The 57,671-nt window shown below is 52.4% G+C and carries 42 protein-coding genes (2 of these 42 cut by a window edge); 23 read left to right on the top strand and 19 right to left on the bottom strand.

The window, feature by feature from the left end; genetic code table 11:
- A protein-coding gene (aegA, locus tag IV433_RS16880) for a formate-dependent uric acid utilization protein AegA (protein ID WP_195815072.1) crosses the window boundary here: on the bottom strand, nt 1–1,278 show its 5' portion. Its footprint begins 723 nt before the window's first position; the window shows 1,278 of its 2,001 coding nt (coding positions 1–1,278); its start codon is at nt 1,276–1,278; its stop codon lies beyond the left edge, outside the window.
- A gap of 426 nt (nt 1,279–1,704) precedes the next feature.
- On the opposite strand from aegA, the gene IV433_RS16875 reads away from it, so the two are divergent.
- The 4 genes from IV433_RS16875 (at nt 1,705) to IV433_RS16865 (ending at nt 6,028) form a co-directional block, all read left to right on the top strand.
- A complete protein-coding gene (locus IV433_RS16875; RefSeq protein ID WP_195815073.1) occupies nt 1,705–4,929 on the top strand; it encodes a molybdopterin cofactor-binding domain-containing protein in 3,225 nt (1,074 codons plus the stop codon).
- Nucleotides 4,926–5,387, top strand: coding sequence for a (2Fe-2S)-binding protein (locus IV433_RS16870; protein ID WP_195815074.1), 462 nt, complete (start codon nt 4,926–4,928; stop codon nt 5,385–5,387). The genes IV433_RS16875 and IV433_RS16870 overlap by 4 nt, the downstream gene beginning before the upstream one ends.
- A gap of 60 nt (nt 5,388–5,447) precedes the next feature.
- Nucleotides 5,448–5,612 carry an NTP transferase domain-containing protein gene (locus tag IV433_RS26305; protein WP_255534078.1) on the top strand — a complete coding sequence of 55 codons (165 nt, stop codon included), beginning with the start codon at nt 5,448–5,450 and terminating at the stop codon, nt 5,610–5,612.
- 62 nt (nt 5,613–5,674) lie between these two features.
- A complete protein-coding gene (locus IV433_RS16865) occupies nt 5,675–6,028 on the top strand; it encodes an NTP transferase domain-containing protein (protein ID WP_255534079.1) in 354 nt (117 codons plus the stop codon).
- A gap of 6 nt (nt 6,029–6,034) precedes the next feature.
- Here IV433_RS16865 and IV433_RS16860 read toward each other — a convergent pair whose 3' ends face one another.
- Nucleotides 6,035–7,810 carry a sigma 54-interacting transcriptional regulator gene (locus IV433_RS16860; RefSeq protein WP_195815075.1) on the bottom strand — a complete coding sequence of 592 codons (1,776 nt, stop codon included), beginning with the start codon at nt 7,808–7,810 and terminating at the stop codon, nt 6,035–6,037.
- Between the two features lie 395 nt (nt 7,811–8,205).
- Between IV433_RS16860 and ygeW the strand changes: the two genes are divergently transcribed.
- The 5 genes from ygeW (at nt 8,206) to arcC (ending at nt 14,340) form a co-directional block, all read left to right on the top strand.
- On the top strand, nt 8,206–9,393 hold the full coding sequence (ygeW, locus tag IV433_RS16855) for a knotted carbamoyltransferase YgeW (protein WP_195815076.1): 1,188 nt from the start codon (nt 8,206–8,208) through the stop codon (nt 9,391–9,393).
- A gap of 91 nt (nt 9,394–9,484) precedes the next feature.
- Nucleotides 9,485–10,690 carry a diaminopropionate ammonia-lyase gene (gene dpaL, locus IV433_RS16850; protein WP_195815077.1) on the top strand — a complete coding sequence of 402 codons (1,206 nt, stop codon included), beginning with the start codon at nt 9,485–9,487 and terminating at the stop codon, nt 10,688–10,690.
- Between the two features lie 55 nt (nt 10,691–10,745).
- Entirely contained in the window at nt 10,746–11,963 is a 1,218-nt protein-coding gene (locus IV433_RS16845; protein ID WP_195815078.1) for a YgeY family selenium metabolism-linked hydrolase, read from the top strand.
- Nucleotides 11,964–12,005: 42 nt separating this feature from the next.
- On the top strand, nt 12,006–13,415 hold the full coding sequence (gene hydA / locus IV433_RS16840) for a dihydropyrimidinase (RefSeq protein WP_195815079.1): 1,410 nt from the start codon (nt 12,006–12,008) through the stop codon (nt 13,413–13,415).
- Nucleotides 13,402–14,340: a carbamate kinase gene (gene arcC, locus IV433_RS16835; RefSeq protein WP_195815080.1), complete on the top strand. Its 939-nt coding sequence runs from the start codon at nt 13,402–13,404 to the stop codon at nt 14,338–14,340. The genes hydA and arcC overlap by 14 nt, the downstream gene beginning before the upstream one ends.
- Nucleotides 14,341–14,397: 57 nt before the next feature.
- Here the strand turns inward: arcC and IV433_RS16830 are convergent, their stop codons facing one another.
- Nucleotides 14,398–15,231 carry an XdhC family protein gene (locus IV433_RS16830; protein ID WP_195815081.1) on the bottom strand — a complete coding sequence of 278 codons (834 nt, stop codon included), beginning with the start codon at nt 15,229–15,231 and terminating at the stop codon, nt 14,398–14,400.
- 367 nt (nt 15,232–15,598) lie between these two features.
- Here IV433_RS16830 and ygfK point away from each other — a divergent pair, with 367 nt between their 5' ends.
- Genes ygfK through IV433_RS16815 form a run of 3 tightly spaced genes read left to right on the top strand, consistent with a single transcriptional unit; the run spans nt 15,599 to nt 21,488 of the window.
- Nucleotides 15,599–18,706 (top strand): putative selenate reductase subunit YgfK, encoded by a 3,108-nt coding sequence (gene ygfK, locus IV433_RS16825; protein WP_195815082.1) that lies wholly within the window; start codon nt 15,599–15,601, stop codon nt 18,704–18,706.
- A gap of 2 nt (nt 18,707–18,708) precedes the next feature.
- Nucleotides 18,709–20,037 (top strand): putative aminohydrolase SsnA, encoded by a 1,329-nt coding sequence (gene ssnA, locus IV433_RS16820; protein WP_195815083.1) that lies wholly within the window; start codon nt 18,709–18,711, stop codon nt 20,035–20,037.
- A 47-nt stretch (nt 20,038–20,084) separates the two neighbouring features.
- Nucleotides 20,085–21,488 carry a nucleobase:cation symporter-2 family protein gene (locus IV433_RS16815; protein WP_370530266.1) on the top strand — a complete coding sequence of 468 codons (1,404 nt, stop codon included), beginning with the start codon at nt 20,085–20,087 and terminating at the stop codon, nt 21,486–21,488.
- Nucleotides 21,489–21,535: 47 nt separating this feature from the next.
- Here the strand turns inward: IV433_RS16815 and IV433_RS16810 are convergent, their stop codons facing one another.
- The 6 genes from IV433_RS16810 to IV433_RS16785 form a co-directional block, all read right to left on the bottom strand.
- The gene (locus IV433_RS16810; protein ID WP_195815084.1) at nt 21,536–23,095 is read right to left on the bottom strand and encodes a serine hydrolase domain-containing protein; all 1,560 of its coding nucleotides are present in this window, start codon (nt 23,093–23,095) and stop codon (nt 21,536–21,538) included.
- 78 nt (nt 23,096–23,173) lie between these two features.
- Nucleotides 23,174–23,947: an ABC transporter ATP-binding protein gene (locus IV433_RS16805; RefSeq protein ID WP_152326279.1), complete on the bottom strand. Its 774-nt coding sequence runs from the start codon at nt 23,945–23,947 to the stop codon at nt 23,174–23,176.
- The gene (locus IV433_RS16800) at nt 23,944–24,774 is read right to left on the bottom strand and encodes an ABC transporter ATP-binding protein (protein ID WP_195815085.1); all 831 of its coding nucleotides are present in this window, start codon (nt 24,772–24,774) and stop codon (nt 23,944–23,946) included. Before IV433_RS16800 ends, IV433_RS16805 begins: the two co-directional genes overlap by 4 nt.
- Complete coding sequence (locus tag IV433_RS16795) at nt 24,774–25,700, bottom strand: ABC transporter permease (RefSeq protein WP_195815086.1); 927 nt, start codon at nt 25,698–25,700, stop codon at nt 24,774–24,776. The genes IV433_RS16800 and IV433_RS16795 overlap by 1 nt, the downstream gene beginning before the upstream one ends.
- A complete protein-coding gene (locus tag IV433_RS16790) occupies nt 25,697–26,710 on the bottom strand; it encodes an ABC transporter permease (RefSeq protein ID WP_195815087.1) in 1,014 nt (337 codons plus the stop codon). Before IV433_RS16790 ends, IV433_RS16795 begins: the two co-directional genes overlap by 4 nt.
- Nucleotides 26,707–28,302 (bottom strand): ABC transporter substrate-binding protein, encoded by a 1,596-nt coding sequence (locus tag IV433_RS16785; protein ID WP_195815088.1) that lies wholly within the window; start codon nt 28,300–28,302, stop codon nt 26,707–26,709. Before IV433_RS16785 ends, IV433_RS16790 begins: the two co-directional genes overlap by 4 nt.
- 250 nt (nt 28,303–28,552) lie before the next feature.
- Between IV433_RS16785 and IV433_RS16780 the strand changes: the two genes are divergently transcribed.
- Nucleotides 28,553–29,665, top strand: a complete 1,113-nt coding sequence (locus tag IV433_RS16780) for a dipeptidase (RefSeq protein WP_195815089.1) — start codon at nt 28,553–28,555, stop codon at nt 29,663–29,665.
- A gap of 91 nt (nt 29,666–29,756) precedes the next feature.
- On the opposite strand, the gene ydgH is transcribed toward IV433_RS16780, so the two are convergent.
- On the bottom strand, nt 29,757–30,710 hold the full coding sequence (gene ydgH / locus IV433_RS16775) for a DUF1471 family protein YdgH (RefSeq protein ID WP_195815090.1): 954 nt from the start codon (nt 30,708–30,710) through the stop codon (nt 29,757–29,759).
- A 537-nt stretch (nt 30,711–31,247) separates the two neighbouring features.
- On the opposite strand from ydgH, the gene pntA reads away from it, so the two are divergent.
- Nucleotides 31,248–32,777, top strand: a complete 1,530-nt coding sequence (gene pntA / locus IV433_RS16770; RefSeq protein WP_195815200.1) for a Re/Si-specific NAD(P)(+) transhydrogenase subunit alpha — start codon at nt 31,248–31,250, stop codon at nt 32,775–32,777.
- A 10-nt stretch (nt 32,778–32,787) separates the two neighbouring features.
- Nucleotides 32,788–34,179 (top strand): Re/Si-specific NAD(P)(+) transhydrogenase subunit beta, encoded by a 1,392-nt coding sequence (pntB, locus tag IV433_RS16765; protein WP_195815091.1) that lies wholly within the window; start codon nt 32,788–32,790, stop codon nt 34,177–34,179.
- Nucleotides 34,180–34,252: 73 nt separating this feature from the next.
- Here pntB and uspE read toward each other — a convergent pair whose 3' ends face one another.
- Nucleotides 34,253–35,212: a universal stress protein UspE gene (gene uspE / locus IV433_RS16760; protein WP_195815092.1), complete on the bottom strand. Its 960-nt coding sequence runs from the start codon at nt 35,210–35,212 to the stop codon at nt 34,253–34,255.
- 155 nt (nt 35,213–35,367) lie between these two features.
- Nucleotides 35,368–36,123: an FNR family transcription factor gene (locus IV433_RS16755; protein WP_013575564.1), complete on the bottom strand. Its 756-nt coding sequence runs from the start codon at nt 36,121–36,123 to the stop codon at nt 35,368–35,370.
- Nucleotides 36,124–36,559: 436 nt separating this feature from the next.
- Between IV433_RS16755 and IV433_RS16750 the strand changes: the two genes are divergently transcribed.
- Nucleotides 36,560–37,585: a TerC/Alx family metal homeostasis membrane protein gene (locus tag IV433_RS16750; protein ID WP_195815093.1), complete on the top strand. Its 1,026-nt coding sequence runs from the start codon at nt 36,560–36,562 to the stop codon at nt 37,583–37,585.
- 87 nt (nt 37,586–37,672) lie between these two features.
- Here the strand turns inward: IV433_RS16750 and IV433_RS16745 are convergent, their stop codons facing one another.
- On the bottom strand, nt 37,673–38,893 hold the full coding sequence (locus tag IV433_RS16745; RefSeq protein WP_152326270.1) for a glycosyltransferase family protein: 1,221 nt from the start codon (nt 38,891–38,893) through the stop codon (nt 37,673–37,675).
- A gap of 119 nt (nt 38,894–39,012) precedes the next feature.
- Complete coding sequence (locus tag IV433_RS16740; protein ID WP_195815094.1) at nt 39,013–39,828, bottom strand: mannosyl-3-phosphoglycerate phosphatase-related protein; 816 nt, start codon at nt 39,826–39,828, stop codon at nt 39,013–39,015.
- Between the two features lie 213 nt (nt 39,829–40,041).
- Here IV433_RS16740 and smrA point away from each other — a divergent pair, with 213 nt between their 5' ends.
- Nucleotides 40,042–40,608 carry a DNA endonuclease SmrA gene (smrA, locus tag IV433_RS16735; protein WP_195815095.1) on the top strand — a complete coding sequence of 189 codons (567 nt, stop codon included), beginning with the start codon at nt 40,042–40,044 and terminating at the stop codon, nt 40,606–40,608.
- A 106-nt stretch (nt 40,609–40,714) separates the two neighbouring features.
- Nucleotides 40,715–41,764: an FAD:protein FMN transferase ApbE gene (gene apbE, locus IV433_RS16730; RefSeq protein WP_195815096.1), complete on the top strand. Its 1,050-nt coding sequence runs from the start codon at nt 40,715–40,717 to the stop codon at nt 41,762–41,764.
- A 5-nt stretch (nt 41,765–41,769) separates the two neighbouring features.
- Here apbE and IV433_RS16725 read toward each other — a convergent pair whose 3' ends face one another.
- Nucleotides 41,770–42,672, bottom strand: a complete 903-nt coding sequence (locus IV433_RS16725; RefSeq protein WP_195815097.1) for a LysR substrate-binding domain-containing protein — start codon at nt 42,670–42,672, stop codon at nt 41,770–41,772.
- A 122-nt stretch (nt 42,673–42,794) separates the two neighbouring features.
- Here IV433_RS16725 and IV433_RS16720 point away from each other — a divergent pair, with 122 nt between their 5' ends.
- Nucleotides 42,795–43,409, top strand: coding sequence for an FMN-dependent NADH-azoreductase (locus IV433_RS16720; protein ID WP_195815098.1), 615 nt, complete (start codon nt 42,795–42,797; stop codon nt 43,407–43,409).
- A 15-nt stretch (nt 43,410–43,424) separates the two neighbouring features.
- On the opposite strand, the gene glgX is transcribed toward IV433_RS16720, so the two are convergent.
- Complete coding sequence (gene glgX, locus IV433_RS16715) at nt 43,425–45,707, bottom strand: glycogen debranching protein GlgX (protein ID WP_195815099.1); 2,283 nt, start codon at nt 45,705–45,707, stop codon at nt 43,425–43,427.
- Nucleotides 45,708–46,155: 448 nt separating this feature from the next.
- Here glgX and IV433_RS16710 point away from each other — a divergent pair, with 448 nt between their 5' ends.
- The 3 genes from IV433_RS16710 to cbl all read left to right on the top strand — a co-directional run bounded on the left by IV433_RS16710 (nt 46,156) and on the right by cbl (nt 50,123).
- Nucleotides 46,156–47,826 carry a fibronectin type III domain-containing protein gene (locus tag IV433_RS16710; RefSeq protein ID WP_195815100.1) on the top strand — a complete coding sequence of 557 codons (1,671 nt, stop codon included), beginning with the start codon at nt 46,156–46,158 and terminating at the stop codon, nt 47,824–47,826.
- 214 nt (nt 47,827–48,040) lie between these two features.
- Nucleotides 48,041–48,985, top strand: a complete 945-nt coding sequence (locus tag IV433_RS16705) for a 2-hydroxyacid dehydrogenase (protein ID WP_195815101.1) — start codon at nt 48,041–48,043, stop codon at nt 48,983–48,985.
- Between the two features lie 184 nt (nt 48,986–49,169).
- Nucleotides 49,170–50,123, top strand: coding sequence for an HTH-type transcriptional regulator Cbl (cbl, locus tag IV433_RS16700; RefSeq protein WP_195815102.1), 954 nt, complete (start codon nt 49,170–49,172; stop codon nt 50,121–50,123).
- An 856-nt stretch (nt 50,124–50,979) separates the two neighbouring features.
- Here cbl and IV433_RS16695 read toward each other — a convergent pair.
- A complete protein-coding gene (locus tag IV433_RS16695) occupies nt 50,980–52,923 on the bottom strand; it encodes an exoribonuclease II (protein WP_195815103.1) in 1,944 nt (647 codons plus the stop codon).
- Between the two features lie 147 nt (nt 52,924–53,070).
- On the bottom strand, nt 53,071–55,377 hold the full coding sequence (locus tag IV433_RS16690) for an FdhF/YdeP family oxidoreductase (protein WP_195815104.1): 2,307 nt from the start codon (nt 55,375–55,377) through the stop codon (nt 53,071–53,073).
- A 459-nt stretch (nt 55,378–55,836) separates the two neighbouring features.
- Between IV433_RS16690 and IV433_RS16685 the strand changes: the two genes are divergently transcribed.
- A complete protein-coding gene (locus IV433_RS16685; RefSeq protein ID WP_152326259.1) occupies nt 55,837–57,006 on the top strand; it encodes a serine hydrolase in 1,170 nt (389 codons plus the stop codon).
- A gap of 63 nt (nt 57,007–57,069) precedes the next feature.
- Here IV433_RS16685 and IV433_RS16680 read toward each other — a convergent pair whose 3' ends face one another.
- On the bottom strand, nt 57,070–57,671 hold the 3' portion of the coding sequence (locus IV433_RS16680) for a pirin family protein (protein WP_195815105.1). Its footprint extends 253 nt past the window's final position; 602 of the gene's 855 nt are visible here — the last part of the coding sequence; its start codon lies off the right edge, out of view; the stop codon is at nt 57,070–57,072.

Here is a 57,671-nt window from a genome sequence, read left to right as displayed (position 1 = left end):
GTGCTCAAGTCCGGCTTTCATCGACTGATATGTCCCGACGCCGAGGAAAACAGCGTCAAATTCTTCGAGTAAATCCGCAATGCCGGTATCCGTGCCGATTTCACTGTTCAGACGAAACTCTATGCCCATGTCAGTGAAAATCTCCCGACGCTTCGCCAGCACTTGCTTATCGAGCTTGAACGCCGGAATGCCAAACGTCAGCAACCCGCCAATTTCCGGATGGCGGTCAAACACTACTGCGCTGACGCCGTTGCGCGCCAGGATGTCCGCGCATCCCAGTCCCGCAGGCCCTGCGCCGACAATCGCGACGCGGTAATCGCGTTGTTTCACGGCAGACAAGTCTGGTTTCCAGCCCATCGCCAGCGCGGTGTCGGTGATGAAACGCTCGATATTCCCGATGCTCGCTGATCCCGGTTTTTTCAACGTACAGGAACCTTCGCACAACCGGTCCTGCGGGCAGACGCGCCCGCAGATTTCCGGCAGGCTGCTGGTGCGGTGAGAAAGTTCGGCGGCTTCGAGGATTTTGCCCTCTTTGACCAGAGACATCAGGCCGGGAATGTCGTTATGCAGCGGGCAGGTCCAGGCGCAGAAAGGGTGGTCGCTGCACTGAATGCAGCGCCCGGATTGTTCCTGCGCCTGTTCAGACGTAAAGCGGCGGTAGATCTCGTTGAACGTGTTTTTACGCTCATTCAGCTCAATACGGATGGCGTCCAGACGCGGCGGGTTCAGCGCACCGGCGAACACGGTTTCTGTCGCGCGTGCGCGTGCGGCTGGCCGGTGACTGTTTTCCGCCAGTGCGGAAAGCCGCTGTTTACTGGCGCGTTTTTGCCGCAACGATTGCCCGGTCACCAGATGCAACGCCTGCGTCGGACATGCATTCACGCAGGCCTGACCGGCGCTGTCTCCGGCGCAAAGATCGCATTTTTGTACGGTTGCCTGTGGCGTAACAGGATTTTCGGAAAACCCGATAATATCCAGCGCACCAAACGGGCAGGCAATCACGCAGGTTTTACAGCCGATACATTTTTCTGCCAGTAACTGAACGCCGTTGTCGCGGTAAACCATCGCCTGCGTCGGACAGACGCTAACGCACGGGGCTTCTTCACAGTGGCGGCACAGCACAGCATTGCTGAACGTGTCATTTTGCATGACGTGAATACGCGGTAAAAATGCATCTTTTGACGGGTAACGTTGTGCATTGTGCGATAAAACGCAGGCCACTTCACAGGCCCGGCAACCGATACAATCATGCGGATCGGCAAGAACAAATTGATTCATTTTCTCTTCTCTGTCAGACCTCTCGGTGATCAGTTCAATGCAATTGGTGTGCACATCCTTGACTGTTTTGAAGAATATGAGCAACTGGCCATCATATTTGGGCGGCAGATCACGTTATGGGGCTGTAAACCTTTCAGCTAATCATTTTTATTTTTCTGACACATTCAAATCTTTCTCATTCTGACGTCATGAGTTATCAACCTGATAATCATGCGCATGAGGAGGCTGGCGGAAAGACGGATTAAAAACGGCAATTTCTGGAAGAGGATCACAGATTGGATTCTCCGGAGGGGGGATCGGCAAGAAAGTGGCATGTATGGCATATCCATTGCACATATCCATTACAAATACAGGGATATGATTTTCAACATGCACTTTGCCTCAATGCGGGAAGCCATTTTTCTGCATTCCTTAACGGAGAATAAAATGGATACAATCACGGTAGGAACCTCAGTTCCTCGCGTAGACGGACATGCAAAAGTAACCGGCTCTGCGATTTATGGCGACGATATAAAGATGAAAAACATGTTGTATGGCGTGTGTCGCTACGCGGATATACCGGCAGGAAAAATTTTACGTCTGGATCTGACACAGGCAGAAAAAGTGCCTGGGGTCGTGAAAATCGCCACCTATAAAGACATTCCCGGTGTACAGAAAATTGGCATTGTGATTCAGGATTATCTGCCCATCGTCAATGATGAGGTTTTTTTTCACGGTGATGTCATTGCCGTGATCGCTGCAACGACTTATGAGGCGGCGTGTCAGGCCTCTGAAAGTATTATTGTTGAATATCAGGCCTATGAACCGCTGACTGATATGGCTGAAGCGGCAAAGCCTGAGGCCCGTCTGGTTCACAGCGAAACTGAAAGCAATGTGGTTTGCAGACATCACACTGCCAAAGGGGATATTGAAACGGGTTTTGCTCACTCTATGCATATTTTTGAGCAAGAGTATGAAGTGGGCTACCAGGAACACGCTTACATTGAACCGGAATCCGTCATTGTTTATCCCGATCCAAGTGAGCCGGGCATCACCATTCAGGGAACGATACAAAACGCACACCGGGTACGGGGTTTTGTGGCTGCCTTCTTAGGGTTGCCACAGTCCAGAGTCAATGTGAAACGCTGCGTTTTGGGCGGTTCTTTTGGCGGTAAAGATGATGTGATTGACCACCTTTCATGCCGTGCAGGTTTACTGGCTTTACTGACGGGTAAACCGGTGAAATTTACCTATAACCGTGAACAGTCGATACGTGAGAGTTGTAAACGCCATCCATACCGCATGAAATACAAAATCGGTCTGGATGATAACGCACGGATCCAGGCGGTAAAAATCGACATTATGGCTGACAGCGGGGGGTATGGAGCATCGTCACCCTTCGTGACCTGGCGCAGCGTAGTGCAAGCTGCAGGTCCGTATAACATCCCGAATGTACGCATCGATATCGCGGCAATTGCTACCAATAACAGCTACACATCAGCATTTCGCGGCTTCGGCGCGCCTCAGGTGATCTTCGCCAATGAATCACTGATGGATGAAGTTGCCCGTCATTTCAAAATCAGCCCGATTGAAACCCGCCAGCGCAATATTCTCCGGCAGGGTGACACCAGCATGGCCGGGCAGGTCTTTGACAAACACATTGTCTCTGCAGAAGAAGTGTTGCTAAAAGCCAGTACCAGGGCTGAATTTGAAGCAAAACGCGCCCATTTCCAGAAGCTGAATGAGGCGGGGGGGCCGGTCCGTTATGGGATCGGATTAGCGGTGAGTCATCGGGGATGTTCGCTTGGCGCTGAAGGCATGGATGCTTCCTCGGCGCTGATTCAGGTGAACTCAGATGCCAGTATCAATCTGTCGACGTCAGTATCAGAAAACGGCCAGGGTTTGCAGACCAGCATGTCGTTAATTGTGGCGGAAGCTTTTGGCGCGCCTCTTGCTGCTATAACGTTTAATGAACCTGCTTCTTCAATGATTGCCGACGGGGGATCGACCGTCTCTTCCCGGGGTACGCTGATGGGAGGTCAGGCAGTGTTGAACGCAGCAACAAAAATTCGTCAGCGCATGCTCGACGCCATCACCGACCGGCTGCATACCCTTGATCTTAATGAAACTGTATGGCGCGACGGTATCATCATAAACCGAAATCAGCCGCAGCTTAGCATCAGTCTGAAAGAGGCGGTGACAATGACCCATAATGCGGGCGGAAATCTTTCAGACTACGGCTGGCATGTCGCACCGCCTATACATTGGGATGAAGAAAAAGGGACGGGAAGCCCGTATTTCACCTGGGTTTATGGTTGTCAGGTGGTGGAGCTACAGGTCGATACCAACACCGGGAAAATCACTGTAAATCGCGTTACTGCAGCGCATGACGTAGGTAAGGTTATTAATAAAGTAGGCTTTGAAGGACAGGTTTACGGTGGCGTTATGCAAGGCCTGGGGTACGCGTTGCTGGAAGATTTCAATATCGAACACGGGCGTGTTAAATCCGAAAACTTCGATACTTACCTGATCCCAACCATTCGTGATATGCCAGCCATTGATATTATCGCGGTGGAAAATCATGACATCAGCGGCCCGTATGGTGCCAAAGTCATCGGGGAACCCGTGCTGGAACTGGCTGCTGCCGCCTCTAACAATGCGTTGAATTTTGCGCTCGGTTGCCACAATACCCGCATTCCGCTTACGCTCGAACAAGTCAAACTGGGCTATAACCTGAAAAAACCGTTGCGGCAAAGTGAAGCGCTGTCGGCGGATACCGGGCATAAACATGTTTTGCGGCTCAACACGTTAACCGTAAATACACCGGATACCCTGCCTGAAGCATTGGAGATGCTCGCGCAGCCCGGCAGTCTGGCTATAGCTGGCGGAACTGACGTGCTGGTTCAGGCCAGAATGAAAACCTCTGCGCAAACGCTGGTTGATATTTCCAGGCTCAGTGCGCTGAAGGGAATAGAGTTGCATGAAGACGGTATGCATCTGGGAGCTGGCGTTTGCTTTAGCGACCTGGTCGTTCATCCTCAGATAAAACACGCTTACCCGCTGTTGGTTACGGCCTGTAAAACCATTGGTTCACTGCAATTAAGAAATCGCGCGACACTCGGAGGCAATATTATCAATGCGGCTCCTTGTGCTGATTCCGTTCCTCCTCTGATTATATATGACGCTGATGTTGTCCTGGTCAGCCAGCGCGGTGAAAGGCGTCTTCCGCTTAGCGAATTCATTACTGCCGGATATAAAACCCAACTGACAGAAGGTGAGCTGATGGTGAAACTGATCCTGCCAGTGCCTTCTGAACTCAAGCTGGAAAACTATTACAGCCAGCTCGGACGCCGGAATGCGCTCAATATTACGCGTCAGAGCCTGACGTGCCAGATTGCTCTCAATGCTGGCGGAGAGGTGCATTTTTGCCGCCTGGTTGATGGGGCATTATTCAGTAAACCTCAGCGCCTGCCTGAAGTAGAAGAGGTATTGCTCGGGCACAAGCTGGATGAAAATACACTGGCGAAAGCAGAAGACGTTCTGATGGAGAAAATGGAGAAAGCCATTGGTGGCCGCTGGTCAGCCGCGTACAAAATGCCCGTATTTTTGAATATGTTCAGGCAGATGATGAATGACGTTCGTCATGCTAATCACGAGGGAGCAGGAAAATGACCATTCTGAATTTGAAAGTAAACGGAATTAACGTTCAGGCTGATGTTGACAGTAACCGCCGTCTGCTCGATTTTCTGCGCGAAGATCTTAATCTCACGGGGACAAAAGAAGGGTGCGCTGTGGGGGAATGCGGTGCCTGTACGATCATTCTCGACAGCAAATCTGTTTGTTCCTGCCTGATCCTCGCCGCGCAATGCGAAGGCGCTGAAGTGACAACTATTGAAGCGTTACACCGTGACCCGGTGGGCAAAAAACTGCAAAACGCTTTTGTGCAACATGGCGGGGTGCAGTGCGGTTTTTGTACGCCAGGCGTTTTGCTCAGTACCAAAGCTTTGTTGGATGTTTGCCCAGACCCCACGGATGATGAAATTAACGAAGCACTGGAAGGGAATCTGTGCCGATGCACCGGCTATCAGCCCATTATTACTTCTATTAAAGCGGTGCTGAAAGCGCGTTAAAACCCCACAGAACCGGCTAAATGCCGGTTCTGTTTTTCCAAAGGAACGAAGGAAAAAATCATGCAGCATATTGATTGTCTGATGTTAGCGGCGGGAATTTCATCACGTATGGGGACATGGAAAATGATGCTTCCTTTCGGTGAAGGCACTCTTCTGGACACCTCGATTGAAAATGCGCTTGGCTTTTGTGACCGTATTGTACTGGTTACCGGGGCGCTGAACTGAAAGCCCGATATCAAAGTGATCCTCGCATTTGTCTGGTGAACAACGAGGATTATCAGGAAGGCATGTTTTCTTCTATACAGGCTGGTGCGCACCACGTTAAAGGCGAGCATACATTCATTGCGTTGGGGGATATGCCATGCATACCGTCGTGGGTTTATTCTGCGTTATGGCAGGAACGTGGGGAATTCACACTCATTCCTCGTTGCCTGCAAGGAAAGGGACATCCTATTCTGACGACGGCCAACCTGATTAATCAGGTGAAAAATGCCGGTTCAGGGTACTCCCTGAAATCGCTGATCCAGCTCAGTGACCATCGTTTTCTGGAACTGAGTGAGCCAGCTATTCACTGGGATGTTGATACGCCGGAAGACTACAGCAGAATTACCCAGCCGGAGAAAATTCCGGTGCATCTCTGAAGGCATTTACCCGCTGTGCAATTCGTATTTTTTGATTTTACGATAAATAGTGGCCACGCCAATTCCCAGTTCTTCAGCTGCCAGTTTCTTATTGCCGAGCCGGAGTACAGCCTCTTCAATAAGCTGCTTTTCCATGATTTCAATATTACTTTTCCCTGCGGGTTCCGGTTGTGCCGCCGTGGCGGTGGGGGCTCTTTCCCCTGAGGGCAGATCCTTACGGGCACACAAATGCGGGGGTAACAAATCGCGTTCAATCACTTCACCGCTGGGGACGATATTCACAAGATATTCCATCAGATTTCCCAGCTCACGAACGTTGCCTGGCCACTGGTAGTTGTTAAGTATTGCGATGACCTCTTGTGTCATTCCCGGATAGCAGTTTTCCATGCGCTGGCTGTGTAAATTAAGGAAGAAATGCATGAGCAATTCAATGTCGCTTTTTCGCTCACGCAGGGGGGCGAGCATAAGGGGAATAACATTCAGACGATAATAAAGGTCTTCACGGAAATTTCCCTGAGCAATGTAATTCTGCAAATTCTGATGCGTAGCGGAGATAATGCGGATATCCAACGGCTGAGGCTTATTCGCACCAATTGGCATGACCTCTCGTGACTCGATAACTCGCAGTAACTTTGCCTGCAACATCATGGGCATATCGCCAATTTCATCGAGAAATAAGGTCCCACCGTTCGCGGCTTGCAATAAACCGATTTTCCCCTGAGCTGACGCCCCGGTAAATGCCCCTTTGATATAACCGAACAGCTCACTCTCCAGAAGTTGCTCAGGTATTGCAGCGCAGTTAATGGCAATAAATGACTGATTGCACCGTTTACTCAACCGGTGAATCGCCCGTGCAACGACCTCTTTCCCTGTGCCGCTTTCGCCGCTGATTAGCACGCTTGAATTTCCGGGCGCAATACGAGTGATGAGTTGCTTGAGAGTATGCATGGGTTTGGAATTGCCGATGAGCTGATGAATATCCGGTGAATCAAAAGACTGAGGTTCCGCAATATTGCTGTGAGACTGATGGAATGCCATTAAAAACAAGCGAAGATCCTGAATAGGGTGAAGTTGCCCGGTGATAAGAATTTGCTGTTCTTTGAACTTTATTAAATATTGTTTGAAGCCACATTCAACATTATCTTTCGGAGTGAGCGACGACAGCGTCACCTGCAATGCCGATATATCCGCCTCTGTCAGCCCCAGTAACCTCTGGGCCGCGCGATTACTTAATGCGATCGTGTCATCTTTATTCAGCATCAGCACTCCCTGATCCATATTTTTAATCAAGCTGTTGAGCGCCGGATTGGACGCAATTTCCTTATCTGATGTTTCAATTATTTTAGAGACAAATAATGCTGAAATATGACGAATATAATCACAAAGCATTTGAACGTTTTGTTTGATGACCTTCTGTTGTTCAAAATTAACGGCCAGCAGACTGATGACGCCAATACATTCTTCGCCAATGATAATCGGAACGCCCAGAAAGGCCTTTTCCGTACAGGTTCCACGTGAGTCACAATTCTGGCATAAGGGATCACTGTGGGACTGGATTACCATTTTCTCTTTTTTATTATCAATGACATAACGAAGAAGGTGTGTATTGGATGTCAGGCATTCACCCAGGCTGTGTTCATAAGGGCCGGTACCGGCGACCCTGATCAGGCTGGCATCAACAATTTCCACCTCCAGGTGCAAAACGCTGGAAAGCATTTTTGTAAACTTCAAAATGATGGGCTGGATCTTCATGAGCACTGATTTGGACCGGGATCGCTGCATAGATGAATTCCTTTCAAAATAAGATACGAATGACGCATGAACAGTTATCACTTCTCTTAAATCATTTTCGCCAGTTTTCAAAATTATCATATTGAGAGTGTGAGAAGAGATAACTATCAAACTGGTGTGGAATCACAAAAACATAACTGTTTTATTCATTTTATTTCCACTTCTCATTTTTCTTCGATGTTATTTAAACACGGCGCCCGGGTTTTTATTCACATTCCGAACATTACACCGCTAATTTTGCGAAGTATCTCGCAAACTCGCTGCGCCAAAACGGTTGATTCAGGCAATAAAGTTAAAGATGGCATGCATATTGAATCTACATTCTGACGAGATGTGTTAAATCGAAATAACACAGCGCCCCCTCAGCTAAACCGAAGGAATGAAAGATGAAAACAACAGACGAGTTGATAAAAAGTATTAAGGGATTGAAGTCGGACTTGCATCGCAAAGATTTTCTATTGACGTGGGAGCAGAGCCGGGACGAATTACAGCAGGTTCTGGATATTGCGGGGGTCCTGAAATGTCTGCGTGGTGAAAATATCGCCACCAAAGTGTTTGGCAGTGGTTTGGGGATATCCGTATTTCGCGATAACTCCACAAGAACCCGTTTTTCATATGCATCGGCTTTGAATTTGCTGGGGCTGGCTCAGCAGGATCTTGACGAGGGAAAATCTCAGATAGCGCACGGTGAAACGGTTCGGGAAACCGCCAACATGATTTCATTCTGTGCCGATGCCATTGGTATTCGTGATGACATGTTCCTGGGCTCCGGCCATACCTACATGTGTGAGGTGGGCGCAGCACTTGACGAAGGTTTTGAGCAAGGCGTGCTACCGCAACGGCCGGCACTTATCAATCTGCAATGTGATATCGACCATCCTACACAAGCCATGGCAGATCTGGCATGGCTTGAAGAGCATTTCGGCGGGCTGGATAAACTCAAAGGTAAAAAAATAGCCATGACCTGGGCTTATTCACCGAGTTACGGCAAACCTCTTTCGGTACCACAGGGGATCATCGGTCTGATGACCCGCTTTGGAATGGACGTGACGCTGGCGCATCCGGAAGGTTATGACCTGATCCCTGATGTCGTGAAAATTGCCCGTGAAAATGCACGTGCCTCTGGCGGCAGTTTCACTCAAGTGACGTCTATGGAAGAAGCTTTTGAGGGTGCAGATATCGTCTATCCGAAGTCATGGGCGCCTTACAAAGTGATGGAAAAACGTACTGAACTGCTGCGTGCTGAAGACCATGATGGCCTGAAATCCCTGGAGAAAGAGTGTCTTGCGCAAAACGCCAAACATAAGAACTGGCATTGCGATGAAGCGATGATGAAGAAAACCAAAGGTGGCGATGCATTGTATATGCATTGCCTGCCGGCGGATATTTCCGGTGTTTCCTGCAAAGAAGGTGAAGTGGCTGAAAGTGTTTTCGAAAAATATCGCATCGCCACATACAAAGAGGCCAGCTGGAAGCCATACATCATCGCGGCGATGATCATGGCGCGCAAATTCAGTAACCCCGGTGCAGTACTCGAACAGCTTCAAAAAGAAGGGAATAAAAGAATCAAATAAGCGGATCTGACCCTGAGTCATCGCGCGTAGCGCGGGGTTTCAGCCTGCTGGCGGGTCATGCACCAGCCAGCAAATTTTCACGAGGTAAGTTATGTCTCAGTTTTCGTTGAAAATGGATGTTGCCGATAACCAATTCTTTACGGGTAAAACATCAGAAGTTTTCTCACGCAAAGAGTCCCAAAAAGCCCGGGCCTTTCATTCGCAGCTGGCGGGTTATACGCCTACGCCTCTTCATTCACTTACCGCTCTGGCCGGGCTGCTGGGAGTTCGCAATATCCTGGTTAAAGACGAATCAAAACGTTTTGGTCTGAACGCATTCAAAATGCTGGGCGGGGCTTATGCGATTGTACGTTTGCTCTGTGAAAAGTATGACGTGAACCTGGCCAGCACTTCATTTGAAAAGCTCAAAAACAGCATTGCTGAAAAAATGACTTTTGCGACCACCACCGACGGTAATCATGGCCGGGGCGTTGCCTGGGCGGCGCAGCAGTTGGGGCAAAACGCCATTGTTTACATGCCAAAAGGTTCTGCGCAGGAAAGGGTCGAACATATCAGATCTCTTGGCGCTGTCTGCGAAGTCACAGATATGAACTATGACGACACAGTGCGTTTGACCATGAAAAATGCTGCCGAAAAAGGGTGGGTCATTGTCCAGGATACCGCCTGGGAGGGATATACCCAGATCCCAACCTGGATTATGCAAGGTTACGGAACGATGGCGGATGAGGCCATTGAGCAAATAGAACAGGCTGGTTCGGGGGCGCCTACCCATGTTTTTTTACAGTGTGGCGTGGGTGCGATGGCTGCCGGTGTACTGGGTTGTCTGCTGGATGCCTATGGCCCGGATAAGCTCCACTCCGTGCTGGTCGAGCCTGAGCTTGCAAACTGCCTGTTCCGTTCGGGTGTGGCCGGTGAGCCTGTCAATGTCGGAGGTGCGATGGCCACAATCATGGCCGGGTTGGCCTGCGGTGAGCCCAATCCTCTCGGCTGGCCCTTACTGCGCAACTGCGCGCATCAGTTTATTTCCTGTGAAGACAAAGTCGCAGCGTTGGGAATGCGTGTCCTTGGTAATCCTTTAGGAGACGATCCGCGCATCATTTCGGGTGAGTCCGGTGCGGTGGGCGCAGGGGTTCTGGCGGCCATTCTCCATCACCCGCAACGCGAAAAACTGATGCAAAAGTTAAAACTGGACGCCAGTTCGGTGGTTCTGCTTCTGAGCACTGAAGGAGATACCGACGTGAAGCATTACCGTGAGGTTGTGTGGGAAGGTCGTCATCAGGCCGGCGAGATTAAGTAAAACCGCAGGCAACAAGGTGTTGCTTCAGGGAAATCATTTTTTAGGAGAAGTTAACATGGCTAAGCAGGTACCTTTCGAACAAATCTTTGAAAAAGCGAAACATTATAAAACGGAAATGACTGCATTCTTGCGTGACATGATTGCTATTCCGAGTGAAAGCAGTGATGAACGTCGGGTGGTTTTGCGTATTAAAGAAGAAATGCTGAAAGTCGGGTTCGACAAGGTTGAGATTGACCCGATGGGAAATATCCTCGGTTACATCGGGCACGGGCCGCATCTGATCGGGATGGATGCAGATATTGATACTGTGGGCGTAGGGAATCTTAAAAATTGGACTTTCGACCCTTATCAGGGGATGGAAGATGATGAAATCATCGGCGGCCGCGGTTCTTCAGATCAGGAAGGCGGTATGGCGTCTATGGTGTATGCGGGCAAAATCATCAAAGATTTGAAACTGGAAGACCAATACACCTTGTTGGTGACCGGCACCGTTCAGGAAGAAGACTGTGATGGCCTGTGCTGGCAGTACATTATTGAACAATCCGGGATTCGCCCTGAGTTTGTCGTCAGTACCGAGCCGACGGACTGCCAGATCTATCGCGGACAGCGCGGTCGTATGGAAATCCGCATTGATGTGCAGGGTGTCAGTTGTCATGGTTCAGCACCGGAGCGCGGTGATAACGCCATTTTCAAAATGGGGCCAATTCTTGGCGATTTGCAAAAGCTTTCCTCGAATCTTGGTGATGACGAGTTCCTCGGGAAAGGTACGCTGACTGTCTCTGAAATCTTCTTCACGTCACCCAGCCGGTGCGCCGTGGCTGACAGCTGTGCGGTTTCAATTGACCGTCGCCTGACCTGGGGTGAAAGCTGGGAAGGGGCGTTGGAAGAGATTCGTGCTCTGCCAACCGTTAAAGCGGCGAAGGCTGAAGTATCCATGTACCACTATGACCGCCCATCCTACACCGGCCTGGTCTACCCGACAGAATGCTACTTCCCGACCTGGAAGGTCGAGTCGAACCACATCACCGTTAATACACTTACGCAAGCCTATGAAGGTTTGTTCCGTAAGGCACCTACGGTAGATAAATGGACATTCTCCACAAATGGCGTCTCCATCATGGGTCGTCACGGTATCCCTGTTATTGGTTTTGGCCCCGGTAAAGAGCCCGAAGCTCATGCACCAAATGAGAAAACCTGGAAGGAACATCTCGTGACCTGTGCGGCTATGTATGCCGCAATCCCACTCATGTATCTGGAACAACTGGGTGAATAATTCTTTTTGCCGGGGTTAACCCGTCGCATTTGAAGGAATGAAATGAAGCGACTCATCAAAGGGGGAACACTGGTTGATGAGGTAAAAAGCTACCAGAGTGATCTGCTCATTGAAAATGGGCTGATCACTCGCATAGCCATCAACATTCACCCCGAACCCGATATGGATCTTATTGATGCCAGCGGTCTACTGGTCATGCCCGGCGGTATTGATGTGCATACGCATTTTAATATTGATGTCGGTCTGGTCAGAAGTTGCGATGACTTTGCATCAGGCACCCGCGCGGCGGCGTGCGGAGGAACGACGACTATTGTCGATCACATGGGATTCGGCCCTGCGGGATGCTCATTACACCATCAGCTTGAGGTTTATCACGATTATGCCGCCGGAAAGGCGGTCATCGACTATAGCTTTCACGGCGTTATTCAACACGTAAACGACAGCATTCTCGAGGAAATGCAGTCGATGGTTGAAAAAGAAGGGATCAGCAGCTTCAAACTCTATCTGACTTATCAGTACAAGCTGGATGACGGCGCAGTACTGAGAGCTTTGCGTCGTTTAAACCAGGTTGGTGCTCTGGCGACTGTACATCCGGAAAATGATGCAGCGATAACCCAGCGGCGGGCTGAATTTTTAGCACAGGGCATGACGGCACCGCTTTATCACGCCCTGAGTCGACCGCTTGAATGTGAGGCAGAAGCGATCGCGCGGATGATTAATCTGGCGAAGCTCGCAGGGGATTGCCCACTGTATATCGTGCATCTGTCTAACGGGCTTGGGCTGGATTACATCCGCCTGGCCAAAGCTAGCGGGCAGCCTGTCTGGACGGAAACGTGCCCGCAATATTTATTGCTTGATGAGCAATATTATCTGCGAGAGGACGCGCTGAAATTCATTCTGAGTCCGCCACTCCGACCAAAAGGCGAGCAGGACAAGCTTTGGGTGGGGATTGGTGAGGGATCCGTGGATGTGGTCGCAACCGACCACTGTACTTTTCCATACCAGCAAAAAGTGGCGTTGGGTAAACAGGATTTCTCCCGTTGTCCGAACGGTTTGCCCGGTGTTGAAAACCGGATGACGCTGCTGTTTTCAGAAGGCGTGATGAGCGGACGAATATCTCCAAGCCGTTTCGTCGATCTTACCAGTGCAAAACCGGCACATCTTTTTGGTCTTTGGCCGCAAAAAGGGTGTTTGCGTCCAGGATCAGATGCCGATTTGGTTCTATTTAACCCGGATCTTAGCGATGTCATCCGTTATGAAAATATGCATGACAACGCCGGATACTCCCCTTACGAAGGCTATATTTGCAAAGGGGGACCGGTGATGACGTTGTCGCGAGGCGAGGTCATTGCACAATATGGAAAATTCATCGGGCAAGCCGGAAGAGGGCAATTTATTTACCGGCAATCATTCCACCATGCAGAAAAGGAAGCACAACATGAGCCGTCGTAAAAGGATTGTATTAGCTCTGGGAGGCAATGCCTTGGGCAAAAATCTGCCAGAACAAATGGAGGCCGTAAAAACCACATCGCGGGCGGTGGTGGACCTGATCGCCGAAGGACATGAGGTGATTATCACACACGGCAACGGGCCGCAGGTTGGCATGATACATCTGGCGTTTGAAGCGGCATCAAAAGTTGATCCGACTATGCCGTTGCTGCCCATGTCTGTGTGCGTTGCGCTCAGTCAGGGATATATCGGTTATGATTTGCAAAATGCACTTCGCGAAGAACTGCTTTCACGCGGTATTAATAAACCGGTGGCGACGCTCATTACGCAGGTTACCGTCGATCCTGATGATCCGGCATTTGCAGACCCGTCCAAGCCAATAGGTTCATTTTTTACTGAGTCAGAAGCGAAGGTCTTACAGCGGCAGGGCATCGTGATGAAAGAGGACGCAGGCCGGGGTTACCGCCGTGTCGTGGCGTCACCTAAACCACAGGATATTGTAGAAACAGACAGCATCTGCCAGCTCATTGACGCCGGGACGGTGGTCATAGCCGGAGGCGGGGGGGGTATCCCTGTCGTTCGTGAAGGGCATCATCTGAAAGGCATCAGTGCCGTTATCGACAAAGACTGGGCAAGTGCCAGGCTGGCTGTTCAAATTGATGCGGATATGCTGATTATCCTCACAGCGGTAGAAAAAGTAGCAATCCACTTTGGCACGCCGCAGCAAACCTGGCTGGATACGTTAAATGCTTCAGATGCACGGCAGTTGATCAACGATAATCAGTTTGCCAAAGGTTCCATGTTACCGAAAGTTGAAGCCGCGCTGGCCTTTGCTGAATCAGCACCGGGTCGAATGTCATTAATTACCTTACTTGAAAAAGCGCGTGACGGAATCGCCGGTAAAACAGGCACCCTGATTTCGCTTTAAAGCAGTACAGATATGTTCAGGTTTAGCCGGAGGTGATTTTTCGCTCCGGCATTCCTTTCAGGCCGGTATTTCTGCCTCTACCTGCTTCGTTGTGAAACCTCGCGCGGCGCAGTTCATGAGCAGTCCGCTGGTGTTATTTTTTACCTGGAGGATCTCGGCCATGACGCTGATGGCAATTTCCTCCGGAGTTTCCGCTCCGATGTCGAAACCGATGGGGGCATGAAGTGATGTAAGCAGAGCAGCAGGGGTACCTCCGGCGACCAGTTGCTGAGTAAATGAGTGAACTTTACGACGGCTGGCCAGTAAGCCAAGGTATTTAAAAGGCTGGTGAATCAGAATATTGATGACCTCAAGATCATTACTGTTCGTTGCAATTACGACGTATGTATTTTCATCAAACGTAATTTGCGATAACGCGTCGGTAAAACTTGAGCTTAAAAGAAGTTTTGCTTCCTGTGGAAAATCCCGGGGCTGCAGATTGGGAGCATGAATGTCAGTCACCAGCAGGGTGAAATTAAGCCTGGCCGCGACCTGTGCAATGGCCCGGTTGACATGACCGCCGCCGACCAACACCAGCTTCGGCCGGACGCCGTGAACACTGATAAATACTGATATCGCGCCACCGCAATCTGATCCAACGGCATCTTTTCCCTGCCGCGCCATACGTCCGTGAAACACGCGTGATTTTCCCTCCTGTAACGCCAGCAAAGCTTCTTCGATAACCTTTCTTTCCATCATGCCGCCACCTATGGTTCCGAGAATGTTGCCGTCAGATAAAACCATCATCTGACCCGCATGGCGGGGTGCTGAACCTTTACTTTCAGTGATCACAGCCATCGCAAAAGGAATATTTTGCTTTTCCATATGTGCCGCTTCAGCAAATAAACTCATAGTCTGTCCTTATAGTGTTTGGCTTGAAGTAAAGAAAGATGCAATTTTCATGCCTTCGAAAAATGCATTTTTTATCATGAAATATTATTTATTCAGCATGAAATTATCAATGTGATAAATATCAGCTCCAAAATTGATAATCCAATGCGCAGGAGAATACTCTCTGTCTGGTGCCATCGTCTTGCTGAGAATAGCTATTATTCCCGCTGGCATATGACCCGAGTAAATTAAAATTTTACGAGGCTCCTCACGAATTATTACTGACAACTTTTACTGTGATTAACTTGGCCTGAATGTTGCTCATTGTTCATGACTACATTATTCCGTTTGTGGAATCCAACTAATATCAGAAAGTAAGGAGACTTCTATGGGAGACATCATGCGTCCCATTCCTTTCGGCGAACTGTTGTCGAGGATCTTTGAGGAATACAAAGAAAATAAATCCATCTTTGGGATCCCGGAAAAACAGTTCTATCGTCAGGACGCCCACCGGCTGGTTCGCGTATTTAATGAAACGTGTGAAACGCCCATAGGACCGGCTGCCGGCCCGCATACTCAGCTGGCGCAGAACATCGTGACGGCCTGGCTTACGGGCGGGCGCTTCATTGAATTGAAAACCGTACAAATTTTAGACCGGCTGGAGCTGGAGAAACCCTGTATTGATGCTGAAGACGAAGGTTTTAACACAGAATGGTCAACTGAATATACGCTCAGTAAAGCCCATGATGAATATCTTAAAGCCTGGTTTGTCCTCTATTTATTAGAAGAGATTTTTTCACCCCGTCAGGAAACACAGGCTAAATCCTTTATTTTCAATATGAGCGTGGGCTATGATCTTAAGGGAATACAGCAACCCGCCATGCAGTCATTTATTCATGATATGATGGACTCATCACATCACCCTAAATATTCTCATTACCGTAATGTATTACAGGCATTTGTTGAGCAATATGCGTTTCCTTCATCATTAAACATTGAAAGCAAGAAGGCACGGCTGAATTTATTAACGGAACGCATTCCCGCAAATATGGTCAGCGGTCTGACATTATCGACAATGCACGGTTGTCCGCCCACTGAAATAGAAGCTATTTGCCAATATATGCTGGAAGAAAAGGGGCTGCATACTTTCGTAAAACTTAACCCGACATTACTGGGTTATACGCGGGTACGGGAAATTCTGGATGGGTGCGGATTTGGCTATATCAAGATAGATCCGGTTTCTTTCGAACATGATTTAAAACTGGACGAAGCCAAAGCGATGTTACATCGCCTTTTAGCGGTGGCCGCAAGGAAAAAACTCAATTTTGGAGTCAAACTCACCAACACATTGGGAACGGTGAATACGAAGGGCCGGTTGCCGGGCGGCGAGATGTATATGTCCGGGCGCGCTTTATTCCCGTTGTCTATTAACGTGGCTTTGGTTCTTGCGCAGGCTTTTAATGGCAAGCTGGCTATTTCCTACTCCGGTGGAGCGAGCCAGGTCAATATTCGTCAGATTTTTGACACCGGGATCAGACCCATCACGCTGGCGACAGATCTATTGAAACCCGGCGGATATTTGCGCCAAACCCAATGTTTGCAGGTTCTTGAACAGTCTGAATGCTGGAACATGACGGATATTGATTTGCCGAAACTGGAAGCTCTGGCGAAGCAGTCTCTGTCCATGCCTTATACCCAGAAAGAGTGGAAATCGCCGGAGGAAATTGATGCCGGAGGCCCGTTGCCGCAGACAGATTGCTACGTGGCACCTTGTGTGAGTGCCTGCGCAATCTCGCAGGATATCCCCGGATATATTCATTTAATGGGGGAGAACCGGTATGAGGAAGCGTTGGAGCTGATTTACCGGCGTAACGCATTACCTGCGATAACGGGACATATTTGTGATCACCAGTGCCAGAATAATTGCACACGCCTCGATTACGACAGCGCGCTCAATATCCGGGAAATGAAAAAAATTGCGCTTGAAAAAGGCTGGGAAGGCTATAGCCAGCGCTGGCATAAACCAGCAGGAAGCGGTGAAAAAAATCCTGTTGCGGTGATTGGCGCAGGCCCGGCGGGTCTGGCTGCAGGGTATTTTTTGTCACGGGCAGGGCATGCGGTCACGTTATTTGAACGTGAACCTCATGCAGGAGGCGTGGTTAAAAATATTATCCCGCATTTCAGGATCCCCGCCGAAGCAATCTTGCATGACATTGATTTTGTGGCAGCGCATGGTGTTAAGTTTGCATATGGTTGCCGTGATGACCTCACGATAAATATGCTGCACCAGCAAGGCTTTAAGTACGTTTGCATTGGTATCGGCGCCGGAAAAAACAGCGGGCTCTCCCTGAAAGGCGACAACGGTAACGTTCTTAAATCTTTTGATTTCCTGCGCAAATTTAATCAGGAAGCAACGTTATCTCTGGGGCGTAACGTGGTCGTTATCGGCGCGGGTAACACCGCGATGGATTGTGCAAGGGCCGCCAGGCGTGTTCCGGGCGTGCAGCAGGTGACAATTCTTTATCGCCGCAGCATGAAAGAAATGCCCGCGTGGCGCGAAGAATATCTTGAAGCTCTTAAGGATAACGTTCAATTTCGCTGGCTGGTTAACCCTGAGCATTACGCCGCTGACGGAACGCTCACCGGACAGGTTATGGCATTAGGCGAACCTGATGAGAAAGGGCGTCGCCGGCCTGAGTTTACCGGTGAGACGGTTACACTCCATGCTGACTGCGTGATTACGGCTATCGGGGAACAACCTGATATGGCCGCGCTAACGGCGCTCGGGGTGCCTCTGGAGTCAGACGGTTTGCCACAAGTCAGCAAACTGACTCTGGAAACCGGGCGAGAAAATGTTTTCCTCATGGGCGATGTGCAACATGGTCCGTCTTCTATCGTTGCCGCAATGGGCGATGCACGCCGCGTGACCGATTGCATTCTGGCACGCGAACAAAAAGTACAGCCGTCAGACTCCGGCTTGCCGGTAAAAGTGAGCGAGCAGGACATCTACGCCCGAAAGGGACTCATTCAGCTAAATCCTGTACATGCAAAACAGCGGAACGCTTTTGTTATGCAGGAGGCTGCCCGCTGTCTGGAATGTCATTACGTCTGCAGCAAATGTGTAGATGTTTGCCCGAACCGCGCCAATGTTTCCATCGCGGTTCCCGGGTTCAAAGACAAATATCAAACCCTGCATCTTGATGCCAGCTGTAATGAATGTGGTAACTGTGCCCAATTCTGTCCCTGGAGGGGCAAACCTTACAAAGACAAAGTTACCGTTTTTAGCCTGGAAGCCGATTTCGTTAACAGCACTAACCCTGGCTTTTATCTTGAAGGGAAAAAGATCCACGCGCGGCAGGGCGGTAAGGTTTATGCACTCTTACTTGACTCACAGGGACGGGTGAAAAAAGTGCCGGAAGGTCTTGAAGATTTGTGCCGCATTATTACGCAGGTCACAACAAATCATCGTTACCTATTGGGACAGGTGGAGGCATAAAAATGCAAATTCTAAAAAATGCGACTGTTGTGCAATTTGATCCGTCATGTGTCATTGAACATCTGGATATTGTCATTGACGGGAGTGTCATCAAAGAGGTCGGTTCGGGCATTGCCGATCATTATCCGCAGGCAAAAGTCATTAATTTAAACGGCAAAATTGTTATGCCTGGTCTGGTCTGTGCTCACAATCATTTTTATTCGGGGCTTTCACGGGGAATTACGGCGAAAATTGATCCTTGCCCTGATTTTATTTCAACATTGAAAAACCTGTGGTGGAAATTAGACCGCGCACTGGATGAAGAATCTTTATATTACAGTGGCCTCATTTGCTCGCTGGAAGCCATAAAGAATGGCTGTACAGCGGTCATCGATCATCACGCTTCTCCACAGTTCATCAAAGGTTCGCTTAACGTACTGCGGCAGACTTTTATTAAAGCCGGTCTGCGCGGAATGACTTGCTTTGAAACCACGGACCGAAATGGAGGAAGCCGTGAGTTATGGGCTGGTGTTGAGGAAAATATCGCTTTCGCTCATCTGATTGACCGCGAGAAAAAATCTGGAACAGAACCCTATCTGGTTGAAGCACATATTGGCGCTCATGCTCCCTTTACCGTCACCAATGAAGGGATGGAGATGCTGCGTGAAGCCATGAAAGCCACCGGGCGCGGGCTGCACATCCATGCCGCGGAAGACCGGTATGATGTTTCGCACGGTCACGATAAATACGGGCAGGATCTGATTGCACGACTTGACCATTTCGACTTGATCGACGCCAAAACTCTGATCGCGCATGGTTTGCATCTCTCAGATGCGGATATTGCCATTCTTAATGACCGTGACGCTTTTCTGGTACACAACGCCCGCTCAAATATGAATAACCAGGTGGGATACAACCATAAACTTTCTCAAATCCGTAATCTGGCCTTAGGGACAGATGGCATTGGCAGCGACATGTTTGAAGAACTCAAATTCGCCTTCTTCAAACACAGGGATGCTAATGGAACGCTATGGCCGGATAGTTTTATCCGATTCGTGTACAACGGAAACACTCTGCTGGCACGAAATTTCAACGCCCGTTTTGGCCGTGTGGATGCAGGCTATAAAGCCGATCTCACGATCTGTGATTACGAGAGTCCGACGCCATTATCAGGAGGAAATATAGGCGGGCATATCGCCTTTGGACTGAACAGCCAAAGCGTTCATAGCGTGATGGTTGACGGGAAGATTGTGTATGAGAACCGCGAGTTTGCCTTTGATGTGGCTCCGATCTATGAGCAGGCGCGTAAAGTCTCGCAGGCTCTGTGGCAGCGAATGGAACGCCTGAATTAATCTTGCCTGAATAGCCGGATGTATGAGTCTTCGGATAAGGATTTATCGTGAAAACTGATAGCGCAGAATCTGTCATTACTCCTCCTTACGCTGAAAGCGTAAAAAGCTCCGTTCACCCGGTAGATCAAGTATTGCCGCTTGGAAAAATGCTGGTCTACGGGTTGCAACACGTACTGGTGATGTACGCGGGGGCGATTGCTGTTCCTCTGATCATTGGTAAAGCCGTCGGGTTTACCAATGCGCAAATCATTTTACTGATCAGTACTGATCTGTTTATTTGCGGATGTGGCACCATTTTGCAGTCAATCGGGATTGGAAAGTGGATCGGCAGCCGTTTGCCGATTGTTCAGGGATGTACGTTTGCCGCGCTGATCCCGATGGGGCTGATAGGGCAACAATACGGGATTGGCGGCATTTCGGGGGCGGTGATTATTGCCGGTTTGTTCACCCTGATATGCGCACCACAGGTTTGTAAACTGGTCCGTTTTTTCCCAAAAGTGGTGATGGGAACCATTGTCACGCTGATCGGGCTATCTATTTTGCCGGTGGCGGGGGGCTGGATAGGTGGCGGCAACGTTTCAGCGCCTGATTTCGGCAGTTATCCCTCGTTGCTGATGGCGCTTTTCACTCTGGCCGTCATCATGTTCATCTACATTTTCGGCAAAGGAATGTGGAAAAACATCGCCGTTCTGATTGGAATAATCCTCGGTACTATCGTGTATAGCATGATCCACGGTTTTGACTGGCAACAGGTCAGCGATACCGGTTGGGTAGCCATTCCGTCACCCATGTCTTTCGCCCGCCCACAGTTTCACCTTATGCCTGCCGTTCTGATGTCAATGGTGATGATTGTCGTCATGGTTGAAACCATGTCATCTATGATGGCAATGGGGGAAATTGTTGAGCGTCCTGCGGACCGGGATACACTCAGACGGGGGCTGCTGGCCTGCGGCAGTGCGACGTTTGTCGGTGGAATGTTTAACATGTTCCCTTACGCCGCCTTTGCCCAAAACGTGGGTTTGGTCAGTATGACCGGCGTTCGTAGCCGATTTATCGTCGGTACGGCAGGTTGCATACTGATTGTGATGGGGCTTTTTCCGAAACTGGCTGCTCTGGTGGTCGCGGTGCCTAAACCGGTTCTGGGCGGTGCGGGAATTGTGATGTTTGGTATGGTTGCCGTCTCGGGGATCCGCACGCTGGGGAAAGTGGATTATCAAAATAACAATAACCCGATGGTGGTGGCGCTAACGCTGGGTATTGGCATGCTGCCGGTTCTGGTTCCGCAAATTTTTCAGCAGGTCCCCACGACTGCGGGGATGTTTTTACACAGTGGAATTACCATCGGTACCGCAGTCGCGATAATCTCGAATCTGCTGCTAAATGCACATAAGAAGCCAAATAAACCGGTCGTTATTCCGGGTTGTGATGACTGCAAAGTGCAGGAGAAGTAGTTCACTAATTGAATGCGCCGCGTGTGGAAGCGGCGCATTCGGGCCGCTTATTTTGCCGTCGGCCAGCTGATTCGGCATTCGTCACGGCGGAAATTCAGCACGCGGCTGCGGTTTGAAATCAGCCGGACGCTGTAACCCTGGAAGTAGAGGCAGAAGTTTTTCTTCCACGGTCCGTCGGGGAGTTCGACCAGCAGACGTCCCGCGCCGAGCGACGTCAGTTGTCCGCAGGCGCGTAAAGTGCCAACCCCAATCCTGAACTGATCGCCTTCGATATCAAACGCGGCTTTGGATTCGGGATGGTACCAGCGCCCCTGAACCATTTTCAGGCAATCATTGGGTTCTACGGGCGTGAAATACCGCGATGCATGGCCGATTTCACCCTGAATCGCTTTGCCGTCCCAGCGCAAACGCATCGGCATGTGAGCGGAAAGCGTAATGGCTTCTTCCGCGTCTGCGCCCTGATATAAGTTGTCGGCGGAACCGAGATAGCTGGCGGTGCCGTTGCTGACTTTCAGCCAGTACGGCTCGGCGGTGCTGGCGTAAAGACCGTCCGGCAGTGCGTTGCTGCGCGGCGGTAACGGAGCGGCGAGCAGGGCGGACATGACTTCCAGCGCGTGAGTGTACGCGGTGGTGTCTTCGCGGTTGGAAACCAGCGCCACGCCGACGTCCAGTTCAGGATGCAACAGGAAGTAGGTTTTATAGCCGGCATGTGAACCGCCGTGGCCGTAAACCGTATGTTCACCGATTTGTGAAGACGTGGTGCCCAGACCGTATGCCGACGGAATCTCGCCGTGCAGATAACGTTGTTGTGTCAGGGTTTTCAGCACGCCTGCGCCGGGGCCGGTATTGCTGAGTAAGCTTTGCAGCCAGACGGTCAGCGAGCGCACGCTGCCGGTCAGGCTGCCGGACGCGGAAAGGTGCAGCCCGGCGACGGCGGTTTTCCAGCCGGTCGCGTCCTGCCAGTAGCCGGGCACCAGCCCGTGGACGATATCAAACCAGGTTTCCGGCGCGTGGAAAGCAATGTCCAGCGGTTGCGCGATATGCTTTTGCAGCAGGTCTTCGAACAGAATGCCTTTTTGTTTCAGGATCTCTTCAACCAGCCGGTAGCCGGTGTTGCTGTAAGAAATCTCGGTACCCGCCGGGAAATTCAGCGCGCCGTCCTGCGCCAGAAAATCCATGATTGCCCCGGCTTCGCTGACGTTATAAACCGATACGCCCAGCAGCGATAAGGTTTCGCGCACGTCCGGCAAACCGCCGGTCATGTCCAGTGCCTGGCCTATCGTCACTTGTGCCATCGGGGCTTTTAGCTGAGGTAAATACTGGCCGAGGGTATCGCTGAGGGAAAGTCCTGCATCACTGCGAAGCAGTGCGAGAGTGGCAAAAATATGTTTGGTGACGGAGGCATAACGCACGACGGAATCAACGCTGAAAGGTTCTGTGGTCGTCAGATTCGACAGGCCGCCGGTGGCGTAACCGCGCAGCGTTTTGCTGTCAAAAAGGGTGATAGCGCCACCCGGTTCACCGGGTTTATTCCATTTTTCAGTGATGCGTTTTGCTGTCGTTTCAGCCGCCTGCCACTGTAAAGCAGACTGTGCGGTGGATGTCATTAACATCTCCTTAATTGTCTATCAGTGAATAAGACGGGCAGCCCGGACTGCCCGTGAAAACCGAATCCGCCGCCGGGGCTATTCGGGCTCCTCTAAACTGAGACTTAACGATCTTAACTCTGCTGTGTGCGGATGGGTGACGTTGCCTGTCCGCAAATCGTCTGCACTCAGAAGCTCGACCATTTCACCACCAATCATGACGCCGATGCTGGTGCAAAGATGCGCTACGACGGCCAGATTGTGGCTGACCAGAATATAGGTCAGTTTCCGGCGCTCACGCAGATCGCTCAGCAGGTTCAGAATTTCGGCCTGAACCGAAACGTCCAGCGCCGACGTGGGTTCATCAAGCAGCAGGATTTCCGGCTCGGAAATCATCGCCCGCGCAATCGCCACGCGCTGGCGCTGCCCGCCGGAAAGCTGGTGCGGGAAACGAAAACGCACCGCCTGCGGCAGCCCGACTTCAGCGAGCGCATCGGTAATGCGCTTTTCGATATTCAGGAAACCGTGAACGATCAGCGGTTCACTCAGAATGCGGTCGATGGTCTGACGCGGATGCAGCGAGCCGTATGGATCCTGAAAAACCATCTGCACGCGGCGGAAAAATCGCTTCTGCCGCACCGGCATCTGGTCTTCGCCGCCAATCACCATTTCACCCGACCACGACCGGTTCAGCCCGGCCAGTGCGCGTAAAATCGTGGATTTACCCGAGCCGCTTTCGCCGACAATGCCAAAGCATTCGCCGGGTGCCACGCTGAAGCTGACGCCTTTGACCACTTCCGTATCGCCGAACGCAATGCGCAGGTTATTGAGGATGATTTTGCTGTTATCTAAAGAAGGGGATTCTACTGTCATGAGGTTTTCCAGGCTTCATCACGCACCAGCACCGGCAGTCTGTCACGCGGATGTTTCAGTGACGGCAGGCATTCCAGCAACCCGCGCGTGTAAGGATGTTGGGCTTTCAGCAGATCACCGGCCTGTAATGTTTCGACGATGCGTCCCGCGTACATCACCGCCACGCGGTCGCAGAATTTGGAGACCAGCGGCAAATCGTGGCTGATCAGAATCAGGCCCATTCCCCGGCTGGACACCAGGTCATCCAGCAAACGCAGAATTTCCGCCTGAACGGTGGCATCGAGCGCGCTGGTGGGTTCGTCGGCAATCATCAGTTCAGGATCCGGTGCCAGCATCATGGCAATCATGATGCGCTGGCCCATACCGCCGGAGACTTCATGCGCGTAACGTTGTGCCACTTTATGCGGCTCACGGATTTTCACCTGATCAAGCAGTTCAATGGCGGCGTTCATCGCCTGTTTGTTCGAGCCACCTTTGTGCGTCTGCCACGCTTCGGCCACCTGTTTGCCAACCGGCATCACCGGATTGAGCGAGTATTTCGGATCCTGAAGGATAAAGCCGACGCGCTTTCCGCGTATCTGGCGCATCTGTTTTTCACTGGCATTACGCAGATCAATGCCGTCGAAAGAGAGCGTTTCCGCGCGGCATTTCGCGCTGGACGGCAACAGGTTCATCAGACAGCGCGCGGTCAGGGATTTCCCCGAACCGCTTTCGCCAACGATGCCGAATTTTTCCTTGCCCAGAGAGAGCGAAACGCCGCGAACGGCATCAAAACTGCCGCTGTTGGTCTGGAAGGTAATATGCAGATCTTTGATATCAACCAGCATCATTTCTCCTTAGGATCGAGGACGTCGCGCAGCCCGTCGCCGAGGAAGTTAAACGCCAGAGAAGTCACGAAAATGGCAATCGCCGGGATCAGTGGCACCCACCATTCGCTGAACAGGAAACGGCGTGCGGTCGCAATCATCGCGCCCCATTCCGGCGACGGCGGTTGTGCGCCCATGCCCAAAAATCCGAGGCTGGCGGCGGTGATAATGATTGAACTCATGTCCAGCGTGATGCGCACGACCAGACTTGGCACGCACAGCGGCATGATATGGCGCAGCACAATGCGGGCGGGCGTTGCACCGGTCAGACGGCAGGCGGCAATGTAATCCGTGCCGCGCACCTGCATGGTTTCGGCGCGTGCCAGACGGGCATACGGCGGCCAGGCGGTGAGGGCGATGGCGAGAATGGCGCTTTCGATGCCGGGCCTGAGTGCAGCCACGAAAGCCAGCGCCAGAATCAGACGCGGGAAGGCCAGAAAGATGTCGGTGATGCGCATCAGAATGCGATCCAGCAATCCACCGGCGTAACCCGCGACACAGCCGATCAGCAGGCCAACCGGCGCGACAATCGCCACGACGATAATCACCATGCCGAGCGTGATGCGTCCGCCGTACAGAATGCGGCTCAGCGTGTCGCGGCCCAGCTCATCGGTGCCGAGCCAGTGCAGGGACGACGGTTTCGCCAGACGGTGCGCCAGATCCTGCGCGCCCGGATCATAGCTGGTCAGCCACGGCGCACAGATTGAAATCAGCAGAACCACCAGCACGGTAAACAGGCCGGTGATCGCCAGTGGATTTTTGCGCAGGCCGAGCCAGATGCGGTATCTGCGCCCCCAGACCGCTTGTCTGCGGGTGTGAGGCGTATCCGCCAGCAGCCAGGCGCGGCTGCCTGCGCGGGGTTGCGATGTGACAGGTAAAATGCTCATGTTACGCGGGGATCCAATAGTCGGTAGAGAAGGTCGGCCAGCAGGTTAAGCAGCACGTAAATGGCGCCAATCAGCAACGTAGAGCCGATCACCGGGTTCATATCGGCGTTCATTAATGACACGGTGAGATATTGCCCGAGGCCCGGCCACGAGAAGACGTTTTCCGTGACGACGGCGCCCTCGAGTAAACCGGCGTAAGTCAGGGCCAGAACCGTAATCAGCTGTACGCCCACGGTCGGAAACGCGTGTTTCCAGATGACACGCTGTGCTGACAACCCTTTGGCGCGCGCGGTGATGACGTATTCGCCGCCGAGCGCGTTAAGCATGAAAGTGCGGGTCATGCGCGTGATGTAGGCCATGCTGAAATACGCGAGGATCAGAACCGGCTGAGTCATGTGCGCCAGCGCATCCCAAAATGCCCCCATATCGCCTGCGATCAGCGAATCGACCGTCAGTAAACCGGTGACCTGCGGGATCATGTCCTGATAGATGATGTCCTGACGGCCCGGGCCGGGCGCGATGCCTAACGCGGAGTAGAAAATCAGCAGGCTGAGCAGCGCGAGCACAAACACCGGCAGGGAGTGGCCGGCCAGACACACCACGCGGATGGTCTGGTCAATCCAGCTTCCCTGACGCGTTGCCGCCCAGACGCCCAGCGGAATGCCGACGATGGCCGCAATAATAATCGCCGCCGTGGCCAGTTCGAGCGTGGCCGGGAAGAAACGCGCGATATCGGTCGTGACCAGATTGGACGTCAGGGCAGACCGGCCTAAATCACCGTGAAAGACCTGACTGATGTAATGAAAGAACTGCATCCAGAGGGGCTGATCCAGCCCCATTTCATGACGAACCCGTTCGACGACTGCCTGCGGTGCATTGTCGCCCACCGCAGCCAGAACCGGGTCCGTCGGCATGACGCGACCAATAAAAAACGTCACCACCGACAGACCAAACAAAGTAAGACAAACGCTGATGCAGGTACTCAGAAATCCATTGAGTCTCTTGCTCACGCTTTAACAACCTTCTCGTATGGGCTGGTGCTCATTACAGTCAATACCACACCGGAAATCACGTTACGGCAGGCGGCGGTCATGGTCGGTTGCAGCATGATGGCAAACGGGCTGTTTTCCATATGTTTGGTCTGCAATTCTTCGTAGAGTTTGATGCGGGTGGCGGGATCTGATTCTTTCAGCGCCTGGGTGCTGAGGTCAGAGATTGATTTATCCTGCCAGCTGCAACGCCACGCCAGCGTGCGGCTTTTTGCGGCATCGGTGTTATCCGGGTTGCTGCAAAATGCTTCGGCGTTAGAGTTCGGATCAAAGTAGTCCGCACCCCATTGGGTCATCGCCAGCTGTTGCTGACGCGCACGCATTTTGGTCAGCACCTGACGGCTTTCTGCCGCGAGAAGCGTCACTTTGATCCCGACTTCGGCGAGGTTAGATTGCAATGCCTGCACAATGTCAGAAGAAGGGGACGCGGAATAGTGATCGAGCGTGATTTCAAACCCGTTCGGGAAACCGGCTTCGGCCAGCAGCGCTTTGGATTTCGCCACATCGCGTTTGTACATGATGGTGTTCACCGCCGCCGGGAACCCTTCAGGCAGGAAGCTCTGATGGATTTTGTGCGTCAGCGGCACGATATGCTGCTGAATGTTTTCGTAATCGATCGCCCATTTGATCGCCTGCCAGACCTGCGGTTTCGCCAGGTTCGGGTGCGCGGTATTGGCGGAAAGCATGAATGTTCCGGCAATCCCTTTCTGAACCAGCGTGAAGTTTTTATCTTTCAGCAGCGGACGCAGCTGTTCGGTGGTCAGGTTACGTGCGATATCGATATCGCCTTTTTGCAACATCAGCAGCTGGGCAGACGGGTCGATAATGTGGCGCATGATGATGCGCTGGATTTTGCCCGCGTGCGGGTTGTTCTTGTTGCTTTCGAGAATGACGGATTCACTGACTTTCCAGTCACGCAGTTTAAAGGCACCGGAACCGGCGCTGTTTTTCTTCAGCCAGGCGTTACCTAAATCCTCACCGGCCTGATTCGCCAGACAGGCGGATTTCTGCACGATGCTGCCGACGTTGGCGGTCAGGCAATATAAGAGGAATGATTCGGAAGCGGGTTCAGCGGTTTTGATCACCAGAGTTTCGGCGTCTGGTGCAGTAATCAGGCTGTCAACGTTGTCTTTGGTGTAACCAAACTGGTTGATGATGTAGGCCGGGCTTTTATCCAGTTTGACCACGCGTTGCAGGGAGAACGCGGCATCTTCAGCGGTAACCGGTTTGCCGTCGGCCCATTTGGCTTTAGGATCCAGTTTGAAGGTGAAGGTTTTTTTATCGTCAGAAGCGGTCCATGACAGGGCCAGATCGCCTTCGATTTCATCAGGGGAGGCCAGCTTGGGTTTCACCAGTTGCTGATACATATTGCCGGTAATTTCGCTGCCCACGGACTCGAAGCTTTCATGCGGGTCAAGGCTGGTAATGATATCGAGTTGGATCGCCATCACCAGAATCGAGGCGGGCGTGGCCGCAAACACGGAATCAAATTTAAGGTATGACAGCACAGGTATTGCAGAAAAACCGGTAACAAATTGACGCCTGGTAACCATAACTACTCCCATCGTGTTGATATATAAAAGTAAAATTAAAAATTACGTGGTCAGACCCTTGACTTAAACTCAGGCAACTGGCTTAAATGAAAAAACGTTGCTTTGCACCTGTCGACGTTTCGTATCGAAAAAACTAATCTGAAGCGTACTGTGTTTGTTCTTCGTTGGTGCAATCGTTCGCAGGTGATGCACTTCGTCTGAACAAATCTCCGTTGTCTTAGTCATGCTTAATCAAAGGTAGACCTTTTTTATGAATAACGTAGCGCACGGAACTGAAGAATTAATGCCGGTATTTGATGGACATAACGATGTTTTGCTACAGCTTTGGAAAGAACATCGTCAAAATCCTGAACGCGCATTCCTTCAGGGACCCGCCAGCGGACAATTAGACCTGCCGCGCTGTCGTGAAGCGGGCTTTGCCGGCGGGCTGTTTGCCGCGTGGGTACCCACTCCAGATATTGATCTTGCAAATAGCGTGCCTGATCGCTCAGTCGACACGCGATTCCTCGTGGAAGGTACTCAAAAACATCCTGATTTTTCTCCGACACCTTCTTTCGATTTTGCACGTGATGTCACATTTGGCATGATGGCTTTTTTGCTCAGAATTGAAGAACAGTCGCAAGGAAAGGTGAAAATTTGCCGTACGGCGCAGGAAATCCGTCAGTCCATCGATAACCATGCATTAGCTGTGGTGATGCACATCGAAGGAGCGGAGGCGATTGATGAGGATTTGTATAATCTGGACGTGTTGTACAGCATGGGGCTCCGCTCTCTGGGGCCGGTCTGGAGCCGTCCGAACATTTTCGGTCACGGCGTGCCGTTCAAATATCAAACCTCGCCGGATACCGGCCCGGGGCTGACGGAAGCGGGCGTCCGGCTGGTGAAAGCCTGCAATCAGAAACGCATCATGATTGATCTGTCGCACCTCAATGAAAAAGGCTTCTGGGAAATTGCCGGGCTGAGTGATGCGCCGCTGGTCGCCAGCCATTCCAATGCGTTCAGCATCTGCCCGCAGTCACGCAATCTGACCGACAAACAGCTGGCTGCTATCAAAGAGAGCAACGGTTTCGTCGGCCTGAACTTTGCCGTGCCGTTCCTGCGTGAAGACGGTAAAAGGAGCGACGATACCGGCACCGACATTATGGTGCGCCACGTGGATTATCTTGTGGAGTATTTGGGCGAAGACAACGTGGGCTTTGGCTCGGATTTTGACGGCGCGTCAATGGCACCGTTCTTGTCGGACGTGCGCGGTTTGCCTGTGCTGGTCAATGCGCTGCATGAAGCGGGTTACGGGCAGGCGCTGCTGGAGAAGATTTGCTACAAAAACTGGGTTAACGTTCTGGAAAGAACCTGGGGGAAATAACGTTCGCAGAGAACCACGCAGCGACGTGAATTGCAGAAAGTAAAAAGGCAGCCCTGAAAGGCTGCCTTTTGTATTTTAGCGTTAGTCAGACTTATTTGAAGAAGTCTGCGCTCACGGTCAGGTTGCCGCCGCTTTTGTTCTGCCACTGACGGGTAATGTGGTAGAACTTGGCGCCTTTCGCCGCAGCACGGTTCGCCACTTCCTGAGAAACGTCGGTGGTGCTGTTGAAGTGGCCGGTGAAGGTAGTGGAATCGAACGGAACCATCTGAGCAGCGGTGACGTCGTTCACTTCCTGAATTTTAGCCCCGTTAGTTGCCGTGACGGTGTAACGCTGGCCGGTAGAAGACTGCGTCTCGAAGAAACGGCCTACTGAACGGCTTGGGCTGCCGGAAGAAGCCACGCCCGGGATCTCAACTTTCTTCGCTGCTGCACCGCCTGCTGCCAGCGCCGCTTTACCCGCTTCGGAATCAGCAGGAATGGCATCCGGAGACTGAACGACGCGTTTAGGTGCATCTTTCTTATAAATGAACGCAGTGATGTACTGGTTGCCGCCGCTGTTGGCATCAATCTGGCGCACGATGAAGAAGGAGTAAGCCCCTTTCTGTTTCGCGGCCTGAGTAATAGCATCATTAACGTCTGGCTGGCTGCGGTAGAAACCGCTGACAGTCACAGTATCAAAAGGCTCAAGGCCGTAAGCGACGTCTTTCGGAAGCTCTACAACGCCGTTAATCACGCGGTAATGCGGGTCATTGCTGACTTCAGGCGCATCTTTTTTATAGATATCTGCAACTACGCGCCAGTTACCGCTATTGTTAGTGGTATTGGTATCTTGAATATAGAAATAATCTGCACCCAGCGTATCGGCACGGCGGGAGACGGCGTCAGACGCGTCGCCCAGCGTGTTAAATCGCCCGGTAATAACAATGCGATCAAAAGGCTTGATGGCTGCTGCTTTCTGCGGGCTAATTTCCTGCGCGGCATGTGCTGCGGACAGCGCAGAAATAGAAAACAGGGCCGATGCGATGATCGTTTTTGTCAGCTTCATAAAAAATCCTTTCACCTTGCGCTGTAATGTTGAAACGTGCTGAATTCTTGATGTGTAACAGGTTAGCGGCCGATTATTGCATGTAACAATGCTGAGTGTCTCAGCAATTTATGGCAATAATGCGAGCGGTATCGAGATATCACACCTCTTTTTTTACTGTCCCTAACTTATATAAGTTTGATGAATAAACCAAGTAGTGAAATAAATGTTAATTATTCACTATTTTCTAACTTTTATGCCCGCGCCGGGCGGGGTAGAGTGAGACTTACCTGAGTGATTGATCCGGTATAAATAGGATTCTCAGGTGAAATAAAGGCCTGTTTCTCACGGTTTGCAGCAGGTTTGCGGACCATATCAATTTTTTTATTATTAATTGCCTGACTATCGCTGCGATACGTAGATTATTGATTAGATATTCAGTAGGTTATACCCAGCCTGCAAAAACAGATTTTCGGTCGTTTATATAACCGACAGGCTGGTAATTGAATTGTTATGTCGATGACACAAATCATCAATGAAAAGGGTGAAGGGAATACTATGCGTATTGGTGTACCAAAAGAGCGGTTGACCAATGAAGCCAGGGTTGCAGCCACGCCGAAGACGGTGGAACAGTTGCTCAAACTCGGCTTCACGGTGGCTATCGAACAGGGTGCCGGTAAGTTAGCCAGCTTTGAAGATTCCGCGTATGAAGAAGCGGGGGCCTCGGTCGTCAATGGCGATGATGTATGGCAATCAGATATTGTTTTGAAGGTCAATGCGCCTGAAAACGATGAAATTGACAAATTACAGGCAGGAACCACGCTGGTCAGCTTTATCTGGCCCGCGCAAAATCCTGAACTGATCCAAAAATTGGCCGACCGTCAGGTGACGGCGATGGCAATGGATTCTGTGCCACGTATTTCCCGCGCGCAATCTCTGGATGCCCTGAGCTCGATGGCTAACATCGCCGGTTACCGTGCGATTGTTGAAGCTGCGCATGAATTTGGCCGTTTCTTCACCGGGCAAATCACCGCCGCCGGTAAAGTCCCGCCTGCAAAAGTCATGATTATCGGTGCCGGTGTGGCTGGTCTTGCTGCCATCGGTGCAGCAGGCAGCCTTGGTGCCATCGTTCGTGCGTTTGATACCCGCCCTGAAGTTAAGGAGCAGGTACAAAGTATGGGCGCTGAGTTCCTGGAACTGGACTTCGAAGAAGAAGCGGGCAGCGGTGACGGCTACGCGAAAGTGATGTCCGAAGCGTTCATCAAAGCGGAAATGGCGCTGTTTGCAGCTCAGGCTGAAGAAGTGGACATTATCGTGACTACCGCGCTGATCCCGGGCCGTCCGGCACCTAAACTCATCACCAAAGAAATGGTCGCCTCCATGAAACCGGGCAGCGTGATTGTCGATCTGGCGGCGCAAACCGGCGGTAACTGTGAACTGACCGTTGCCGACAAAATCACCACAACTGAAAACGGTGTGAAGATCATCGGTTACACCGATCTGCCAAGCCGCCTGCCAACACAGTCTTCGCAACTGTACGGCACCAACCTGGTTAACCTGCTGAAACTGCTGTGCAAAGAGAAAAACGGCGAAATCGAAATTGATTTCGAAGATACCGTTGTGCGCGGCGTGACTGTGGTGAAAACCGGCGAAGTCACCTGGCCTGCGCCACCGATTCAGGTTTCTGCACAGCCACAAGCTGCGAAAGCCGCTGAACCTGTAGTGAAAGCAGAAGCTAAACCGGCTAACCCGTGGACCAAATTCATCATCATGGCCGTCGCCATCGTGCTGTTTGGCTGGCTGGCCAATGTTGCTCCGAAAGAATTCCTCTCCCACTTTACCGTTTTCGCGCTGTCCTGCGTGGTCGGTTATTACGTGGTCTGGAATGTCAGTCATGCGTTGCATACCCCGTTAATGTCGGTCACTAACGCCATTTCAGGGATCATCGTGGTGGGTGCCGTGCTGCAAATCGGTCATGGCGGTTGGGTCAGTTTCCTGTCCTTTATTGCCGTTCTGATTGCCAGTATCAATATTTTCGGCGGATTCACCGTCACTCAGCGCATGCTGAAGATGTTTCGCAAGAACTAAGGGGTAACATATGTCTGGGGGTTTAGTTACAGCAGCATATATTGTTGCCGCTATTCTGTTTATTTGCAGCCTTGCGGGGCTGTCAAAACATGAAACGTCAAAGCAGGGTAACATTTTCGGTGTCACAGGGATGGCTATCGCGCTGATCGCGACCATTCTTGGGCCAGACTCCGGCAATGTAGGCTGGATCATCGTGGCGATGGTGATTGGTGGTGCAATTGGCGTATATCTGGCACGTAAAGTCGAAATGACTGAAATGCCTGAGCTGGTGGCAATCCTTCACAGCTTCGTGGGTCTGGCTGCGGTTCTGGTGGGCTTTAACAGCTATCTGGATCACGGTGCTGTACCGATGGAAGGTGTGATGGAGAACATCCATCTGACCGAAGTGTTCCTCGGCATCTTCATCGGTGCGGTGACCTTCACCGGTTCGATTGTGGCGTTTGGCAAACTGCGCGGAATTTTCTCTTCCAAACCGCTCGCACTGCCACACCGTCACAAGCTGAATCTGGCGGCGCTGGTCGTTTCTTTCCTGCTGATGGTGACGTTCGTTCGTACCGATAGCGTGGGCCTGCAAGTTCTGGCACTGCTTATCATGACCATTATTGCCCTGGGTTTCGGCTGGCATCTGGTTTCTTCCATCGGTGGTGCGGATATGCCGGTGGTGGTTTCCATGCTGAACTCCTATTCCGGTTGGGCCGCGGCGGCCGCAGGCTTCATGCTGAGCAACGACCTGCTGATCGTCACCGGTGCGCTGGTGGGTTCTTCCGGTGCGATTCTGTCCTACATCATGTGTAAAGCGATGAACCGTTCGTTCATCAGCGTGATTGCGGGTGGTTTCGGTACTGACGGTTCTTCTACCGGCGATGCGGAAGAAATGGGCGAATACCATGAAGCGTCAGCCGAAGAAGTGGCCGACATGCTGAAAAACGCCAGCTCAGTGATCATCACCCCGGGCTACGGCATGGCGGTGGCACAGGCGCAATATCCTGTACACGACATCACGGCGAAACTGCGTGCGAAAGGTATCAAAGTCCGTTTTGGTATTCACCCGGTGGCCGGGCGTTTACCGGGCCACATGAACGTGCTCCTGGCTGAAGCAAAAGTCCCGTATGACATCGTGCTGGAAATGGACGAGATCAACGACGACTTTAGCGATACCGATGTGGTGCTGGTGATCGGTGCGAATGACACGGTGAACCCGGCCGCGCAGGAAGATCCGCGCAGCCCGATCGCCGGCATGCCGGTGCTGGAAGTGTGGAAAGCGCAGAACGTTATCGTATTTAAACGTTCGATGAACACCGGTTATGCCGGCGTACAGAACCCGCTGTTCTTCAAAGAAAATACGCAAATGCTGTTTGGCGATGCGAAAGAAAGCGTGGAGAAAATTCTGCGCGCGCTGTAATTCTCCATCAGTATTTCAGTAATGAAAAAGGCCAGTCTGATGACTGGCCTTTGTTTTATCCGTTGTTCAGACGTTATTCGTCGTCATCTTCTTCGTCATCGTCCGACGTAATAGGGCACTCGAAATCATCGGGCTTAATGGCCAGCAAATCACATTTCAGATGATCGATCACCTGTTCTGTGGTATTGCCCAGAAACGCCGCAGACAACCCGGTACGCCCGATAGACCCCAGCACCACCACACCCGCTTGCAGATGCTCCGCAAGATCAGGAATGACTTCTTCCGGCAGGCCTTTTTCCACATGCGTGAATTTTTCGTCGAGCTGGAATTTCTGGCGTAGCGCTTTCATCGCAATCAGATGCTGACCGCGTATCGCGTCGTTGTAAACGCTGGGGTCAAAATCGGGAAGTTCGATGGCGATGTTAATGGGTGTCACAGGATATGCGCCGACCAGATGGACTTCGGTCTGATTCACATGGCTGGCGAGTTCGATAGTCTCTTTCACCAGTTTGATGTTGAGCGGGTCGTGATACGGCTCTTCGCTGGAAAGGTTAACGGCAACCACCGCTTTACCGCCTTCCGGCCACGGCTGGTCTTTCACCATCCAGACCGGGCAAGGGCACTTGCGCAGCAAATTCCAGTCCGTCGGAGTGAAAATAACGGATTCAAGACGGTCATGCTGATGGGCCATTTTCAGAAGCAAATCATGATTTCCGGAAATCACTTCCTGAATAATCGCTTCAAAAGGTTTGTTGTGCCAGACGACTTTCACATCAATCGGAATGCCCGCGTCGACATAATAGTGGCATTGCTCTTTGATCCATTCTTCTCTTTCGCTGATCACGCTCTGGCGCATGCTGGTTCGCTCATCCGGCGAAAGCATGGTCGTCATTTCGTACGAAAAGTCATAAATGGACAGGAAAGCTTTGATGCGGCCACCGTTACGCTGCACCAGATAAACGGCACGACGCAGTGCGGGTTGGTCATCCTGATTGGGGTCTATAGCAACCAGTAAATTCTGATACTTAGCCATGGGGACTCCTTAACACCTGTAAGAGAACGGCGGTCAGTGTATTAAGTACAGAGTAAACCAAGATTAAGCAATCGGACAGAGGAGAAATTGAGTCGGATCAACAAATTATTCCTTGAATGATCCGACGCCAATCTATTAGAAGAAAATCAAAACGGTCAGGCAGAAACGGGGGCAGACTGTCCGGCTAACTGAGAAAGCATTTCGTGATTCTCAATCGTAATGTACTTGCCTTTAACACTCAGCATTTCTGATTTTTGGAAACGGCCCAGCAGACGGCTGATGGTTTCAACGGTCAGGCCGAGATAGTTACCGATGTCACCACGGGTCATGGTCAGGCGGAATTCGCGCTGAGAGAAGCCACGTTGTGCAAAACGGCGGGAGAGGTTGTAGATAAACGCCGCCAGTCTTTCTTCAGCATTTTTCTTCGACAACAGCAGGATCATATCCTGGTCACCTTTGATCTCACCGCTCATCAGACGCATCATTTGCTGGCGCAGATTTGGCATTTTCCCGGAGAGGTCATCAAGTGTCTCAAACGGGATTTCACAAACCATGGACGTTTCCAGAGCCTGTGCGAAACTTGGGTGCTGTAAACCACCAATGGCATCAAAACCGACTAAATCGCCTGCCAGATGGAAACCGGTAATCTGTTCGTCACCTTGTTCAGTGATGGTATAGCTTTTGATGGTCCCTGAACGGATGGCATAAAGGGATTTCAGTTCATCACCGGCTTTAAACAATGCCTGACCTTTTTGGATCGGCTTTTTCCTTTCGATGATGTTATCCAGCTGATCGAGTTCATGCTCGTTCAGGGTGAAAGGAATACAAAGCTGGCTGATGCTACAGTCCTGACAATGGATTGCACAGCCACCAGATTGGATACGTCGAATAATACGTTTTTCTGGGATCATGATAGTCACTCTGGCAATATTGATATGGGTCAATTTTAACATCTTTTGCTGCGAGTGATAAGTAGCTGAATGGAGCGAAAAGAGCGAAATGTTAAAAAACCCCGATTTTAAACAGGTTTTTTTTCGGAATATTTTGATCTGAACTGGGAATTAAGTCGAATTGAGAATCAATGAGATTTAAAACTGCGTCAAATTATCCGTTAAAATTATAATTCTATTTTAATGAATTAGCCGTCTGAATCAATTTATAGCAACCTAAGGATATTCCCTGACGATGAATTATTCGCGGGCGTGAGATTCAATTTCCACCCTTAATTTGCCGCGCGAGATTATGGCACAAAATGCCACCTGCCAACGACTTTGATACCCATTCGCTTCGCAACCGCATACAATGCGCAGATTCGTTTAGCTTTCGTTTAACTTTAGGAAAGGTGTAATGCAGTCTGATTCTCTGGGATTCCCATTCGAAACGACCGTGGTTTTTGTTGTCGTGGCCGTCGCCGCGCTGCTGATTGATATCTTCGCGCATCGCAGCCACAAACCGATTGGCCTGAAAAGCGCTTCAATCTGGACCGTCTTCTGGATTGCTGTTTCTCTCAGCTTTGCCGGTTTTTTGTATATCCATCATGGCAAAGAAGTCGCCAGCTTGTTCCTGACCGGTTACGCGCTGGAGCAGGTATTGTCCGTGGACAACCTGTTCGTGATTATGGCGATTTTTTCCTGGTTTAAAGTGCCCGATGGTTATCGTCATCGCATTCTTTACTGGGGCGTTATCGGTGCCATCGTTTTTCGCGGGATTTTTGTGGTGATCGGCACCAGCCTCCTGGCGCTGGGGCCGTGGGTTGAAATGGTGTTTGCCGTTGTCATTTTGTGGACGGCGATTCTGATGATGCGTGCTGGCAACGATGATGAAGAGAATGATGATTACTCGGATCACATCGCTAACCGTCTGGTGCGCCGCTTTTTCCCGGTGTTCCCGAAACTGGTAGGGCCGCATTTTCTGGTCAGCAGCGAGCAGGTCGAAGCTGAACTGGCGAAACCGGAAAATCAGGGCTTCAGCTTTACCGTGAAGAAGGGTGTGCGTTACGCCACGCCGCTGTTGCTGTGTATTGCCGTTGTGGAAATCTCCGACCTGATGTTTGCTTTTGACAGCGTGCCTGCGGTCATTGCCGTCAGCCGCGAACCGCTGATTGTTTATTCCGCCATGATGTTCGCCGTGCTGGGCTTACGTACGATGTATTTCGTGCTTGAGGCGCTGCGTAAATATCTGGTGCATCTGGAAAAATCTGTGATTTTCCTGCTGTTTTTTGTTGCAGCAAAACTGGCGCTGAACTCAAGTAATCATCTGTGGCATCACGGGATAGAAATCGAGGCGTTAACCAGTCTTTACGTGGTGCTGGGTGTGCTGGCGCTGGGTATTGTGGCCAGCTTACTTTTCCCTGGAAAAAAAGAATCTGCCTAGTTTCTAATCCGTAATTTGCTGATCAGTTCCATAAAAAACGCTGCTATCGCAGCGTTTTTCTTTTCTGTTTTCAGAATCCTCAGGGTGTTACACGTCGCCTTCGTTATCTTTTTCCACCGCTTCATGAATGCGATCCAGCATATCCGGAAACGCCGACTGCACACGGCTCCAGCTCGGAATAAACGGTTTTTCACTCGGCGTATCCACAAACGCCTGACCGGCTTCCATTATCGCACCGGAGAAGAGTTCTACTGCGGATTCTTCACTGTGGCGGTCAAACGACAGGCCATTCATCCGCGCATCATTCTCAAAACTGTCTATCATATCCAGCGCGTTGCGGTAATACGTGGCTTTCAGAATACGGAACGACTCGCTGGTGATATTCACGCCGAGAATTGCCATCTTACGGTACAGCGCTTTGGTGATATCAATACTCATGCGCTGCAAACCGTTGGTGGCGTCATCTTCTGACATCGGCTGATGCTTGTGATCGTAATTATCAGCGATGTCCACCTGACAGATACGGCGCGTCGCGGTATTGCGGTGAAGTTCGGACAACACGCCAATTTCCAGACCCCAGTCGCTGGGAATGCGCAAATCATTCAGAACGTGCGTACGCATGGCAAATTCACCGGAAAGCGGATAGCGGAAGGTGCGCAGATATTCCAGAAAATCCGAATGACCATAAACAATTTGCAGCGATTTAAGCAGCGGGAACACGAGCAGACGCCCGACGCGGCCGTTAAATTTCCCGTCCGCCACTCGGGCGTAATAGCCCTTGCAGAAATCGTAATGGAAATTCGGGTTTGCCACCGGATACATCAGACGCGCCAGCATGTCTCGGCTGTAGGTGACAATGTCACAATCGTGCAGCCCGACCACCGAGGTGCGGCGCGATGCCAGCGTATACCCGGCGCAAAACCACACGTTGCGGCCTTTGCCCGGTTCATTTGGCGAGAGATTTTCTTTTTTAAGCTCTTCATCCAGCGCCTTCAGACGCGGGCCGTCATTCCACAAAATACGGTGACGCTGCGGCAGGCGGGAAAAAAATTCGCGGGCAAATAAAAACTGATCGCGGTCTGCGCGATCTAAACCAATGACTATTTCTTCCAGATAGGGGACTTTTGTCAGCTCATCAACAATATGGGTCAGCGCCGGGCCTTCAAGTTCTGAAAACAATGAAGGTAATATTAATCCCATTGAACGGCGGCCTGAAAACACCTGCAAATCGTATTCCAGTTCTTCAACTTTACGGTTAGTCAGGTTATGAAAATTAGTGATTACACCATCCTGATAAAAATCGCTCATACGGTATTCTCCAATTTTAGAATAGATAAAATTATTGGAAGTCTTATCGGTAAAACAAAGAGCAATAAACAATGCAAAACCCGGCATTGAATAAACAACTTTCCCTTTAACGCCTCCCTTTAAGGAAGGGTAATAAAATGATTCAGCCCCTGGCTCCAGCCGTGTGGGCCAAACTCCGTGGTACGAAATACCTGTGAGCCGTTCCCGTCGTTCACCGGCATCTGATGCTCGTGATAGCCTTTAATCACCACGGCGTAATCCACGGTCTCCAGCATCGATAAATCGTTCGGGCCATCGCCCAGCCCGATACTGGCGACCGGCACGCCGCGCTGTTGCCGGTACAGTTGCGACAGCCATTGCACCGCCTGACCTTTTCCGGCGTCGGTACCCATGACATGCCAGAAGCGGCCGCCGCGCGTAAGCGCCAGACCTTCGCGGGACAGGCACTTTTTCAGATGTGCAAAATCCAGATCGTTACCAAACCACACCAGCGGTTCGGACGCTTCGCGCTGCATCGCCAGTTCAGCCTGTGCTTCAGGTAAGCCCGTCCAGACTGCGACCTGTTTTGGCGTGACGTCACCAAAGCCGCGAAACTCAAAATCATAACGCTGGCGCAAATCGACCAGCGCCTGACGGATATCGCTGTAACGGGCACCCATGACGTGAACCGGTTCCTGTTCCTGCGTTTGCCAGCCTGGCGGCAGGTGGATAATCGCCCCGTTTTCTGCAATAAAAGGCTGATGCGTTAAGTGCAGGGCTGTCTGTAATGCCGCGACCTCGTCGGAGGTTTTACTGGTGGTCAGAATTAACGGGACATTCGCGGCAGCCAGTTTATCCAGCCACGGCTGCGCGGGTTTCCAGCTGTAATCGTGATGGTCGAGCAGTGATCCATCCAGGTCTGTGAAAATAATTAAGGGATCATCAAGGTACGGCATCTTTTCTCCTCAATTTGACGGGATTACAGAATCGCATTGGTCGGAATGCTTTTCTGCCCCAGCTGCTAAGTATAGATTCAAAAATGACTTTTACCGGTTATCCGGCCATTTCAGAATTCTTTACCGGCGTTCATCAGACGGAACCCGGCTTTACCCGCAGGGCATTTGCAGGGATAATTTATCCCGGTCCCACCGCTGAAAAAGAGGTAAGAAATGAGCGATGATGATGATTTATTCAGTCAGGAAATGGCGGGAGTGCAGCCTCTGGCGTCGGATAAACGGGTGGTCTACCTCAGGAATTCAGTCACAGGGAACAAACCGGAAACCGGCGATGCCGCCGAAAAGCGTGAAAATCCGCTGACCACCGGTTTTCTGAATATCCAGCCGTGCGACGAGCCGCTGGAATACAAACACGACGGCGTACAGCAGGGCGTGCTCGACAAACTCCGGCAGGGGAAATATCCGCTGGAGGCCAGCCTGAACTTGCTGCGTAAACCGGTCGAACAGTGCCGACAGGAGCTTTTTGCTTTCTTCTGTCAGGCGCAGGTGGAGAATTTACGCACCCTGTTAATTATTCATGGCCGTGGCCGGGATGACGAAAGCCACGCCAATATCGTGCGCAGCTACGTCGCCAAGTGGCTGAAACAGCTTGATGACGTGCAGGCTTTCAGCGTGGCAATCCAGAAAGACGGCGGTGCGGGCGCCTGTTACGTTGCGCTGAAGAAAACAGCGCAGGCCAAACAGGAAAACTGGGAGCGCCACGCCAAGCGCAGCCGCTGACCCGAAACCTTTGACAGAAACTTTGTTGCGTCGTGGTTTAAGCGCGACCCCTTAATGTCCTGATACTTTTTCTGCCCGGCAACGGGCACTCAACTGAGCCATTTTCATGTTTTCAAAACCGGTTTATGTACGTTGCACACTGTTGCTGTGTGCGGTGAGTCTGCTGTCTGCCTGCGATGGTGGCGCATCTGATGCAAAAGATGCGCTGGTGATTGAAGGGAAAACCATGGGCACGTTTTACCGTGTCAGCCTGGCGGGAGTGGATAAAAACCGGGAAGCCGCGCTGCGTGAACAAATCGAAGCGCAGCTCAAAGAGGACGATCACGAGCTGTCGACCTACAAAGAAGACTCGGTTTTATCGCGTTTTAACCAGTATCAGGGCAACGTGCCGCAACCGGTCAGCACGGGAATGGCGGACGCCGTGGTGACGTCAATGCGCATTGGTCAGCTGACCGGCGGCGCGATGGACATTACCGTCGGACCGCTGGTGAATCTGTGGGGATTCGGCCCGGATAAACAGCCGGTGAAAATGCCGACGCCGGAACAGATTGCGGATGCCCGTCAGCGCACGGGTTTACAACATCTGAAAGTGATCCAGCAGAGCGACGGGCAATATCTGCAAAAAGATTTGCAGGGGATGTATGTCGATCTCTCGACCGTTGGCGAAGGTTACGCGACCGATCATCTGGCGCGCCTGATTGAAGGCAACGGTATCAGCAATTATCTGGTGTCGGTGGGCGGTGCAGTGGTTTCACGCGGACACAATCCGAAGGGTAATCCCTGGCAGGTGGCGATTCAGAAACCGACGGACAAAGAGACGGCAGTGCAGGCGATTGTCGATTTGCAGGGCATGGGGATCAGCACCTCCGGCAGCTACCGTAATTATTACGAGCTGAACGGCAAACGGTTGTCGCACATTATCGACCCGGCGACCGGTTCGCCGATCACCCATAAGCTGGTTTCTGCGACCGTGATTGCGCCGACCGCGCTGGAAGCGGATGGCTGGGACACCGGCCTGATGGTGCTGGGCACCCACAAAGCGCTGGCGCTGGCGGAGAAAGAACATCTGGCGGTGTATCTCATCACCAAAGAGGGCGACACATTCAAAACCTACATGTCGCCGCAGTTCAAAGCCTACCTGAAAGATCCGGAGTAACCGTTTTACAGCGTTCCGTGCAGTTTCCCGGCAAGAAAATCGAGAAACACGCGTAACGCCGGAGACTGACCTTTGTGGCTGGCATACAGCGCCGAAATCTCAGACGGCGGTGTTTGCCAGTCCGGCAGAAAATAGTGCAGCCTTCCCGACGCTAAATCCTCTTTGCACGCCGTTTCCGGCAGCAGTGCAACGCCCAATCCGTCCACTGCGGCCTGACGCAGCACCAGCAGATTATTGCTGATCATCTTCGGCGTTAATTCTACTTTGCGGGTACCGTCTTGCGGATGCGACAGTTCCCAGTGGCTCGCCGCCCACGGCGTTTTGCGCACCAACGTTGGCAGATAACTCAGCTGATCCGCGGAAGGAGCGGACGGCAGCGCCGCGATAAACTTCGGGCTGGCAACCAGCACGTAGCGAAGCAGGCCGAGCGCTTTACGGTACAAACCGGAATCATCGAGCGGCTCGCTGTGCGAATGCACGGTGACGTCGAAATTCTCCTCCAGCAAATCCACCGACCGGTTGATGGCCAGAAGCTCCAGTTGGATATCGGGAAACCGGGTAAGAAATTCCGTCATCAGCGGAGCGACCACCATTTCCGCCATCATCACCGGCGTACACACGCGCAGCAGCCCGCGCGGATTTTGCTGCAAATCGTCGATGACCTGCCGCGCCGCCTGGGCCTGTTGCAGTAATTTCTGGCATTCAACCGCGTAGCATTCACCCACGCTGGTGACTGAAAAGTGGCGCGACGTGCGTTGCAGCAAACGCACGCCGAGGCGGGTTTCCAGCGCGTCAATCCGGCGGCTGAGCAGGGATTTCGACACGCCCAGCGCGCGGCCTGCGGCGGTAAAACCCTGATGTTTCACTACGGCGGCAAACAGCGCCATGTCATTGAGATCTTCCGTCATCGGTGAAAGCTTCCGTCGTTGCATTAATGGGACGATGTGTTGCGATATTAGGTATTTTTCATCATTACAACAACGATTACCCTGTGTTCATGCAAACAAACTTATTGAAACAGGATAACCCGATGAAAATTTTACACCTCGATTCCAGCCCGTTTACCACGGGTTCTGTCTCCCGCGAGCTGTCTGCCATGATTGTCGCCGAACTTTGCGCACGTAATCCCGGCGCGGAAGTGACGTACCGCGATCTGGGCGTCACGCCTCCGCCTCATCTTTCTGCCGCCGCCATGAGCCTGCTGCACAACGCGCAGGACGAAGTGATTACACCGCAACTTCAGGCGGAACTGGACGGGATTTATCAGTCCATCGAAGAGCTGACGGCCTGCGACGTGCTGGTGATTGGCGCGCCGATGTATAACCACGCGGTCCCGAGCAACCTGAAGGCGTGGATCGACCAGGTCTGTCAGAAAGGGAAAACGTTCCGTTATACGCCACAAGGCGTCATCGGGCTGATCCCCGGCAAAACGGCGTTTATCGCCTCAACCCGTGGCGGCGTTTACAGCACGGAAGAGGGCAAATTGCATGATTTCCAGGAGCCGTATCTGGCCTCTATTCTGGAACTGATGGGCGTGTCGGATTGCCACATTATTCGTGCGGAAGGCGTGAGCCGTCAGGCCATCGGGCGCGAGAAAGGGCTGGCGCAAGGGCGAGAAACGCTGCTTCAGATTTTGAATGCCTGAAGCAGCGCTGCGGGTTTAGTGCTTGGCGGTGCTCACCAGTTCAAACAGCACGACGGTTCGTGACGTACAAATGTATTCGCGGCCAAACTCAAAGTTATGCTCATTCACATCATCGGGCTGGAAAGTATCAAGAATATGACGCCAGCCTTCGCCGTGCGCCACGGACGGGAGCGTGAATACGACATCTTTATGCGAGGCGTTAAACAGCAGCAACACCGTACTTAATGAGCCCTGACGCAGCAAACCGGTCGGCTGTGCGCGGCCATCAAGCAGCATCGCGATGCATTTTGCGTGCGGATCTTTCCACGCGGCATCGGTCATTTCCGGCCCTTGCGGCTGGAACCAGCTGACGTCTTTCACGCCGAGTTTTTCATGCACAGCGCCGGTCAGAAAGCGGCCACGATGCAGGATCGGAAAACGCTTGCGCAGGGCAATCAGCCGGTAAGTGAAGAGCAGTAATGACTGGCCTTTTTCCTCAATATTCCAGTTTACCCACGCGATATCGGTGTCCTGACAATAAGCATTGTTGTTGCCGTTTTGCGATCGCGCGAATTCATCACCGGCCAGCAGCATTGGCGTACCCTGCGAAAACAGCAGCGTCGCCAGCATATTGCGCATCTGCCGCAGCCGTAGTTCATTAATCGCCGGATCCTCCGCCGGGCCTTCCACGCCGTAGTTAGCCGAAATGTTGTTATCGCTGCCGTCTTTGCCGTTTTCGCCGTTGGCCTCGTTGTGCTTGTTCGCGTAGGACACCCAGTCGTTAAGCGTGAAACCGTCGTGCGCGGTAATAAAGTTCACCGACGCATAAGGTTTGCGCCCGCGGTGATTAAACAAATCTGCCGAGCCGGAAAGTCGGGTGGCAAACTGCGCGAGCTGGCCTTCGTCGCCGCGCCAGAATTTACGCACCGTGTCGCGGAACCGGTCATTCCACTCCATCCAGCCGGGCGGGAAGCCACCGACCTGATAGCCGCCGGGGCCGCAGTCCCAGGGTTCTGCAATCAGCTTACACTGGCTGAGTACCGGATCCTGGCGGCAGGTATCGAGGAAACCGCAGCCTTCGTCGAAACCGTAGCTTTCGCGCCCGAGAATGGTCGCCAGGTCAAAGCGGAAACCGTCAACCTGCATTTCGGTCGCCCAGTAGCGCAGTGAATCCGTCACCATTTGCAGCACACGCGGATGGCTGAGATTGAGCGTATTGCCGGTTCCCGTGTCATTGATGTAATAACGCTTATTGTCCGGCATCAGGCGGTAATAGCTGGCGTTATCGATGCCTTTGAACGAGAGCGTCGGGCCAAGTTCATTGCCTTCCGCCGTGTGGTTGTAAACCACGTCGAGAATGACCTCAATATTCGCCGCGTGCAGTGTGGCAATCATCTGCTTGAATTCATTCACGGTGTGCGTCGCCATATATTGCGGGTGCGGCGCGAAGAAACTCAGCGTGTTGTAACCCCAGAAATTATGCAGCCCTTTATCTTGCAAATGCCGGTCATCGGTGAACGCATGAATTGGCATCAGCTCAACCGACGTCACGCCGAGCGAACGGAGATATTCCACGATGTGCGGCGTACTCATTCCGGAGAATGTGCCGCGCAGATGTTCCGGCACCGCCGGATGGCGCATGGTATAACCGCGCACATGCGTTTCATAAATCAGCGTTTTTTCCCACGGGATATGGCGTTTGCGCGAGCGCGCCCAGGAAAATGCCGGATCGATAACCCGGCACTTTGGCAAAAATTCCGCACTGTCGCGGTTATCAATGTGCAGGTCTTTCTTCGCGCTTTGCATGTCATAAGCAAACAGCGCGTCGTCCCATTTCAGTTCGCCGACAATTTGCTTGGCATACGGATCGAGCAGTAATTTGGCCGGATTAAACCGGTGGCCGTCGTGCGGCGCATAAGGGCCGTGAACGCGGTACGCATAAAGCAGGCCGGGGCGGGCGTCCGGCAGATAGCCATGCCAGACCTCATCGGTGTATTCGGGCAGTTCAATCACGTCATACTGCTCACCGGCTTCATTAAACAGGCACAGTTCAACTTTTGTGGCGTTGGCGGAAAACAGCGCAAAGTTTACGCCCAGACCGTCCCAGGTTGCGCCGAGCGGGACGGGCAATCCTTCGCGCACGCGGGTGGTATGCCCGGAATCGAAGCTGCGGACAATTTCGCCGTCGCTGTAAGGATGAATGATGCGGACACCCAAACCGTCAACGGCGATATCAACCTGTGCATGAGATGGGACGGTGCGGACTTCGTCCGCCGTGGCTGTGGGCTGGGTGACTTTGCTGGATCGGGGTTTTGCCATGCGTTTCACACTCCTGAGCAGGTCAATCAAAATAAATTTTGAGAAAATTGAGCGGTAAAAATCCGCAGCTCGCAGGGCCGCTTGTCTGTTGCTATCAAATCAGTGTAGTTGCAGTTACGGTTTTTCCCCTGACACGGGGGAAATATCCGGCGAATCCGGGAGGTTCTGATGACAAGTCTGATGACAAAAAAGAGGCCGCTAACGCGCCCTCGCATAAATCAGCGGGATAAAAATATTCCTGATTGATAGGTTTTTATCCGTCACGCTGCGTCACAAATACGTCTCTTACTGACTGATAATAAATCCTTGATTCATCACGCGTTTTTTTGATGCAGTGTGATTTTCTCTTCTGAAATCGGGCTCCGATACTGGGTGCAGAGAAAACAGCGGCGCGCCGTCTGATTTCCGTTAATTCACTCACTTACATCAATCTTCGGAGTTACGATTCATGAGCACTACCAAACAAAAATATATGGTTTCCGCGGCATGGGAAAATGCTGACGACGTCTGGTCATCTTCCTGTTCTATCGACGTATTTAATTTCACTGATAAAGATCTGGAATCCGGCAAAGTCGAATTCACGCTGGATGCTTCCCAAAGCGCTTCTGCGAACATTAACTTCCAGTTCGAAACCTGGAGCAGCCCGATCAAAGGCACGCTGACTGACGATTGCAGCGTGATCCCGGCGGGCGGCAAGGGCACGTTTGCAATCATGGTCGGCAACAATAGCGGTGTGAGCATTGGTAATCTGCCGCACGGTTTTAAAGTCAACGGCGAAGCGGCCGGTCAGGTGGCGGATACGCAGGCACCGACCGTTCCAACTCAGGTGAAAGTCGTGGCGAGCGGCGCGGTCACGCTGACGCTGGGCTGGACGGCGTCCACCGATAACGTGATGGTCAGTGGCTACGAAGTCACGTATACCAACACCAAAACCAAAGCGGCCAAAACGCAAAAAACCACCAGCACCTCCGTGACGATGGTCGGGCTGACGTCGCAAACTGCCTACAGCGTTCAGGTTCGTGCTTACGATCTGGCTGGCAATTTCTCGGCGAAGTCCGCCGTACTTAATGTCACCACCGACAAAACGTTGCCGGATTCCGGTGATTACAGCTTTAACCACGCACCCTTTATGGATTTCACCGGCTGGCCGACACCGCGTCCGAGCGTATTCGGCAAGGAGTCTGGCCTGAAGGCGTACACGCTGGGCTTTATCACCGCTGCGGACATGAACGCAGGTAACGGCGCGCCGAATTATCGCCCTTGCTGGGGCGGGCTGGTGAGCATCACTGACGCCAACGTCGGCGATTACGGCGCGGAATTCACCGGGGATGCGACGGTCTCGGATTACGGCAAAGCCGATATCGCGGCATTCCGTGCAGCGGGCGGTGATGTGGCGATTTCCTTCGGCGGGGCGAACTCTAACTTCCTCGAAGAGCACATTACCGACGTGGGCGAACTGGCTGCGCTGTATCAGGGCGTGCTGGATAACTATGCGGTCAATCATATCGATTTCGATATCGAAGGCGGCGCATTGCAGCAGACCGAAATGCTCAGCCGTCTGCTGGCGACGATGGCCGTGGTGCAGAAAAACAATCCGTCACTGCAAATCGCCTTCACGCTGCCGGTTGATGGCCAGACTTCTGACGATTCTCAGGGGCTGACGTCTTTCGGTATTGATTTCGTGCGTATGGTGCATGACGCGGGCCTTTCACCGGCATTGTTCAACGCCATGTCGATGGACTTCGGTGACGTTGCGCCGCCGCCGGACATGTATACCGGTGTGGAAATGTCGATGCTGGCGATGCATCGTCAGATCAAAACTGTCTTCACCGAGTGGTCAGATGCCAAACTGTGGCGTCGTATCGGTTTCACGCCGATGTTTGGCATCAACGACACCGGCCCGAGCTTCACCACCGCTCATATGAAAAAACTGATCGACCTGGCGAAAAAATACAACTTCGGCACCATCTCCGGCTGGGATGCGACCCGTGATTACAATCAGGGGCTGGAAATGTGTCACACCAGCGATCACAACAACCTGTATCAGTGTACGTATGAAGGCATCGTGTCCTACGCCTACAGCAAAATTATCGCGACTTATCAGCATAAAGCGGTGTAATCCATCGCCTTAATTTTGTATTCATCATTTTGGCCGTCTTGTCTAAATTCGCCTGTGTGGGCCCCTCACACCGGCATTTTTTCGTCTGCATCATTCTGTAAAGCTTAACTTCTGTACATGGCGGCGGCATTCGCAGATATTCACTCTGACCCGCTGTTAACAAGGCGGGCGAGACACATTATTTGCCGTTGTTAAGCCTGAAACAGGAGTCCAAATGACCATCGCTTTGCTGAGCCACATCGAACTTGATGCGGGTTACCCTGAACGGTTTGAAGCTGCCGGATATTCCCTGCATTTCGCCACCACGCCGGAACAGCGCGCCAATATTGATCCGGACATCGCCCGATCTATCCGCGCCATTTTAACCATCGGCACCATTGGTGTGAGCGCGGCGGAAATCGCGGCATTGCCCGCGCTGGAAATCATCTGTGCGCAGGGCGTCGGCTTTGAACATATCGATGTGGTGGCGGCAAAACAGCGCGGCATTCTGGTCACACACGGGCCGGGCACCAACAGTTCTTCTGTTGCGGATCACACGCTGGCGCTGATGCTGGCAATCACGCGGCGGATCCCGCAGTTCGATGCTGCCGTGCGCGCCGGAGAATGGAAAAAAACGCGCTGGAACGTGGACGGCATGGCCGGTAAACGGCTGGGGATTATTGGTCTGGGCAACATCGGTGCGCTGATTGCCCGCCGCGCCGCCGGTGGCTTTGATATGGACGTGGGATATCACAACCGCCGTGCGCAGGAAAACAGCCCGTATCAGTATTTCCCAGGCGTCACAGAACTGGCCGCCTGGGCGGATTATTTGGTTGTCGCCACGCCCGGCGGTGCCCATACCACGCGGCTGGTGAATGCGCAGGTGCTGCAAGCGCTGGGAGAAAACGGTTATCTGATTAACATTTCGCGGGGCAGCGTGGTGGACAGTGACGCGCTGATTGCCAGTCTGCAACGCCGTGAAATCGCCGGAGCCGCGCTGGATGTGGTTGACGGAGAACCGAAAGTGCCGGCAGAAATGCTGACGCTGGATAATCTGGTGCTGACGCCGCATGTGGCCGGGCGGTCGCCGGAATCTGTCGAAAATATGATGACGCTGGTGCAGTCAAATCTGGATGCTTTTTTTTCAGGTCAGCCGGTCGTGACGCCGGTGCCTGAATAATCCGCCGGTTTATTTACCCGATAATGAGAGAAAACGCCGCCTGCCGGCGTTTTTTTATGGGCGCTGAAAATCCGGTGAGCAGGCTATAGTCGTAAAAAGCATAAGTAACCGCTTTTTCTTATTTGTCTGGCATAGCTACAGATCGTAACAATAGGGTTTTCAGGCAGAACAGAGGCAGACAGCGGTGAATTTTCAACAACTCAAAATTATACGTGAATCCGCGCGATGCAATTACAACCTGACCGAAGTCTCGAACATGTTGTTCACTTCGCAGTCAGGCGTCAGTCGTCATATTCGCGAGCTGGAAGATGAACTGGGCGTTGAGATTTTCATCCGTCGTGGCAAGCGTCTGCTGGGGCTGACAGAACCGGGCAAAGAGCTGCTGGCCGTGGCTGAGCGCATTCTCAACGAAGCGCAGAATATCCGCCGTCTGGCCGATGTATTTTCGAAAGAAGACGCGGGTGTACTGACCATCGCCACCACGCACACGCAGGCGCGTTACAGTCTGCCCAAAGTGATCAAAGCCTTCCGCGCGATTTATCCGGGCGTACGGCTGGAACTTCATCAGGGCTCGCCGCAGGAAGTGCTGGCGATGTTACTGAGCGGGCAGGCGGACGTGGCCATCGCCAGCGAAAAACTGATGAACGACCCGGCGGTGGCGGCGTTCCCGTATTACCGCTGGCATCACGCAATTGTAGTTCCGCAGGGCCATCCGCTGACGTTGCAGCACCCGGTCACGTTGCAGCATCTCAGCGAACAACCGCTGATCACTTATCGTCAGGGCATCACCGGGCGTTCCCGCCTGGATGAAGCCTTCAGCCGCGCGGCGCTCAGCGCGGATATCGTACTCAGCGCGCAGGATTCTGACGTGATTAAAACCTACGTCGAACTGGGATTAGGCGTGGGGATCCTGGCAGATAAAGCCTTTGAAGCCGCGCGAGATACCGGCCTTCAGCTGATTAACGCCGAGCATTTGTTCGAAGGCAACACCGTCTGGCTGGGGCTTAAAAAAGCGCAGTTGCAGAGAAACTACGTCTGGCGGTTTATCGAATTGTGTAATCCGGGGTTATCGGTGAATGAGATCAAGGAGAAGGTGTTTGCGGCAGGGGATGAGCCGGTGATTGACTATCAGATTTGATGGTATGAGGCGTCATACGGGCGCCTGGTAATTCAACTTTCAACTTTCAACTTTAAGACCTTGGGCTCGCCGCCCAAACTGGCCCAAAGGGCGCGTTAACGCGCGCGCCCTCTGGACACCCGCGCTTTTCAACTGCGCGCTGCCGCTGGCTGGCTATGTTTCAGCAACTCCGACTAGTGCCGCAAACGCCGCCGCTGCGCGGTACTTTCGCTTCGGGTTCGAACCTGCTCGGAAAAGACTCTCGCCGTTTCTCACCGCTCACTCCACGTCGTTTTGAAAGCGGCCAGGGGCTTTTAGTTCACAACCTTACTGCGGGTTGATTTTAATAAAATGAGTTGCCGTTTTCACAAAAGGTTAAGTAAGAAAACCCGCGATTTTTGAAAGCGGCCAGGGGCTTTTTAGTTCACAACCTCACTGCTAGTTGTTTTTAATAAAATGAGTTGCCGTTTTCACAAAAGGTTAAGTAAGAAAACTGAATGACTTTGAATTTAGATAATCCTCCAGCCGCTTTCAGAAAGCTTGCTGAATGAGTGTTTCGAGACCTTAGTCTCGAAGACCGAAATGAAGGTACCGCGCAGCGGCAAGTTTTCGCGGCAATAGCTGCGGCACATGAAACATAGCCAGCGAGCGGTAGCGCGGGTTGTAAAAAGACGCGGAGATTCCAAAGAGGGCTCGTCATAGCCCTCTTTGGTCGGTTTCGGCGCGGCGAGTTAAGTGAACACTGTTATTGAAAAACCGAAATTTTCCCGATCCCGAACCAGCTAATTCAAAGGCGCCCGCGCTCGCCCAAAGCGCATAAAAAAAAAGCCGATTCCTGAGAACCGGCTCTGATGCACATCAAACGACCATTCGTTCGCTAAGCTGCAGGCTTGGCAATCACATTGCGATTTTCCATCCGCACTTCGGCGATATTGACATCAATGATGTCACTCTGACGATAGGCGACTTCGCCTTTAATCAGCACGGTGCCGGTGTCAGCACTGCATACCAGCTCGTCGCGCACGCTGTGCAGGAACGGAGCAGGGATGAAGGCAACGGCGCCGATATCTTGCAGGCGGACGCGCAAACCACCGCGGGTCACGTCGATAATTTCAGCGCTGAATTTCACATCCGTGCCGACTTTGTCTTCCAGATAACGGGCGTACAGCCAGTCACCGACGTCGCGTTCGGCCATGCGGTTCGCCCGGCGACGTTCGGCCAGCTGAACGGTCATGTCGTCCTGAGGTTTCTCAGCAGACTGTTGCAGGATCATCGCTTTCAGCAGACGGTGGTTCACCATATCGCCGTATTTACGGATAGGGGATGTCCAGGTCGCATAAGCTTCCAGACCCAGACCGAAGTGCGGCCCCGGTGTGGTGCTGATTTCTGCAAAGGTCTGGAAACGACGGATACGGCTGTCAAGGAACTGTGTTGGCAGGGCATCCAGTTTGCGGCGCAGCGCGCAGAAACCTGGCAGAGTCAGCAGTTCCTGGGCGTTAGCTTCAACGTCATTGGCCGCAAGTACGGTAACCGCGTTTTCAACCAGCAACGGGTCGAAACCGGTATGCACGTTGTATACGCCGAAACCGAGGCTGTCGCGCAGTGCAATGGCTGCACAGACGTTAGCGGCGATCATGGATTCTTCAACAATGCGGTTCGCGATACGGCGGTGCTCGGCGATGATTTCCAGAACGTTGCCTTTTTCACCCAGAACGAAGCGGTAATCAGGACGGTCTTTAAATACCAGCGCGTGTTCGGTGCGCCATGCACTGCGCACATCGCAAACGCGTTTCAGCAGACGGATTTGATCAGCAATCACATCGCTGGCAGGTTGCCATGCGCTTTTCTCATCCGCTTCCAGCCAGTCGGACACATCGTCGTAGGCCAGTTTGGCTTTGGATTCGATGGTGGCGGCGAAGAAACGAATGTCGCTGCCCAGTGCGCCATCGGAGCCCAGCGTGACGGAGCAGGCGAGAACAGGGCGGCTGACGTCCGGCCACAGGGAACACACGTCATCGGACAATTCACGCGGCAGCATCGGGATGTTAAAGCCCGGCAGGTAGTTGGTGAATGCGCGTTTTTTGGCGATGTTATCAAGTTCGCTGCCTTCGGTGACGTACGCCGTCGGGTCAGCAATCGCGATAGTCATCAGCAGGGTGCCGTCGCCGTTGTCTTTCACATACAGCGCGTCATCCATGTCCTGCGTACTTCCGCTGTCGATGGTAACAAATGGCAGGGCAGTCAGGTCTTCGCGGGTCAGGCCTTCATCGCGAAGTTCAGCGATGTCAGATTTTGGCGCTTCACGTTCAAGATTATGACGGGCCAGCGTGACCCACCACGGCGCGAGATCGTCGGTGCCGGTGGTGATCCATTCGGTGATTTCAGCCTGGAAGCTGTGATCGCCTTCTTTCAGCGGGTGGCGGCGCATTTCGGCCACGCACCAGTCGCCGTCACTGACTTCGTGATTGATGTTGCGCGCAACGCGACACTGGATCGCATCACGTAATAAAGGATGGTCGGGGATGATAGAAAGACGGTCGTCTTTTTTCGTCACGCGGCCCACAAAACGGCTGAGGAAAGGTTCAACCAGTGTTTCCGGCTGGACGACTTCACGCTCTTTTTCGGTTTGCAGCGAGGCGATTACGCGGTCACCGTGCATGACTTTTTTCATGTACGGAGGCGGAATGAAATAGCTTTTTTGACCGTCTACTTCAAGAAAGCCAAAGCCTTTCTCAGTCCCTTTTACAATGCCTTCGACACGTGGAGTCTGAGAGTGAAGTTGCTGTTTTAGCTGCGCGAGCAGCGGGTTATCTTGAAACATATCGTCCAGAGAATTAGGGTTAATGTGGCTCGATTAGCGGCAGACAGTTTTACGCGATTCAGCCCCTGCGGGCAAGCGGCATCTGCCCCTTTTGCCTCATAACCCTGAAGCAAAAGGGGAGATTTACGGCGCATCCCGCAGAACGGGTTATGCGATACGTTGCAGGTCGACTTTTTGCTCGCAGCGACGGATGGTCACCGGAACGGCTTTGGAGGTTGGCGTGTGCGTCTGGTCACCAAAACTGGACATCGGCACCAGCGGGTTGGTTTCCGGGTAATAGGCGGCCAGATTGCCGCGCGGAATGTCGTAGCTGACCAGTTTAAACCCGGTCACCTTGCGCTCGATACCGTCGTTCCACAGGGTTTCGATTTCCACCAGTTCGCCGTCTTTCAGGCCTAAATCGGCCAGATCCTGCGGGTGAATGAACAGCACTTCGCGCTGGCCGTACACGCCGCGATAGCGGTCATCAAGGCCGTAAATTGTGGTGTTGTACTGGTCGTGAGAACGCAAGGTTTGCAGCGTAAACGGCGCATTCTGGTCGCCCATCGGGATCAGTACATCCGGCAACGGCGCGGCGCTGAAATTGGCTTTGCCGCTCAGGGTATTGAAGTTCAGCTCGGCTGCCGCATTCCCCAGATAGAAACCACCCTTGATATCACAGCGCGCGTTGAAATCCTTGAATCCTGGGATTGTCGCTTCGATATGGTCACGGATCAGGTTGTAATCGTCGGCCAGCGCCATCCAGTCCAGGTATTTGTCGCCCAGCACGGCGTTGGCGATACCGCAGACAATCGCGGTTTCTGAACGCTGTTCCTGAGACAACGGGATCCCCACGCCTTCTGACGCGTGCACCATGCTGAAAGAATCTTCCACGGTGATGAACTGCGAACCGGTCGCCTGCATATCCAGCTCGGTACGCCCAAGCGTTGGCAGGATCAGCGCTTCAGCGCCCGGCGTCAGGTGCGTGCGGTTCAGCTTGGTGCTGATTTGCACGGATAAATCCAGATTGCTCAGCGCCTGTTCGGTGCGCGGCGTGTCCGGCGCTGCTGCGGCCAGATTACCGCCGAGGCAAATCAGGACTTTGGCTTCATGACGCAGCATGGCTTCCAGCGCCTCCACGGTATTGTGGCCGGGAACGCGTGGCGGAGTGAATTTGAAGTGGCTTTCCATCGCATCAAGCAGGGCTTTCGGCGCTTTTTCGTCGATACCCATTGTGCGGTTGCCCTGCACATTACTGTGACCACGCACCGGACACAAACCGGCACCCGGTTTACCCAGCTGACCGAACAGCAGTTGCAGGTTGGTGATTTCACGCACGGTCGGCACGGAGTGTTTATGCTGCGTCACGCCCATCGCCCAGGTACAAATCACGCGTTCGGCATTCATATAAATCGCCGCGGCTTCGCGCAGGTCCTGCTCGCTCAGGCCGGACTGTTCAGTGATTTTGTCCCAGGGGGTCTCATCGACGATAGCCAGATACTCGTCCACACCGGCGCAGTTTGCCGCAATAAATTCTTCATCAAACAGGGAAGGCTGGCCGGACGCAATGCGCTCGCGGTGCGTCTGCAATAACGCTTTCACGATACCGCGCACGGCAGCCATGTCTCCGCCGAGATTCGGCTGGTAATAAGCAGAACTGATACGACCGGCTTTCGGTGTCACCACTTCCAGCGGTTTTTGCGGATCGGCAAAACGTTCCAGACCCCGTTCACGCAGGGTATTGAAGCTGACGACTTTAGCACCGCGGTCAGACGCATGACGCAGGCTGTGCAGCATGCGCGGATGGTTAGTGCCGGGGTTCTGGCCGAAGACGAAAATCGCATCCGCTTTTTCGAAATCATCCAGACGGATGGTGCCTTTACCGACGCCGATACTTTGCTTGAGGCCCACGCCGCTGGCTTCGTGACACATATTCGAGCAGTCAGGGAAATTGTTGGTGCCGAACATCCGCCCAAAGACCTGATAAAGGTAAGAGGCTTCGTTACTGGCGCGGCCGGAGGTGTAGAAATCTGCCTGATCCGGGCTTTCAAGGCCTTTAAGATGGCTGGCGATCAGCGAAAATGCGGCGTCCCAGCTGATCGGTTCGTAATGGTCGGTGGTGCGGTTATAGCGCATCGGGTGGGTCAGGCGACCCTGATATTCGAGGAAGTAATCGCTCTGCGCGCGCAGTTTGGTCACGCTGTGCTGGGCGAAAAATTCCGGCTCAACCGCTTTGCGGGTGGCTTCCCAGCTGACGGCTTTCGCGCCGTTTTCACAGAAACTGAACGTACTGTGGTTATCATCACCCCAGGCACAGCCCGGGCAGTCAAATCCGCGACCTTTGTTAACACGCATCAGGTTACGCAGATTGGAGAGGACTTTTTTACTGTCGAAGACGAAACGGGTGGTGGATTCCAGTGCACCCCAGCCACCGGCCGCGCCGTGGTAGGGTTTGATCTCAGTTTTAAATTTCATAGTTATGCTTCGCAGGTGGTTTTTGTCTGGTCTGTAAACAATCAGAACGGTGAGTTGTTAATCCGATTGTTAATTTTATGTCACAAGTTTAGGAGGGAGATGCAGCGGCGTCTAATCGAATGCCATGATGGTGTGATTAGATCTGTCTATTGCTTAAAAATCTCCACGAATAACGGATTTTTACCGGCAGAATGCGACGCGCGTTGTGATTTTCAGACTGAGTTAAAACAGCGGGTTGCGATAAGAAAGGGTGATGACGGCACCATGTGAGGTTTTTGGTCAAATTAAGGTCAAGATGTAACAGAACCGTTTCACTATGAAATGGTTAGCAAAAGACTAAGGGTTTTTCTGAGCGACGATTTAGGGCACCCTATGCGGCAAATAATATTCCGTATTTTTTTATCTGCTGGCAGGGTCGCATTCTGCGCCTGCCGGTAAGGCGCGTTTAAGGATGATTCAGTGAAACGTAGTGTAATTAGTGTCCTATCTTGTGTGTTGATGTTCTCCGCAGGCAGCGTTAAAGCTGTCGCTCCACTGGATTTTCCGGTAGTTCCGCCGAGCATTGATGCCGCGTCCTTCGTGCTGATGGATTACGCCAGCGGTGATGTACTGGCCGCCGGGAACCCGGACGACCGCCGCAACCCGGCAAGCCTGACCAAACTGATGACCGGTTATGTTATCGACCGCGCGCTGGACCACAAAAAAATCACCATGGACGATGTGGTGACCGTTCCTCAGGAAGCCTGGGTGGCCGGTAACAAGAGCCTCGAAGGTTCTTCCCTGATGTTCCTCAAACCGGGCGACCGCGTTTCCGTGCGTGACCTTATCCGCGGCATCATCATTACTTCCGGCAACGACGCGTGCGTGGCGATGGCGGATTACGTGGCCGGAAGCCAGGATTCGTTCGTCGGCATGATGAACCAGTACGTGGTCAGCATGGGCCTGACCAACACGCATTTCGAAACCGTACACGGTCTGGATGCGCCGGGGCAGTTCACCACCTCATACGATCTGGCAAAACTCTCCCGCGCCATTATCGGCGGCGAGCCAGAGGAATACCGTATGTATGCTGAGAAATCGCTGACATACGACAACATCACCCAGCAGAACCGCAACGGCCTGTTGTGGGATAAAAACCTGCAAGTCGATGGCCTGAAAACCGGTCACACCGAAAGCGCCGGTTTCAACATTATCGCGTCCGCCACGCAGGGCGATCGTCGTCTGATTGCTGTCGTCATGGGCGGGAAAAGTGCAAAAGGGCGCGAAGAACAGGCACGTAAACTGCTGACCTGGGGCTTCCGCGAATACACCAGCAAGCAGATTTTCAAGGCGAATCAGACCGTTTCCAGCGAGCACGTCTGGTTCGGTGCGAATCCTCAGGTGAAAGTCGGTTCCCTGAGCGATGTGTTCATCAGCGTTCCGCAGTCTGACGCCGATAAACTGAAAGCGCAGTACGTGCTGACCAATCCGCAGATTGATGCGCCACTGAAAAAAGGCCAGGAACTGGGCAGCATTAATATCGTGGATAACGGTAAAGTCATCAAAACCGTGCCGCTGGTGGCGCTGGAAGACGTGGCGCAGGGCGGGATTATCAGCCGTGCGATTGACTACGTGAAACTGAAAATCTAAGACGAATTCTCATCATGCATAAAGGCGCCCGTGTGGCGCCTTTATTATGTCAACACTGTCAGATTACAGCTTCACATCAAACTTTCCGGCCTGATAATCCAGAATGGCCTGATTAATTTCCTGCACCGTATTCATCACAAACGGGCCGTGAGAAACCACCGGTTCATTGATTTTGTCAGCGTGTCCGAACAGGAACGTGGTGTCGTCGGTTGCGGTTATCGTTACGCGGTCATCGCTGTTATCCAGCTCAATCAGATGCCAGGCCTGTGCCGGAATATCATCGATTTTCAGCCGTCCTTTCACCGTATACAGGAAGACCTGCCGTGCCGCCGGCGCATGTAAGGTGACTTCGCTGCCCGCGCTCATCTGAACGGTCATCAGGGTGACATCGGTCAGGGATTTTATCGGGCCGGTGACGCCTGCCACGCTGCCGGAGATCAGGCTGATCGCGCCGTGTCCTTTGCTCAGCAGAATTTGCGGGATGTCTTGCGCCTGCAAACCGACATAACCCGGAGGCGTCATTTTCAGCCGCGACGGTAAATTCACCCAAAGTTGCAGAATCTCCAGTTCACCGCCGTGGCGTTTGAACGCTTCCGGTGAAAGTTCAGAGTGAATCAGGCCCGAACCGGCCGTCATCCACTGCACGCCGCCGGTACCGATAACAC

This window comes from Rahnella laticis, assembly GCF_015644585.1.
Taxonomy (GTDB): domain Bacteria; phylum Pseudomonadota; class Gammaproteobacteria; order Enterobacterales; family Enterobacteriaceae; genus Rahnella; species Rahnella laticis.
Note: the sequence above shows the minus strand (reverse complement) of the source record. Positions and strands in the feature narration are given on the sequence as shown.

What these genes read in the sequence shown, in the direction of transcription:
- IV433_RS16750 (WP_195815093.1), top strand. Translation starts at nt 36,560, where the DNA reads ATGCAGTCTGATTCTCTGGGATTCCCATTCGAAACGACCGTGGTTTTT.
- IV433_RS16860 (WP_195815075.1), bottom strand. Translation starts at nt 7,810, where the DNA reads ATGCAGCGATCCCGGTCCAAATCAGTGCTCATGAAGATCCAGCCCATC.
- ygfK (WP_195815082.1), top strand. Translation starts at nt 15,599, where the DNA reads ATGGGAGACATCATGCGTCCCATTCCTTTCGGCGAACTGTTGTCGAGG.
- IV433_RS16805 (WP_152326279.1), bottom strand. Translation starts at nt 23,947, where the DNA reads ATGACAGTAGAATCCCCTTCTTTAGATAACAGCAAAATCATCCTCAAT.
- IV433_RS16725 (WP_195815097.1), bottom strand. Translation starts at nt 42,672, where the DNA reads ATGACGGAAGATCTCAATGACATGGCGCTGTTTGCCGCCGTAGTGAAA.
- ydgH (WP_195815090.1), bottom strand. Translation starts at nt 30,710, where the DNA reads ATGAAGCTGACAAAAACGATCATCGCATCGGCCCTGTTTTCTATTTCT.
- ssnA (WP_195815083.1), top strand. Translation starts at nt 18,709, where the DNA reads ATGCAAATTCTAAAAAATGCGACTGTTGTGCAATTTGATCCGTCATGT.
- uspE (WP_195815092.1), bottom strand. Translation starts at nt 35,212, where the DNA reads ATGGCTAAGTATCAGAATTTACTGGTTGCTATAGACCCCAATCAGGAT.
- IV433_RS16785 (WP_195815088.1), bottom strand. Translation starts at nt 28,302, where the DNA reads ATGGTTACCAGGCGTCAATTTGTTACCGGTTTTTCTGCAATACCTGTG.
- IV433_RS16755 (WP_013575564.1), bottom strand. Translation starts at nt 36,123, where the DNA reads ATGATCCCAGAAAAACGTATTATTCGACGTATCCAATCTGGTGGCTGT.
- IV433_RS16795 (WP_195815086.1), bottom strand. Translation starts at nt 25,700, where the DNA reads ATGAGCATTTTACCTGTCACATCGCAACCCCGCGCAGGCAGCCGCGCC.
- IV433_RS16845 (WP_195815078.1), top strand. Translation starts at nt 10,746, where the DNA reads ATGGCTAAGCAGGTACCTTTCGAACAAATCTTTGAAAAAGCGAAACAT.
- IV433_RS16870 (WP_195815074.1), top strand. Translation starts at nt 4,926, where the DNA reads ATGACCATTCTGAATTTGAAAGTAAACGGAATTAACGTTCAGGCTGAT.
- IV433_RS16865 (WP_255534079.1), top strand. Translation starts at nt 5,675, where the DNA reads ATGTTTTCTTCTATACAGGCTGGTGCGCACCACGTTAAAGGCGAGCAT.
- IV433_RS16740 (WP_195815094.1), bottom strand. Translation starts at nt 39,828, where the DNA reads ATGCCGTACCTTGATGATCCCTTAATTATTTTCACAGACCTGGATGGA.
- IV433_RS16690 (WP_195815104.1), bottom strand. Translation starts at nt 55,377, where the DNA reads ATGAAATTTAAAACTGAGATCAAACCCTACCACGGCGCGGCCGGTGGC.
- ygeW (WP_195815076.1), top strand. Translation starts at nt 8,206, where the DNA reads ATGAAAACAACAGACGAGTTGATAAAAAGTATTAAGGGATTGAAGTCG.
- IV433_RS16695 (WP_195815103.1), bottom strand. Translation starts at nt 52,923, where the DNA reads ATGTTTCAAGATAACCCGCTGCTCGCGCAGCTAAAACAGCAACTTCAC.
- smrA (WP_195815095.1), top strand. Translation starts at nt 40,042, where the DNA reads ATGAGCGATGATGATGATTTATTCAGTCAGGAAATGGCGGGAGTGCAG.
- IV433_RS16780 (WP_195815089.1), top strand. Translation starts at nt 28,553, where the DNA reads ATGAATAACGTAGCGCACGGAACTGAAGAATTAATGCCGGTATTTGAT.
- pntA (WP_195815200.1), top strand. Translation starts at nt 31,248, where the DNA reads ATGCGTATTGGTGTACCAAAAGAGCGGTTGACCAATGAAGCCAGGGTT.
- IV433_RS16745 (WP_152326270.1), bottom strand. Translation starts at nt 38,893, where the DNA reads ATGAGCGATTTTTATCAGGATGGTGTAATCACTAATTTTCATAACCTG.
- IV433_RS16705 (WP_195815101.1), top strand. Translation starts at nt 48,041, where the DNA reads ATGACCATCGCTTTGCTGAGCCACATCGAACTTGATGCGGGTTACCCT.
- hydA (WP_195815079.1), top strand. Translation starts at nt 12,006, where the DNA reads ATGAAGCGACTCATCAAAGGGGGAACACTGGTTGATGAGGTAAAAAGC.
- pntB (WP_195815091.1), top strand. Translation starts at nt 32,788, where the DNA reads ATGTCTGGGGGTTTAGTTACAGCAGCATATATTGTTGCCGCTATTCTG.
- apbE (WP_195815096.1), top strand. Translation starts at nt 40,715, where the DNA reads ATGTTTTCAAAACCGGTTTATGTACGTTGCACACTGTTGCTGTGTGCG.
- dpaL (WP_195815077.1), top strand. Translation starts at nt 9,485, where the DNA reads ATGTCTCAGTTTTCGTTGAAAATGGATGTTGCCGATAACCAATTCTTT.
- IV433_RS16830 (WP_195815081.1), bottom strand. Translation starts at nt 15,231, where the DNA reads ATGAGTTTATTTGCTGAAGCGGCACATATGGAAAAGCAAAATATTCCT.
- IV433_RS16800 (WP_195815085.1), bottom strand. Translation starts at nt 24,774, where the DNA reads ATGCTGGTTGATATCAAAGATCTGCATATTACCTTCCAGACCAACAGC.
- glgX (WP_195815099.1), bottom strand. Translation starts at nt 45,707, where the DNA reads ATGGCAAAACCCCGATCCAGCAAAGTCACCCAGCCCACAGCCACGGCG.
- arcC (WP_195815080.1), top strand. Translation starts at nt 13,402, where the DNA reads ATGAGCCGTCGTAAAAGGATTGTATTAGCTCTGGGAGGCAATGCCTTG.
- IV433_RS16875 (WP_195815073.1), top strand. Translation starts at nt 1,705, where the DNA reads ATGGATACAATCACGGTAGGAACCTCAGTTCCTCGCGTAGACGGACAT.
- IV433_RS16810 (WP_195815084.1), bottom strand. Translation starts at nt 23,095, where the DNA reads ATGACATCCACCGCACAGTCTGCTTTACAGTGGCAGGCGGCTGAAACG.
- IV433_RS26305 (WP_255534078.1), top strand. Translation starts at nt 5,448, where the DNA reads ATGCAGCATATTGATTGTCTGATGTTAGCGGCGGGAATTTCATCACGT.
- IV433_RS16720 (WP_195815098.1), top strand. Translation starts at nt 42,795, where the DNA reads ATGAAAATTTTACACCTCGATTCCAGCCCGTTTACCACGGGTTCTGTC.
- IV433_RS16710 (WP_195815100.1), top strand. Translation starts at nt 46,156, where the DNA reads ATGAGCACTACCAAACAAAAATATATGGTTTCCGCGGCATGGGAAAAT.